The sequence below is a fragment of the Sideroxydans sp. CL21 genome (genome assembly GCF_902459525.1).
In the GTDB taxonomy this organism is placed as follows: Bacteria; Pseudomonadota; Gammaproteobacteria; order Burkholderiales; family Gallionellaceae; genus Sideroxyarcus.
This window is the reverse complement of the sequence record NZ_LR699166.1, coordinates 2916232-2973902: the sequence shown is the minus strand read 5'-3', so window position 1 is coordinate 2973902 and position 57671 is coordinate 2916232. Positions and strand designations below refer to the sequence as shown.

Genomic DNA, 57671 nt, shown 5'->3' with positions numbered 1-57671 from the left:
AAATTCAGCATCTGCGCATGGAACATCATTTTCCAGAAGCGCAACAATGCCCTGTGTTTCTAATACTATTAGTTGTGAATGAATGAGATTATGCTTCTGAGAGATTTCTTGAGCATCAGATATTGCACGATATCCAGCTTGGTATGCAGATGTCTCTGCAAAATTCACTGCTGCTGTACATAATGTTTCAATAGCATCCTCATGCTTTCCAAGCTTTTGGTAGAAGCGCGATATTTTTGCAAGATAACTCTGAATTTCATCAAGAGCTATATGTTTCGACGAGAATAATTGAAGGAAATTTTTGGAAATCGATTTTCCGGCAAGGTATTGCTGATGTCTTGAACAAAAATCTATCCCTTCTGCAAATATAGCCTTTGCGGTTGAAATTTCGTTGGAGTGGATGGCGGCAGCTATGCTTGTATTGAAATTATTTGCCAATAAAACTGAGCGCTGCCTATTACTTGCGTATTTTTCGAACACAGCACGATTAATCGTACAAATACGACTAATGTCGATAGCCTGTTTGTCTACAGCCTTTATCAACATATCATCGAGACGATCAAATAGGGATAGGCAGTTATGTTTCTTTAGTAATTGGATAACATAATTTGAGTAACTTGCATCTGGCAGATGAAGAAGCTCTTCGATAGTTTGGATTTGCATGAGGTTGAGTGTCCTTTTCTCTTCATGTGCATAATACTGTAGCAATGACCGCTGGTCACGAAGCTGCATTAGCACCACATTAACAGCAAGCCACAAAGTGGACGCTCATATTTGGCCCAATCCGGCTGAGGTGACAGTCCGCTACGGCCGAGGAGTACTCATTGGCAGTTGCGGCCTCGACCTTCCGCTCCTGGCACGGTGCGGAAGAAAATGAGTGGCGGCTTCACGCCCTGCGAATTCTCGATCTCGACTGACTCAAAGCGGCTGGCTTATGACTTTGTATTGCTTTCAACATCATCGAATGGCGTTATTTTGGCCAATTTCCACCTGTACAACTGCCCAACTCAAATCAACCGGTCCCGAGTCGATAAAGTCAGTTGGTCAAGGCAATCAATGATGATTTCCGCTTTAAAATCTCATCGCGAATTTCTTGAAATTGTTCACGAGTTTCATGCTCAATGAAATGCCTCCCTGCTATCGGTGGCAACCAATGTCCAGGGATGCTCTCTGTGTGAAAAATAATCCTGGTACTTCCATTTTCATCCACTAATTGCGTTGTACCTTCCATCTTTTGCATATTTCCGCTGATCATGTGGGACTGAATCTTGTCGAGTGGTGTTAGCAATATTTCGCGTGTCGACTCAAACGGAAAATCTATAGGCCCATAACTCGCAGAACCTCGTTGAAATATTTTCTGCACGAATCCGGACGTGCTAATCACTTTGCTTTCTTTCAGATTGGAGACAAAACTGGACATATGTTCGAAATCAGTAAGCACTTCCCAAACCTGCTGGCGAGTTGCCAAGACAACAAGACTAAGGTCAACAATCACAGTTTCTCCTGTGATTTGCACCTTTACTTCAATATTCTCATTTGGAAGGGGGGCAGCAAGTGCAGCCTTCAAGAACAGCACTGCTCCCATGATGAGCAGAAATCTGAATGTTTTCATTGCTACACTCATGTAAATAAACTGCTCATGAGTGGGCCTAAATACATTACCGGCATTCGCCATATCGTCGCTGCCAAAGAAATGGCTGAAGGAATAAATGAGCTTAGCAATTTGTTTTTGATCATGACGCTCTCCTTAGTAAGGCGAAACGAATAAATCCATGCCATTACTTAAGCAGATTGCGTGCCGCAAGATATTTGTTTATTAAAACATATGGTTGCAACTATCGCTGATCGTGGCTGTGAATTTGCCGCACTAAAACTTTGCACTCCGGGAGCATTGCGCACCACTTGGTTGCGTCGACAGCTTATTTTTTGAAATTCCCTAAATACAAACCAGGAAGCCACAGTGATAGGTTCTTGCTGGCTGAACACGAAAGTCCACTCATGGTTTTCGCGGTCATCCTTTGCCAACTTTAGAAGTGATGTATTGACGCTGTCTGTCCGGGTGGCAAAGCGCTTCCACAATCAGTCTTCCAGCGCCCGCACCTTTACTGTCTTGCCCTTCACTTTGCCCGCCGACAATCTCTTCACCGCCTCGCGGGCGATGTCGCGAGCGACGGCAACGTAGGTGGACATATCGGTTACGGTGATCTTGCCGACTTGTTCGCGGGTGAAGCCGGCTTCGCCGGTCAAGGCGCCAAGCACGTCGCCGGGACGGATCTTTTCCTTGCGGCCACCGAGTATTTGCAGCGTGACCATGGGTGGTACCAGCGGTCCTTTCTTTTCGTTCAGCAGCGTATCCATCGTGTGCCATTCGGGTGCTATGCCCATCATCCTGGCGATGTTGGCAACGCGGGGCATGTCGGCGGCGGTGCACAGGCTCAGCGCCCAACCTTCCTCGTCGGCGCGGCCGGTGCGGCCGATGCGGTGGATGTGGATCTCGGGATCGGGCGTGACATCGACGTTGATGACCGCTTCCAGCTGGGCGATGTCCAGGCCGCGTGCGGCCACATCGGTTGCCACCAGCACCGAACAGCTGCGGTTGGCGAACTGGATGAGTACCTGGTCGCGCTCGCGTTGTTCCATGTCGCCGTTCAGCGTCAGCGCGTGTATGCCCTTGGCATGCAGGATGTCCACCAGGTCGCGGCATTGCTGCTTGGTGTTGCAGAAGGCCAGCGTGCTGACCGGGCGGTAGTGCTTGAGCAGGATGGAGACGGCCTGCAGACGGTCCTCATGCTTGATCTCGTAGAAGCGCTGGCGAATCTTGCTGCCTTCATGTTGTTCCAGCAGCTTCACTTCTTGCGGGTTGATCATAAACTTTTGCGCGAGCTTGGCGATGCCTTCGGGATAGGTCGCCGAGAACAGCAGGGTCTGGCGCCGCGTCGGGCATTGCTTCACCACGAAAGAGATATCGTCGTAGAAACCCATGTCCAGCATGCGGTCCGCCTCGTCCAGGACCAGCGTATTGAGCGCATCCAGTTTCAGGTTGCCGCGTTCGATGTGATCCATGATGCGACCCGGCGTGCCGACGACAATGTGCGCGCCGTGTTCCAGACTGTCAGCCTGCGGGCGCATGGTGCTGCCGCCGACCAGCGCCAGAATTTTGATGTTGTCCACAAAGCGCGCCAGACGACGCATCTCTTGCGTCACCTGATCGGCCAGCTCTCGCGTCGGACACAACACCATGGCCTGCACGCCAAAGTGGCGAGGATTGAGTTTGGTGAGCAGCGGCAGCGCGAACGCAGCGGTCTTGCCGCTGCCGGTCTTGGCCTGGGCGATGAGGTCGTGCCCGGCCAGTGTGATCGGCAGACTGGCCGCCTGGATGGGTGTCATCGTCCGGTATTCGAGTTGCTCCAATGTCGCCAGCATGGCGGGCGACAGCGGCAGTTCATTGAAAGAACGTCCGGTGGTGTGGGCTGCGGGGGAGGAGGGGGGGCTGGTTTTGATCATGCGTAATTATCCTCGCTTGCGTTGCGGTATGGCCGGAAAGTTGAATTGATTTCAGATCTGCACTGGTGATTCCCTTTGACAGAGCGAGTCTGGACTATGCCGAAGCCTATATCTTTTGGCCTATATTCTCCAAAATGCATTGGTGCTAGATTGTTGCCCAGTCTGTCCAATGAACTTCATGCCGGTGAACCTGTGAGGCACCAAAGGTCGGGCGAATGGTGATTGAGCGCATCCGGTGGGTTGGACAATCACCGTGTTTGCATTGCGGTTGCAACCGCTTTGCAGGTTAGTCAAGCAAACTCAAAAAGGAGTGATCATGGCTATCAAGATTACCGTTCCTAAAGCGCCTCGTGCGCCCGTTTTGCCACCGGACATGACCCCCTGTTTTACCTTGATTCAGGATCAATTCCCAAAGATTGGCGAAAAGATAGCGCTGATGTGGGGATCCGTCCTGTTGCAGCAGTATCTCAGCAAGATCATCTTCGATGAGCGCGGTGGGCGACAGGGATTTCCGATGCCGGTTGTTTCTGCCTTGATGCGACTCTACGACTACCACGGTACGCTGTTGCCCGAACCGAAAGCGGGAGATGACTGGGAGCACGTTGTATAGCTGCGATCAACGCGGAAGATCGATGACAACGCGTCTCGGTTACTGCCGCAACGTCCGGCCTAACTTCCGGATATGTTCAAGCCCGAAAATGGGGCGGAGTGAATTCAACCGCCAGCCATGCGTTTGGCAATGTGTGCCAATGCCTCGTCAACCTGGTCGATCAGGACCAGGCATAAATCCCCCGCTTTCAAGCGCGCCAACGCGGTGTCGATCGCCAGGAACTCGCCCGTGATCTCATCAATGTGTTTCGCGCGTTTCGCGTCGGCCAATCCGCGGCGCAGCAAAGCCAGCACTTCGCCGTTTTCTCGCCCGCGCTGGCACTGGTCCTGATACAGGATGATCTCGTCGAACACATCGCCCAGGATTTCCGTCTGGCGGATGATATCGGCATCGCGCCGGTCGCCCGCGCCGCTGATCACCACCACGCGCTTGCTTGCCGGAATGCTTTCGATGGCCGGCACCAGTGCGTGGATCGCATCGGGGTTGTGACCATAATCGGCGATGACGCTTGCGCCGCGATAATCGAAGAAATTGAACCTGCCCGGAGCGGTTTGCGCATCGTTGATGAACGAAGCCAGACCGGCATGTATCGTTTCCCACTCGACTTTCAAGGCCCAGGTGGCGGCCACCACCGCCATCGCATTCTCGATCTGGAAACCTATCGTCCCGTTGCGCGTCAGGGGAATGGAGGAAAGCGGGATACGATGTTCATCGGTTTTATGTGCGGCCACGATGTGATCGTCGGCAACGTAGACCACGCGATGTCCCTGCGCCCTGCGTGTGGCAATGACCGGATGATACCGGTCACGGGCAAAGAAGGTCACGCTGCCGGGACAGGCATCCGCCATCTGCACGCACATCGGATCGGCGGCATTGAGTACTGCCGTCCCATGCGGCGCGACGTTCTGCACGACCACACGTTTGACGACAGCAAGGTCTTCCACGGTGCTGATGTAGTTCAGTCCCAGATGATCGCCCATGCCGATGTTGGTGACCACGGCGACATCACAGATATCGAACGCCAGGCCTTCGCGCAAAACGCCGCCGCGCGCCGTTTCCAGTACTGCCGCATCGACATCAGGGTGCAGCAACACGTTGCGGGCGCTCTTGGGGCCGCTGCAGTCCCCGGTGTCTATGCGCTTTCCCTCGATGTACACGCCATCCGAATTGGTCATGCCGACGCGCAAACCGTTGCAGCCGAGAATATGGGCGATCAGGCGCACAGTCGTGGTCTTGCCGTTGGTTCCGGCCACCGTCACCAGCGGGATGCGGCCTGTCTCGCCGTGGGTGAACATCGTCGAAATGATCGCTTCCCCCACCGCACGTCCTTTGCCAAAAGAAGGCTGCAGGTGCATGCGCAATCCGGGCGCCGCATTCACTTCAATGATGCCGCCTCCCTGTTCCTGCAGCGAATGCAGCACGCTGTCGCACACCACATCGACACCGCACACGTCCAGTCCGATCATCTGTGCCGCAGCGACCGCGCTGGCCGCCAGTTCCGGGTGGACATCGTCGGTGACATCGGTGGCGGAACCGCCGGTGCTGAGGTTGGCGTTATTGCGCAATTGGACACGGGTGCCCTTGTCGGGTACGGAATCGGCCCGCAGGTCTTGTGCCTCAAGACAGGCCAGGGCGATCTCGTCGAAACTGATCCTGGTCAATGAAGTGGCATGCCCGACGCCGCGGCGCGGATCCTTGTTTACTTGCTCTACCAATTCACGCACGCTGTGCACGCCATCGCCGATCACCTGCGGCGGTTCGCGGCGCGCTGCGGCAACCACACGGTCACCCACGACCAGCAAACGGAAATCGCTGCCGGGAATGAAGCGTTCCACCAATATCTCCGAACTGATTTCGGAAGCCGCGACATAGGCGCGATCGAGATCCTCGCGGCTGACGATATTGACCGTCACGCCTTTGCCCTGATTGCCGTCCAGCGGCTTGACCACCACGGGCGCGGCGATCTCGCACAATGCAGCCCATGCGTCTTCCGCACTCGTCACCGGGCGGCCATTGGGAACGGGAACGCCGGCCGCATCGAGCAATTTCTTGGTCAATTCCTTATCCTGGGCGATCATTTCGGCGATCGCGCCGCTACGGTCGGTTTCGGCGGCCTGGATGCGCCGTTGCTTGCTGCCCCAGCCGAATTGAACCAGGCTGCCCCGGGTCAGGCGCCGGAAAGGAATGCCGCGTGCCACGGCAGCCTGGACGATAGACCCGGTGCTGGGACCCAGTCGTTCATCTTCATCGAGTTCGCGCAATTCAGCCAACGCTGCAGCCAGATCGAATCCCGTGTTGTGCAGCGCGGCCTGGCATAACTGTTCCGCCAGAGCGAACGCTTTACGGCCTACCGACTCTTCGCTGTACTCGACCACCACTTGATACACGCCGGGTTCGAGTGTGGACTTGATCCGGCTGAAAGTGACCGGACACCCGGCCTGTGTCTGCAAGCCCAATGCGGCCAGTTGCAGCACATGGGCCAGCGGTACGGCAGCTTTGTGCCCGGCCAGCTGCAGCGAGGCGATCTCGGGGAACAGCGTGCGAAAGCGCTGTTCGAAGCCACTGATCCTGGCGATGTCCTGTTCTGCCTCGCTGCAGGTCACGATGGCTTCGATGGAGGTATGCCGACTCCACAAGTTCGGGCCGCGCAGCGCGCGAATGCGTGAGATATCCATTAAGCGATATCCTTTATACTTTTCTGTTCCACTTCGAATGTCGCCAATCCCGCGCGGATCAGCCCCGGCATGATATTGAGCGACCAGGCCGCCGCCACGGCTGCCAGAACGCTGTCTATCTGTACGGTGTCGCGGTTGTTCTCCAACAAGGGCACATGCTCGAGCTTGATCAATGCCGTGCGGTCGGCGCCGGCAACCAGCATGATGGAACCGTCATGCAACATGACCGTTCTCCCGCCCCGTTGCAGGTGGGATGCGACGAGTTCGGAATCGGCATACCGGGTAAAGTACATGACTTCGCCATCGCAATATTCCGCCATTTTCGCCACCAGTGGATCGTCGGCATTCAGCACCGCCACTCCATCGGATAGCACCACATCCACCTGGGTGCGCAGCACATTGCAAACCTGCTCGGGCGTCTCGATATAGAACTTGCCGAAATGCCGGACGGGATCGATATTGGTGATGATACCGACCTGGCAGCGGTCATAGCCCAGGCCCTCGGCTAGGATCGTGTCGCTGCCATTCTCGATCACGGCGGCCTCGACGCTTCGGTTCAACAGCACCTTCTGCGCAGAGACCCAGTTTGAGCTATCCCGCTTGTCGATCAGGCGTTGTGCGAAATAGAGGCCCTGGTCGCAAGCGAGTCCGACATAGTCTCCGCGCAAATGCAGCAACCTTGCAATGATGCGTGCCGCCAGGCTCTTGCCGTCGGTACCGCAGATGCCAATCACCGGGATGCGGCCGCTCTCTCCCTCTGCGAACAGGTTGTCGACGATGGCCTTGCCCACCGGTCTCGCTTGTCCCTGGGCCGGCTTCAGGTGCATGAGCAGGCTCGGGCCCGCGTTGACCTCGACGATTGCCGCGCCTTGTTCGGCGAGGGGGGCGGGAAATATCCTGCGCAACCAGATCGATTCCGGCAATGTCCAGCCCGACGATACGCGCTGCAAGCGCAACCGTAGCAGCGACTTCCGGATGCACTTCATCGGTCACGTCGAATGCCACATTGCCATTGCGCTGGACCAGCACCTGCTTTCCCTGCGGAGGGATCGAATCGGCGTCAAAGCCCTGCCGTTCAAGCTCGAAACGAATCGACGGATTTTCATCCGGCAGCAACACATCGAGCGGGAATTCCTCGCCTGCTCCGCGGCGCGGATCGTTATTGAGTTGGGAGTCGATAAGCTGGCGTATCGTCGAGCGGCCATCCGCCACCAGTGAAACTGCTTCACCGCGCGCCGCAGCCGCCAAACGACCGCCCACCACCAGCAGGCGGTGTTCGTTGCCGCGTATGAAACGCTCGACGATCACCTCGCTGCCTTCCGCATCGGCGAGGTGATAGGCTGCCTCGACCTCTGCGCGCGACATCAGGTCGGTGGAGACGCCGCGCCCATGGTTGCCGTCACTCGGTTTGACCACCACCGGCACACCAATGTCTTCGGCCGCATCCCATGCGTCTGCAGGACTGTCCACGATACGGCCTTCCGGAACAGGTACGCCGCATGCGCTCAACAAGCTCTTGGTGAGATCCTTGTCCTTGGAGATGCCCTCGGCAATGGCGCTGGTCTGATTGGTCTCTGCTGTCCATATTCTGCGCTGGCGCACGCCATATCCCAGCTGAACCAGATTGCCTTCGGTCAGGCGAATCGAGGGAATGCCGCGCTCGGTCGCTGCATCCACGATGCAGGAGGTGCTCGGCCCGAGGCACAGCGCATCAACCATCTCATGCAAGTGGTCAATGGCGGCTTTGACATCGAACGGTTTGTCGTGCATCGCGGCCAGCACCAGATCGCGAGCGGCATGCAGGGCGGCGCGGGTCACCTGCTCGTTGCGCGAACGTACCACCACTTTGTAGATCCCGCGCACTCCGGTACTGCGCGCCTTGCCGAAACCGCTTTGCATCCCCGCCAGGTTCTGCAATTCGATGGTGACATGTTCGAGAATGTGCCCCGGCCAGGTGCCTTCACGCAGCCGTTCCAGAAACCCGCCGCGCTCCCCGATGCCGCACCGGTGCTCGATCAGTGTGGGTATCCATTCGGTCAGTCGCTCGTAAAAACCGGGAATGGTGTTGGAAGGCGAGTCTTCCAGAATGCCGATATCCAGCCAGACTTCCAGTACCGGACGATACGTCCAAATGTTAGGTCCGCGCAGCGGCAAAATCTTGAGAAACTCCATCAATCTGTCCTGATGATTTGCAGTGGGTTGAAGCCGCATCGATGGGCGCCATACAACTGCGCACTCGAAAGGGGTTCAGTTTACAGAGGCTTGGCAGTTTGTCCAATATGGCGTCTGTAGTAAACTCGCACTTAGTGAACCTTCATACAATTCCCCCCCTCTCTTCAGACAAACAGGTCTCCGATGCATGGCATAAGGCGCTGCAAGCCCGCCTGTCCGCCCGGGAAAAGATCCATGCCAGCCTGGAAGCCAATCTGGATGAGCAGTTGAACTACGCCAAGCGCCTGATTCTGCTCACCAACCAACGACTGATCGGCTTGACCTGGCCCGCCCTGGAATTTTGCGAATACCCTCTGGGTGAAGATTTGGCATTGAAGCAGCGTGATCATGCGGGCATCGGGTGCATCGAATTGTTTGCCGCCGGGACACGCCTGGCCTGGTGGCGCTACACCATGGCACACGACCCGGAAGCCACGCGCTTTGTGCGGCAGTTTGAACAGGTACTCGGGGGCTTTCTGGGCGGTCATCCCGTCGTTGATGCGCAACCGGTGTTGTGCCCGCAGTGCCTGATGCCGCTGGCGCCAGGCCAGGATGAATGCGCGTACTGCGATGTCGAAGCGGAGGCACCGCCCTCGAGTTGGGTGTTGCTGCGGTTATGGCGATTCGCCAAACCCTACCGGTGGCAACTTCTTGCCGGTTTTCTGCTGATGCTGGCCTCGACCGCCGCCACGCTGGTTCCTCCGTATCTGACCATGCCCCTGATGGACAAGGTGCTGATCCCTTATGAAAACGGGTCGCCCATCAATACCGACATGGTGACGCTGCTGCTCGGCGGATTGTTCGGTTCGGCATTGCTTGCGTGGGGACTGGGCTGGGCGCGGACATACATCCTTGCCCTGGTCAGCGAGCGCATCGGGACCGATCTGCGCACGATCACTTACGACCATCTGTTGCACTTGTCGCTGGAATACTTCGGCGGCAAGCGTACGGGCGACCTGATGGCGCGCGTCGGTTCGGAATCGGACCGCATCTGCCTGTTCCTGTCGCTGCATCTGCTGGATTTCGCCACCGATGTGCTGATGATCGCCATGACGACGGCGATCCTGATCTCGATCGACCCCTGGCTTGCGCTGGTGACCCTGTTGCCGCTGCCGTTGATCGTGTGGATGATCCACTCGGTCAGGCAAAAGCTCAGCACCGGCTTTGAAAAAGTCGACCGTGTCTGGTCGCAAGTCAGCAATATCTTGGCCGACACCATCCCGGGTATCCGCGTCGTCAAGGCATTCGCGCAGGAAAAACGCGAGTCGGCACGTTTCCATCAGGTCAACCAGAACAATCTGGCCGTGAACGACCGCATCAACAGGATATGGTCGCTGTTCTCGCCCAGCGTGACCCTGCTTACCGAGATCGGTTTGCTGGTGGTGTGGGCATTCGGCATCTGGCAAGTGACGCACAACAAGATCAGTGTGGGTGTGTTGACCGCTTTCCTGGCCTACATCAGCCGTTTTTATACACGCCTGGACTCGATGAGCCGCATCGTTTCGGTGACGCAAAAAACGGCTTCGGGTGCCAAACGCATATTTGACATTCTCGACCGCGTTTCCAGCGTGCCCGAGCCGACCAGGCCGCAGCATCTGCACAACATCATTGGGCGTATCGAAATACGCGAAGCCGGGTTTCGCTACGGCAACCGCGCCATCATCAAAGATATGAACCTGGTCATCGAGCCCGGAGAAATGATCGGACTGGTGGGGCACAGCGGCTCCGGGAAAAGTACCCTGGTCAATCTGATGTGCCGCTTCTACGATGTCAGCGAGGGCTCCATCAGTATTGACGGCGTGAACATCCGCTCGCTGCCGATTGCGGAATATCGCCACAACATCGGTCTGGTGCTGCAGGAGCCCTTTCTGTTCTTCGGGTCCATTGCCGAGAACATCGCCTACGGCAAACCGCATGCAACCCTGGCCGAGATCGTCGCGGCTGCACGGGCTGCGCACGCCCACGAATTCATCCTGCGGCTGCCGCACGGTTATGACTCGCTGGTGGGCGAACGGGGGCAGGGACTGTCGGGCGGAGAACGCCAGCGTATTTCCATTGCACGCGCATTGTTGATCGACCCGCGCATCCTGATCCTCGATGAGGCGACTGCCTCCGTTGATACCGAGACCGAACAGGAAATACAAAAGGCGCTGGATAATCTGGTGCGCGGTCGCACCACCATAGCGATCGCCCACCGTCTGTCCACCCTGCACAAAGCCAACCGGCTGGTCGTGATGGACCGGGGGGAAATTGTCGAAACGGGCAGCCACGATGAACTGATGCAACGGGAGGGAGCCTACTTCCGTTTGTACCAGGCCCAGGCCCGCAATGTGGATGCCGATCTGGATGACCAAAGCATCTCGGCTCCGGAAGAGGACAAGGAGTCAGCCGAATGAACAATCAGGACTTCACGCTGACTAGAAATGCAGCCGGCCGCCTTGTGCTTGCCGGTACTGAAGGCGACGTTTACGAAGGTGTCGTCCCGGTGCGCGCCTTTCCCATCAGCGCACCGGAAGAAGGGGTGTCATTGCTCGGCGAAGATGGGCACGAGCTGCGATGGATAAGCAGGTTAAGCGATCTGCCCGAAGCGATGCGCGCATTGATCGAAGCCGAACTTGCACAGCGCGAATTCATGCCGGAAATCACCCGCATCAGGCAAGTCTCCAGCTTCGCCACGCCGAGCAAGTGGCAAATTTCGACCAATCGCGGCGATACCGAACTGCTGCTCAAAGCGGAGGACCACATCCGCCGCCTCACAAATTCAACGCTGCTGATCACCGACGGATACGGTGTGTCGTTCCTGATCCGGAATATCGGCGTCATGGATCACCATAGCCGAAAACTGCTGGATCGATTTTTGTAGCGACGGTGCCGGGTTAATGCCGGGACTTGCTACATGGCAGAGAAAGAGTTTGGTCCGGCCTTAGAATTGTTCCGACTCAAAGGAAATTCGAATGAGCAATCCTTTGCCATTGCCGGGGGGGTCCAAATTAACCCTTGCACTGTGAATGCGCGCGATCTCGCTGACAATTGCCAGTCCCAGCCCGCTTCCGCTTCCATTCGCATTGCGGCCGCGGAAAAAACGCTGAAGCACTTTTTCACGGTCATCCTCCGGGATTCCCGGTCCGTCATCTTCCACTTCAAGGATTGAAGCGTGCCCCGAGGTAAACGTTCTAACCGTTATTCGGGCGTTCTTGCCAGCATGCTCTATGGAATTGTGAATCAGATTTGACAGCATTTCTTGCAGAAGAACGGTCTGTCCATTCACAAAGGCAGTATCCAGTTCAAATCCCAGATCGACACCCGACATGATCGCCTGATGAGACCATTCATTTGCAGCCCAGGAGGCAATTTCCTTCAAGTCCACGGGCGCGAAATCCGACTTTATCTGAACGCTCGGATCGGCGCGGGCAATGGTCAAAAGCTGGTTCGCCAATTTGGTCGCGCGAGTGGCCGAGCGATTCAGGCGTTCCAATGTGGAATGCAACGACTCGGGATGAGGCTCCAGCAATGCCAGTTCCGATTCGGTCTGGAGAGCGGACAGGGGGGTGCGAAGTTGGTGGGCGGCGTCGGCAAGAAACGATTTTTGCGCTTTGCTTGCCTCGTTCAACCGATGGAACAGCTGATTGAGTGCGGTCACCAAAGGCTGTACTTCACCCGGAATTTTGGGAACGTCCAGCGGACGAAGGTCGTCGAGAGAGCGTTCCGCAAGCTGGGCGCGAAGTTCCTGCAGGGGACGCAAGCCGTGACGCACGGCAACCAGTACTACTGCCGCAGTGGTCAGACCCAATGCGACAATCGACAAAAAAGTTGCGATGAGTGCCTGAAGATGAAGTTTGTTCCGCTTGACCAGCGTTTCCGCGATGCGCACTTGACATGTATTTGGCCCGCAGGCCACGCCATATATCAGCATGCGGATTGATCGGCCGCCGATCTGGCGATCCACGTATCGTGACTCCCCCGGGGAGATTTCCTCTTCGAACGTGTTAAGCCCCGCATCTCCCGCAATGATTTTTCCCTCGGGGCCGATTACCAGAAAGAATTCAGTATCCAGTTGGTCCGTGCGCAGCAGGTGTTCGGTTTGCGGCGTCATGTCGAAGCGGACCTGGCCATCTTCCACTTTCAAGATTCTTGCCACTGCGATGGCGTAGTCCCCAAGTTGATGGTCCATCTCCTGTTGTGCAGGTATGAGCACCAGCCCGTACTGGACTGCTGCCACGATGGGCATGATTACAAGCAGAGGCACCAGCAGCCAGAGCAGCAACTGCCGTTTAAGGCTGGGTATCATGGGCCGACTCCTCCACCAGGTAGCCAAAGCCGCGAATCGCCCGAATGGAAATACCGGTATTGGAAAGTTTGGTGCGCAAACGCGAAACATAAACTTCAATTGCGTTGCCCGATGGCGTTTCATCCCATCCCGAAATCGCCTCCAGAATCTGTTCCTTGCTGACCACCTTGCCTATATTATTCAGAAGATATACGAGCACTGCCCATTCCCGGGGCAACAGCTCTATCGGCTTGTCGGCCAAAAAGGCCCGTTTGGCAATCAAATCCAGCCGCAATGAGCCCAGGTGCAATTCATTATGCTGGCGCGCATGAAAGCGCCGGGTGAGCGCCTGAATGCGCGCCAGCAACTCGGTCAAGGCAAACGGCTTCACAAGGTAATCGTCAGCGCCCAACTGGAGGCCATGCACGCGATCTTCTACAGCATCCCTTGCCGTAAGCATCAGGATGGGCATGCCCTTGCTTTCACTGCGCAGGCGTCGCAACGCCTCGAAACCATCGATACCGGGCAATCCCACATCCAGCACCACCAGATCGTAAGTTACCAGCTTGACTGCATTGGGAATGGACTCCCCGTTACTCAGCCAATCCACAGCCCAACTCTGGGAGCGTAACGCCCGAGCCGTAGTCTCTCCCAACGATGGATCGTCTTCCACCAATAATATGCGCACTGACAACTCCGTCTGGTTTTTTGCCTGCTACCTGCTCTGGTTCCGTCAATAGTTTACCCGTGCAACTTCGGGAAAATACATCATAAAGAAGTTGTTTACAAAGAAACCCGGCGTTGTCAGCTTCCTGAAAGGTTGGGTACAGCATCCTGCAAGGTTGCTCATTTAGACTGCTACAGGTTTCCCAATTCAGCGCCTGCGGTTTAGCGCGCGCCAAACTCCAGAAAAAAATAACATGACCAGTCACACTGACAAACCCGCCAACAAAATCATGCGCAGGGCACAGGGCTTGCCTCAAAAAACGCAGATTCTGATTGTCGTCGGCATGGCGCTGTTCCTTTTTGCAGGGGTTTATGGAATCAATTATCTGACCAGCAAGCAGGCACCGCAGCCTGTGCTTGCGGCACCACCCGGCACTTTCATCGCGACCAAGTCGCAGCTGGAAAATCTCAAGATCGCTCCTGTCCAGACGATGAGTTTCCGCAGCGAGCAGATTACCGATGGTGTCATCGCCTATGACGATGACACCACGACCCCGGTATTTTCTCCGTTTTCCGGCCAAGTCACTCGTGTCATGGCAAAACTCGGCGATGCGGTCCGCAAAGGCGATCCGCTCATGACCGTGGCCGCTTCAGAATTTGCACAGGCGCGCAGCAATCTGATCAATGCCCGTGCGCAGTTAAACCTGGCTACCGCGACAGAAAAGCGCCTGCATGGGCTCTATGAGGCGAAAGCGGCGGCCCTGAAAGACTGGCTGCAAAGCCAGGCCGATCTGACTGCCGCCGAAAGCAATCTGCAGGCTGTGCAGAATCAGCTGCGCATACTGGGTAAATCGGATAGTGAAATCAATGCCCTTGAGAATGAGAAAAACGCATCCGGTGTCAGTCCGGAAGTACCGGTACGTGCGCCGGTGTCCGGTACCGTCATTCAACGCCAGGTCGGACTCGGGCAGAACATTCAAAGCGTGTCTGCGGGCGCAGGCAACCCTGTATTTACGATCGGCAATCTGTCCACAGTGTGGCTGGTTGCCAATGTGAGAGAGGATGATGCGCCGCTGATGCGAGTCGGCCAGGCGGTGGAAGTGCATGTTCTGGCCATGCCCGAACGGATTTTCCGGGCAAAAATCTCATGGGTCGCTCCGGCGGTCGATCCGAACACGCATCGGTTGCCGGTGCGCGCCGAAATCAGGAATGGCGATGGTGCGCTGAAGCCGATGATGTTCGCCAGTTTCAATATCGTCACCAGCAATGAGGTGAGCTCGATAGGAATACCTCAAAGCGCAGTCGTGTACGAGGGAAGCGAGGCGCATGTATTCGCTGCAAACGACGACGGCACTTTGGTCGTACGGCCAATTCGTGTGGGAAGAGTGACCGGCGACATGCTTGAGGTAACTTCCGGCCTGACGGCCGGGGACAAGATCGTCACTCGTGGCGCACTATTCATCGACCGCGCAGCCGAAGGGAACTGACAATGAATCGTGTCGTTGTCTTCGCGCTCAAGCAGCGGATTGCGGTCATCATCATGCTGGTGTTCCTGCTTGCCGTGGGAATCGCCAGCTTTATCAGGCTGAATATCGAGGCGTACCCGGATCCTGTTCCGCCGCTGGTCGATATCATTACCCAGAGCAGCGGTCAGTCTGCCGAAGAGATTGAGCGCTACATCACGATCCCGCTCGAGATTCAACTGGCTGGCATCCCGCACGTAACGACGGTACGCACTATTTCGTTGTTCGGACTTTCCGACGTCAAGGTGCAATTCACCTACGACCTGACGTACAAGGATGCCGAGCAGCTGATCCTCAACCGGCTGTCCCAATTGCCGCCGCTGCCCAATGGCGTCATGCCGCAAATATCACCGACCAGCCCGATAGGCGAGATACTGCGCTACCGCGTGTATGGCCCGCCGGGATACTCGGTGCAGGATTTGAAAACGATCGAGGACTGGATGCTGGAGCGCCGCTTCAAGGCTGTGCCCGGCGTGATCGATGTCAACGGCTGGGGCGGCAAGACCAAGGATTACGAGATCACCATCGATCAGGCCAAGCTGGCCCGCTATGGACTGACCATACCGCTGGTACTGCAGGCGCTCAACAACAGCAACATCAATGTCGGTGGACAAACCGTCAATTTCGGAGCACAGGCGGCGGTGGTGCGCGGTGTCGGATTGATTCATTCGATGGAAGACATACGCAACACGATGCTGGTGTCGAATAACGGCGCGCCTGTGCTGATCGGCGATATTGCAACCGTCAGCGTCAACAACCTGCCGCGCTTGGGAATTGCGGGCAACGATAACGATGACGACATCGTGCAGGGCATTGTCCTGATGCGGCGCGGCGAGCAAAGCACCCCGACAATCCAGCGCGTGGAAGCCGAGCTTGAAAACATCAACAAATCGGGAATATTGCCGCCGGGCGTGCATATCGAACGGATCTACGACCGCAGCGAGTTGATCGGCATCACCACGCATACCGTCCTGGAGAACCTGATATTCGGCATCGTGCTGATATTTATTGTGCAATGGGTGTTCCTGGGCAACCTGCGCAGTGCGATTATCGTCAGCGCGACGATTCCGTTCGCCATGTTCTTTGCGATCATCATCATGACGATACGCGGCGAATCGGCCAACCTGCTGTCGGTGGGAGCGATCGATTTCGGGCTGATCGTCGATGCGACGGTGATCATGGTGGAAAATATTTTCCGCCATCTTGCGGAAAGCAAAGAAGAGCGGGAAGCGGGCACGCCGCTCTTCATGCAGCACATATTTCCGGATACTTCGCTGCACGGAAAAATGGCGCACATTGCCTATGCCGCCACCGAAGTGAACCGGTCGATATTCTTTTCCGCAGCCATCATCATTGCCGGATTCATCCCGCTGTTTACCCTGAGCGGTGTCGAGGGACACATTTTCGGGCCGATGGCCTCGACTTATGCCTATGCCATCGTCGGCGGCCTGATCGCCACTTTCACGGTATCGCCCGCATTGAGCTCCCTGCTGTTGCCGGCACATGTCACCGAGACCGAAACGATCGCGGTACGGTGGATGCGGCGCGCCTACACACCGCTGATCGAGTTTGCCCTGCTTAACCGGATACTGATGCTGTCCGGCGCTGCGCTGCTGGTGATTATCGCGGGTTTTGCCGTGCATTCCTTGGGGCTGGAGTTCTTGCCCAAGCTCGAAGAAGGCAATATGTGGATACGCGCATCGATGCCCGACTCGATTTCGCTGGAAGAGGGTAACGCCTACGTCAATCGCATGCGTACCTTGCTTAAAAATTATCCCGAAGTGAAAACTGTCATTTCACAAGATGGACGACCGGATGACGGAACCGATGCGACCGGTTTTTTCAATGCGGAATTCTTCGTGCCGCTGAATCCATTCGACACATGGCCGAAAGGCGTGGACAAGGAAAAGCTGACCGAGGAAATCAGCTCAAGGATGCAGGCGGAATTCCCCGGCGTTGAATTCAACTTTTCGCAATATATCGAAGACAACGTGGAAGAGGCTTCGTCAGGGGTCAAGGGACAGAATTCGGTCAAGTTGTACGGTAACGATTTGGCAAGCCTGGAAAAAACCGCACAGCAGATTCAAACGGTGATGTCTACGGTGCCAGGAATTACCGATTTGTCGATTTTCAAAGCGCTCGGTCAGCCGACCGTCAAGATCGACATTGACCGTGGGCGTGCGGCACGGTACGGCTTGGCTCCGGGAGACATTAATGCAACGGTGCAGGCAGCCATAGGAGGCCAAGCGGCGGGGAATTTGTACGAGGACGGCAGCGACCGCAACTTTCCGATGGTGGTACGTTTGGCGCCCAATTATCGCCAAAGCCTGGCCTCGATCAGGCGCATCACCATAGGCGCGCCAAATCCGAACGGCAACGGAGTTGTCCAGATTCCGCTAACCGATGTTGCCAAGGTGAATCTGGTTTCCGGCGCATCCTTCATCTACCGGGAAAAACAGGAACGCTACATACCGATCAAATTCAGCGTGCGCGGCCGCGATCTGGGCAGTGCGGTGATGGAAGCGCAACGCAAAGTGGCAGAACAGGTCAATCTTCCGAGCGGTTACCGGCTGGAATGGGTGGGTGAATTCGGTCAGCTGGAAGATGCGATAGCGCGCCTGAAAATTGTCGTTCCCCTGAGTCTGGGGCTCATCTTGTTGCTGCTGTTTTTCAATTTCAATTCGATTGCCGATACCTTGCTGGCTGCCAGCGTGATGCCGATGGCATTGATCGGCGGAATTTTTGCACTCTATCTATCCGGCACCTCGTTCAGCGTGTCCGCGGCAATCGGATTTATCGGCTTGTTCGGTATCTCGGTCATGGAAGGGATCATCGTGCTGACCTATTTCAACCAGATGCTTGAGGCCGGGATGGGGCGCTCGCAGGCGATTCTTCATTCCTGCCATACCAGACTGCGCCCCGTGATGATGACATGCAGCGCGGCATGCGTCGGCTTATTGCCGGCGGCTTTTTCAACCGGGATAGGTTCGCAGGTACAAAAACCGCTCGCGCTTGTGGTGGTGGGAGGCATCCTGTTGGCGCCGGTGCTGATCTTAATCATCCTGCCTTTGCTGATTGATTTGTTCTCCAGGCGTAAATCTTTGCCTGAGATCAAGACTGCTGTGGATTCGGGAGAAGCACGATGAAATTCGTATTTCGGCCTGAGAGCTGCAAATTTCCGTTGTCTGGCGATACCGGCCGACTCTGCCGGTACTTGGCTTTGCTACCCCTTGTTCTGGCAGCAGGCTGTGCCGTAGGTCCCGATTTCAAGAGGCCGGATGCACCCCGTGCCAACGCTTATGCACCGACCGGCGCAGTAACCGAAGCAACAGCGTCCGCACCGGTGCAGGCAGGTGAGTCGCAACGCTTCAATACCAAGGCGGATATCCCGTTTGACTGGTGGACGCTGTTTCAATCTCCCCGGATCAATTCCTTGATCCAGCGCTCATTCAAAGCGAATCCCAATATAGAAGCTGCCCAAGCGGCACTGAAACAGGCGCAGGAAAATGTCATTGCGCAACGGGGCTTTTACTATCCCACTGTCGGTGCCGGCTACTCTCCGTCCCGCAACAAACTTGCCGGGAATATGGGTGGAAACTCGCCGGGAGTGCAGGGCAATGGCAACGTTATTCAGACCTATTCGAATCCCGCTGGTCCTGCCCCGTACAACGGACCGGCTTACTACAACTTCCATGTCGCGCAATTATCCCTGGGCTTTGTGCCGGATGTGTTCGGCCTCAACAAAAGACTGGTTGAATCTGCCGAAGCGCAGAAGGATATGCAGAAGTTTCAGTTGGAGGCGACCTATATCACGCTGGCTTCAAATATTGTGGCTGCCGCCGTGCAGGAGGCTTCCTTGCGCGCCCAGATTGCAGCGATGGACAAGATCGTCGGCATCAACCGGGAAAATCTGGAAATCGTGAAGAAGCAGCTCCAGTTGGGAGATGTCTCCGAACTGGATGTTGCGCTGCAGGAATCTGCGCTGGCGCAGACCGAGCAAGCGCTGATCCCGCTCAAGAAGCAGTTGGAGCAAACGCGTGACCTGATCCGCGCCTTGGCGGGCAATTTGCCGAATGAAGATGTGGAAGAGAAGTTCGAACTTTCCGAATTGCATCTGCCGCAAGAGCTGCCGCTGAGTTTGCCTTCCCGGATCGTCGAGCAACGTCCCGATGTCCGTGCAGCGGAAGAACAGCTGCATTTTGCAAGCGCACAGGCGGGGGTGGCGATTGCCAACAGATTGCCGCAGTTCGCGGTAACGGCCGATGTGGGCGGAATGGCAGATACCCCGAGCTGGATGTTCCGCAGCGGGGGCGGATTCTTCAATCTGGCCGCCAGTGTCACCCAGACCATTTTTGACGGCGGAACGCTGCGTGCCAGATCGCATGCGGCAGAGCAGGCGCTGATCCAGGCCGGTGCCCAGTATCGCGGCACCGTCATCAGCGCCCTGCAGAATGTTGCCGATACGCTTTACACCATACAATCGGATGCCGACACACTGAAGGCTGCATCGAGGACGGAACAAGCCATGCTATCGGCCCGTGATCTCACCCGCAAGCAATTCGAGGAAGGCAATGTGAGTTATCAAACGCAGCTGCTGGCCGAACAAAATTACCAGCAGGCCGTGATCAATCTCATCCAGGCTCAAACCAGTCGCTTCGGCGACACGGCTGCGCTCTATCAGGCATTGGGCGGAGGCTGGTGGAATCGTAAAGATGCAGGCACTAAAGACACTGCATGTGAGGATTGCAAGCCGGGAAAATGAACTGCGCGTTGCGAGAATATGATTAACCGGTGCCGACAAGGTACTGCCCAACATGCTTTGCATAAGGGCGACGCTCGATTTGAGCTATATGTTCATCCACTCCAGGCCATGCGCATCGCCGCGCAGGATGGCTGCCTTGCCGCTGTCCCAGTCTCCCAGCACCCAGCGTTCGCAGGTGTGCCCGTCCGGATGATGCAGATGTTTTGCCGGACGGTGCGTGTGGCCGTGGATGACGCGCGGGTAGCGGTGCTCGCGTAGCAGGTTGTCCACCGCCGCCACGTTCACATCCATGATGTCCATCGCCTTGAGCCTTTTCTCGTTCTTGCTTTGCATCCGCATCTGTTCAATTTGGGCTTTGCGTTGTGCCAGCGGCTGTGCAAGGAATCGGGCTTGCCAGTCATCCTTGCGCACCTGTTCGCGGAAACGCTGATATTCGGTATCGTCGGTACACAGTGCATCGCCGTGGGTGAGCAGGGTGGGAGTGCCGTAGAGGTCTAGCAGGGTCGGGTCATTCAGCAACGTGGCATGGCAGGCAGCGCCGAGTTCCGCGTCCATCAGAAAGTCGCGGTTGCCGTGCATGATGTATATGTGGGTTCCGCGAGCATCCAGTCCCCGCAAAGCATCGGTGATGCGCCGATGAAACGGGTCGTTCAAATCGTCATCCCCCGCCCAGTACTCGAACAGGTCGCCCAGAATGTACAGTGCTTCGGCTTCGTGGGCGATACCGGTAGCGAAGCGCAGGAACAGCTCCGTGCTTTGCGGATGATCCGGGCTCAGGTGCAGGTCGGAGATGAACAGGGAGTGAGACATGGCGGGATTCAGGATTCAGGATACGGGATTCAGTTTGCCGCCCGCCGCTTTCACTGAATCCTGTCTCCCGTATCCTGTGTCCTTATTTAACTACTTCAGCGCTGGTGATGATGACGTCCTCTTTGGGCACGTCCTGGAAGAAGCCGCTGCTGCCGGTCTTTACCTTGCCGATGGCATCGACCACTTCCTTGCCTTCGACCACTTTGCCGAATACACAGTAGCCCCAGCCATCCTGCCCCGGATAGTCCAGGAAGCTGTTGTTCTTGGTATTGATGAAGAACTGGGCGGTGGCGGAATGCGGATCGCCGGTACGCGCCATGGCGATGGTATAGATGTCGTTCTTAAGGCCGTTTGCAGCTTCGTTCTTGATCGGGGCGTTGGTCGGTTTCTGCTTCATGCCGACTTCGAAACCGCCGCCCTGGATCATGAAGTTCGGGATCACGCGATGGAAGATGGTGTTGCTGTAGAAGCCGCTGTTCACGTAGTCGAGAAAGTTCTGGACGGTGACCGGCGCTTTTTCGGCGTCGAGTTGCAGGGTGATGTCGCCTTTGTTGGTATGCAGTTTTACCATTTTCATTTTTCCTTTGGTTGCGGGTGTAGATTCGGCTTGAGCTGGCAGGACGCTGAGTCCGGCCAGCAAGAATGCGAGAACGAGATGTATCAGTTTCATTTCAGGCTGCTCCTTCATAGACGATTTGCCAGCGACCGTCGCGTTTCATCCAGTACTGGCGTTTGTTCATGCGGTTGGAAAGGTTGTTGCTGTCGTAATCCTGCTCGAAGTTGACCACCACCAGGTTCGGCTGGCTGGGGTAGGGGAAGATGCTGACATTCGACATCTTCACCTTGATCCAGGTCTTGCCGGAATTGACCAGCCGCTTCTGCTGCGCGAAAGCGGGCAGGGCAACGCTGCCGGTGGAGAAGTCATGCGCGTAATGCGAGAGGTAGGCATCGGTGTTCAGGCTGGCCCAGTCGCTGCGCCACTGTTCGATCGCTTTCAGCAGCGATGCGCGGTCGGCACGATCCGCATCGTCGCTCCAGTCGATCTTGCTGGCGATGATGACGGGCGTGATGCCGATCTGCAGATGGCTGCCGATTTCGTTGAGGTCGTTGTTGGCCAGCACCACGCAGCCGTTGCTGGCGCGCGGCGGGCGGCTGTAGGTATCGCTGGGCGTGCCGTGCAGCCAGATGCCGTGGCCGTCGTGTCCTTCGCGCCTGTCCCATTCGTTGGGGTAGCTCAGCGGATAGGCGCCGGGGCCGTAGAAATCGGTGAGCTTGTCCTTGGTCAAATGCCCGTTGACGAAATACACACCGAGCGGTGTCTTTTGGTCGCCTTCGGAAACCTTGTCCGCGCCTTTCTTGCCGACGCTGATATAAAAGTCTGAAACATAGCGCGGCTCGCCGTTCACATTCTCGAACAGGTACAGCGTCGATTTTCCGGTGTCCACCACCACGGCATACCGCTGTGTGGGCGAGAGTTGCCACAGATACCTGGGTACGGCGATGGGCTGTTGTTGCTGTACCCGCTGCAGACGGACATTCGCCTCTTCGCGCAGATCCTGCACAAGATCGCGCGGCGCATTGGGCGCGTCGCCAAAATTGCTGATCGGTTTGGCGCGCGCCAACAGCAGGTCGCCCCTGACCAACTGCGCCAGTTTGTAATTGGGGTTGATCTTGAGCAGTGAATCGACTTCGTTCAGGGCGACATCAAGGTGATTCTCGCTAACGGCACGCAAGCTTTTGGCCATCCCGATTTCCATTTCACGCGAAACCGATTCTCCCGCCATAGCGGGTATGGCAAAAGAAAGCAGCAGCAGAGCGAGCAGACGATGAGGCATGGCTACTTGCCCGAACGCTCTTCTGCGATCAGCCATTGTCCGTCGGCTTTCTCCCAGTTAAGCGTCTTGTTGGAAACGACATTCAGATGGCTGGCGCGGTAGGTTTGTTTGAAGCTGACGCTGGCATGCTTGTCATCAACCACTTTGACCTTTGCGTCGCGCACTTCGACACGGATAGATTTGGGGGCGGCGATGCGCTGCTTGCGCTGCGCTTCCCATGCACTGCGGCTTGATCCATCCGGCGTCTTGAAATCCTTGGCATAGAAAGCGAGATATTTCTTGCTGTTCTTGGCCGACCAGGCTGCGGCCCAATCCTTGGTGCTGTTCAACAGTTCTGCACTGGGATCGGCGCTGATGGCGGCAACAGCGACTACTGGCTTTGCCTGTACAGATGTTACTACCGGCGCTGATGCCGGGGCTGAGATGGCCGCCGCGACGGAAGTGGCGACGGCAGCTGCGGAAACGGCAACCGGTGCAGAAGCAGCAACCGCAGAAGCGGATGCAGCCTCTGCCGTTACGGAAGCAGCCGGTTTGGCGGCCGTGCGCGGATTCTTGCTGAACAATTCGCGGATCAGTGCCAGCTTGGTTTTGGTGTTGGCATTGGCACTGCTGTTGGGGCCGCTCTTTTCAAGCTGCAGGGCGCGGTCGTAGGCCTGGCTGGCCATCTTGGCGTAGATGTCGCCCAGGTTCTCATGGGCGGTGGCATAGGTCGGATTGGTGCGGATCGCCATTTCCAATTGTTCCTTGGCTTTTTCGTACTGCCCCTGGCCGGCGTAAAGTACCGCGAGGTTGTTGTACGGTTCGGGCAGTTCCGGATAGTCCTGCGTGAGATTGCTGAAGACTGTAATGGCATCTGCCGTGTTGCCTTGGTCTGCCAGGATCAGCCCCTTGAGAAAGCGCGCTTGCGCATCTTTCGGTTTGGTGGCGAGGAAGGCGTTGACCTTATCCATTGCCTGGGTGTTCAGGCCCTGCTTGAACAGCTTGTTGGCGTCCTGGATATCATCTGCCTGGGCGGGAATGGCGATCAAAAACAGGATGCCCAACGCGGCGGCGCTGCTAAACAGTTTAAGCATATTCATCGTATGGTTTATTCCGGAAAAGTCGCTACGGCATGGCCGATTCAAAGAGTGCGCGATTCTACCAAATAAGTCACGTCCTTACACGGTTTGAGCTGAGGGATGGCGGGGCCTGATTTCGGGTAGAATTCTGTACCTTTCATGGCCACACTTTTGGAACCAAAATGAGCAGCAACGCCCCCGCTTCGTCCGCACCCGTTTCCAATTTCATTCGCACAATCATCGACGGCGACCTCGCCAGTGGCAAGCACAGCAGCATAGCCACCCGTTTCCCGCCGGAACCGAACGGTTATCTGCATGTTGGCCATGCCAAATCCATCTGCCTCAACTTCGGCCTGGCGCAGGATTACCACGGCCTGTGCAACCTGCGCTTCGACGATACCAACCCGGAAAAGGAGAGCGAGGAATACGCGCAATCCATCCAGGACGACGTGCGCTGGCTTGGGTTCCAGTGGAACGGCGAAGTGCGCTGGGCGTCGGATTACTTCGATGCGCTGTACGACTTTGCAGTCGAACTCATCAACAAAGGGCTGGCTTATGTGGACGATCTCACGCCGGACCAGATGCGCGAATATCGCGGCACACTGACCCAGCCCGGCAAGAACAGTCCGAACCGCGACCGTGGAGCGAAAGAGAACCTTGATCTGTTCACGCGCATGAGAAACGGCGAATTTCCCGATGGTGCCATGGTGCTGCGCGCCAAGATCGACATGGCTTCGCCCAACATCAATATGCGCGATCCGGTGATCTACCGTATCAAGCGCGCCCACCACATCCGTACCGGCGACAAATGGTGCATCTACCCGATGTACGACTACACGCACTGCATTTCCGACGCGCTGGAAGGCATCACGCATTCCATTTGCACGCTGGAGTTCGAGGACCACCGCCCGTTGTACGACTGGGTGCTGGACAACATCACCATCGCCTGCCATCCGCGCCAGTACGAATTTTCGCGGCTGGAACTGCACTACACCATCACCAGCAAGCGCAAGCTGCTGCAACTCGTCACCGAAAAGCATGTGAGTGGCTGGGACGATCCGCGCATGCCGACCATCAGCGGCATGCGCCGCAGGGGTTACACGCCGGAAGGCATACGCGAATTCGCCAAACGCGTCGGCGTCTCCAAGAGCGAGAACACCGTCGACATGGCCGTCATGGAAGGCGCGATCCGCGAAGACCTGGAGTTGCGTGCGCCGCGTGTGATGGCAATCGTCAATCCGCTCAAGGTGACCATCACCAATGCTGAAGGCGCACAGGCGCGCGAGGCTGACTTTCATCCGAACATGCCTGAACTAGGCAAACGGGTCGTGCCGTTCGGCAAAGAGTTGTTCATCGAGGCCGATGACTTTGCCGAAGTCCCTCCACCCGGCTGGAAGCGTCTTGTTCTCGGCGGTGAGATACGCCTGCGCCACAGTTACGTGATGCGCTGCGATGCAGCGGTGAAAGACGCGACTGGAAAGGTAATCGAACTGCGTTGCAGCATTGACCACGACACACTGGGCAAAAACCCGGAAGGGCGCAAAGTAAAAGGCGTAATCCACTTCCTGTCGGTTGAGCACGCACTGCCAGCCGAGATTCGTTTGTACGACCGCCTGTTCACGGTGCCCGAGCCGGATGGCGATAAGGAAGTGGACTTCTGCACCTATCTCAACCCGGCCTCGCTTATCGTGGTGCAAGGCTGGGTCGAATCTGCCGTGCGCGATGCCGCGCCGGAAACGCGCTACCAGTTCGAGCGCCTGGGCTACTTCTGCACCGACCGCCGCGACCATCAGCCCGGCGGCAAGCTGGTGTTCAATCGTACCGTGACGCTACGCGATTCCTGGGCGAAAGAACAGGCATGAGCGAAGAGTACAACGTGCTGGATGAGGAACGAACCAGATCGCTGAAAAGTCTCGTACAGGTCGTTTATGTGCTGTATGCGCTGTCTTACTTCACCGGCATCACCGCTGTCGTCGGGATCATCATCAATTATGTTAAACGGGAAGACGCTGCCGGAACCTGGCTGGAGAGCCACTTTCGCTGGCAGATACGCACCTTCTGGTTTGGCCTGTTGTGGGCCGTGATTGGAGCAGTGACGGTTTTCATCGCGATCGGCTTCGCCGTTTTGTTCGCCAACTTCTGCTGGATCATTTACCGCATCGTCAAAGGTTGGCTCAACCTCAACGACAACAAACCCATGACCATTTGATTACCCGTCATTCCGGCGCAGGCCGGAATCCAGTTATGAAAAAATATATCCGCGCGGCGGATACGAAACCAAAGGCATGATGAATTAAACCATTGGATACCGGCCTGATGACGCTACTAGCCATTCGACTAAGCCGGCAAACAACGCCAGCAAAGTCGCTGGTTATCCGCCGGTATGACGTAAAAGCCAAGAGGCGATTCGATGAGCAAGCAGCCATGTGTATATTTGCTAGCCAGTAAACGTAACGGCACCTTGTATGTTGGCGTAACCTCGGATTTGGTTAAACGGGTATGGGAGCATAGGAATCACGTTGTCGCCGGCTTCACCAAACAGCATGGAGTGGATCAATTGGTTTGGTACGAGGTGCATGAAACGATGGAATCTGCCATTCAGCGAGAAAAAGCAATCAAGGAATGGCAGCGAGCATGGAAATTGAAACTGATCGAAGAATTCAATCCTGACTGGAAGGATTTGTATGGCACGATTTGTTAGGCGCATTGAAAGGGGCATGCCGCTTAGCCCGTCATTCCGGCACTGCGTGTTGCTGGGGCTTTAGCCCCTTACAACCACGGCGTACCCCTTGCAGGTGTAGGCCGGTATCCAGTTAGAAAAATAATTCTCCGCAATGCGGAGGCAAAACCAAAGGCATATTGAATAACACCGCTGGATTCCGGCCTGCGCCGGAATGACGGCTCAGGAAGAAACGGAAAATGCTGAAAATCTACAACACCCTCGCTCGCGACAAACAGGAATTCAAACCCATCACGCCGAACAGCGTGCGCATGTATGTCTGCGGCATGACGGTGTACGACTATTGCCATCTCGGCCATGCGCGGGTGATGGTGGTGTTCGATATGGTGTACCGCTGGCTCAAGGCTTCCGGTTACGACGTGAGCTACGTACGCAACATCACCGACATCGACGACAAGATCATCAAACGCGCGGCGGAGAACAAGGAATCCATCCATGCGCTGACGCAGCGCTTCATCGACGCGATGCACGAGGATGCCGATGCGCTCGGCGTGCAACGGCCCGACCATGAGCCGCGCGCCACGCAATATATTCCGCAGATGCTGGAGATGATCGCGCAGCTGGAAAAGAATGGCTTGGCATACCAGGCGGCCGATGGCGATGTGAACTATGCCGTGCGCAAGTTCGAGGGCTACGGCAAACTGTCCGGGAAATCGCTCGAAGATCTGCGTGCCGGCGAACGAGTGGATGTGGCCGAGAACAAGAACGATCCGCTCGACTTCGTGCTGTGGAAGCACGCCAAGGACAGCGAAACGAACGAAGTGAAATGGGATTCGAAGTGGGGCAAGGGTCGTCCCGGCTGGCACCTCGAATGCTCGGCCATGGCCTCCGACATCCTGGGCAACCATTTCGACATCCACGGCGGCGGCGCTGACCTGCAGTTTCCGCACCATGAAAACGAGATCGCCCAGAGTGAAGGCGCGCATCAATGCCAATACGTGAACTACTGGATGCACAACGGTTTCGTGCGCGTGGACAACGAGAAGATGTCCAAGAGCCTGGGCAACTTCTTCACCATCCGCGAAGTGCTCAAGAAATACGATGCCGAAGTGGTGCGCTTTTTCATATTGCGTGCGCATTACCGCAGCCCGCTGAATTATTCCGACCAGCATCTGGATGATGCGAAGGGGGCGTTGACGCGGCTTTATACAGCGTTGAAGTTACCCCCTGATAGAACAACTAGCCATTCGACTAAGCCCGCAAGCGGGCAAGTCGCTGGTTATCTCCCACCGGGGGAGGATTGGGGCGGGGGAGAGGCCATTGATTGGAACACCCCCCACGCCGCGCGCTTCAAAGCCGCCATGGACGACGACTTCAACACACCTGAAGCCGTTGCCGTCCTGTTCGACCTCGCCAACGAAGCAAACCGTAATCAGTCAGTTGAAATGGCAATACAACTTAAAGTATTGGCAGGTGTATTGGGCTTGTTGCAACGCAATCCACAGGAATTTCTACGGGGTGAGGCTAGCGAAGGTGGTCTGGACGATGCCGCGATCAACACTCAGATCGAAGCCCGCATCGCCGCCAAGAAAGCCAAAAACTTCGCCGAAGCTGACCGTGTTCGCAAGGAATTGCTGGACGCTGGAATCGTGCTGGAAGACACGCCGCAGGGTACGACCTGGCGCAGAGCTTAAGGTAGCTTGCCAGCCGCGACCATGCGGTTGAACAGGGTGTTAGGTGAAACCCAGACGACCAGATCGTCATAGGTCGGCGTGAAATCGTGGCTGACGAAGGTCTTGAAAGTGGATGCATGCAGATTCGCGGCCTCATCCGGGTTTACCATGCCACCAAGGCCATCTTTCCCCGTAGAAAAAATTACCAAAGGCACGCCATTCGAGCTGAGCGAGGTATTGGGAGCGCAACTGTTCCAGCTGATGCCGGTGGAGGTGGTACATACTTGAAGATCTAGGGTTATTGATGGTTGCGTCCAAACGTTTTTCATGCTGCCCGCAATCGTGAACTGATTGGCGTACGAGGACGTTACCGCATAGCGTATGGGGTTGTTCCAGGCATCGACCACAAGACCTTGGCTGTTGACCGGCCCCAAGCCCAGCACCGCTGCGGGAACATAGCCGTCATTCGGGTGGTTGCAGACGCCACCGCCAATCGGATCTTCAAGTCCGTTGCTGGTAGCAGATGCCGGGCATGGCAAACGCTCGTTGATAATGGCAAAACCAATCAAGGCTTGCTGGATATCATTCAGTTGCTTGCGTGTTTCATTAGTTTGCCGCTGATCGATCTGGCTGGATATGGTTGGCACCAATCCGGCCATCAAGATCGTGGCAATGAGCAATACGACCGCCATTTCAACCAGTGTAAAACCTCCCTGGCAATTTCCATTTGATGAGTTGTTCGCTAATATTCTCATTTGCAATTCACATTGCCATCCAGGCATTGCACCAGATCGTTTACTGTTTGAAAGCTGGGGTCGATCGGGCGGAAGGTGTTGTAGGGCGGAATATTCGTAGAGTAGGCCTGCGGTAATAGATTGATAGGTTCCAAGTAAGCAGCGGCATTGGTGACAGTACGAGAAGGGGGTGAAGGAGGGGCGTCCGTGCTGATATATTTCCTGGAGACGATCGCGACGGCATGGTAACTGCCCGAACCTGTTGCGCTGCTTCCGCTTCCCGTGACAGAAAGGCAATTATTGGCGCAGGTCAAAGTTCCATTGGGCCGGAAACTATCTGCCACCTGATAGAACACCAGGTTTTTCCAGTCGTCCCAGTAGGTCCCTGCAATAAAACAACCCGTCGGCCACGCCATCGACATACTGGGATCTTCTGGAACCAGGATGCTGGACAGGGCGGAATTTGCGCTGGCAAGATTATTTTGAACGGTAGTATTACCATTATTATTTATGTTATCGCAACGGTTTGAATACTGGGCATATTGACCCGCATTGATCGCTGGATTCGTTACCGAAGAGGTGATTGCCGGGGCAGTTGGCTGGGCGCCTGCTACAGCCTGCGCAGCGTTTACCAGCGTCGTACCAGCATTAGCCAGGGCGTTCTGATTGGCATTTGTATCGCCGCCGGGTTGGAGGCATTGGTTGACGGCAGTTTGTACAGCAGCCAATGCGTTAAGCATGTTGATAATCTTGCTGTTGCTGGTGTTACCAACGTTAAGCGGTATATTGATCGTGGGTTGTGTCGGGACGCGGCCGAAAAGCGTCCCGCTGGCTGAAGTATAAGTTGTGTCGGAAGTGAGGGCTGGCCATGGATATTTGTTGGCAGAGCTGCCCGCATAGGTGTCCAGACAAGCTTTCACCTCCCGCACCAAGCGTTTTTCGACCGGCTGAAATATCTGGTCGGTTGTGATAGCGAGCAGATTGTCGTTATACGGAAAGTTGCTGCAGTCGTTGCTTGCTGACCTGACGGAGATTGGGGTCGGCCCGGTGGTCGAGATCGTGCTGAGTGTTTCCAGGTATTGATTGGCCGTCGCGGTGGAGGAGCGAGACTGTCCGCAGATCGCCGCACCCGGAGCAAAGATCACCGCAGCGACGTTGTTGAGGGTGATGGTGCCGGTCAGCGACAGCCAGCCCGGCGTATCGCTGTTGATCGGTTGCGCGGCATTGTTGTCCCGCAAGGTGGGAGAAAGCGCGTACCACAAATCTTCGCCATTGGCGTCGTGCAGTTCGGGAATTCCCAGCGTTTTCCAAGGCAGTCGGCCGATATAGCTAGGGCAGTGGCCACCGCTATATGTGGTCCCCGGTGCGGTACCCCACAGCGGACTGCCGGGAGCCGAATTGTCAGGGCAAGGCAGACTGCCCGGGTGGGATGCGTCGGAGACGGCGCGACCGATGAGGGCATCTTTGGCCTGCACCAATACATCTGCGGCCTGCTGATCGCGCGCCGATTTCATTGAAGAACTGCTGAGTGCCCCGACCAAAAACGTTATAACGCCGATGATCATGATGACAAGCATGATCATCATCGCCGCACCGCGTTGCCGCTGGATAGTCATGTTGCATATTATGCGCATGGAATTCATGGTGCGCTGCCTGTCTATTTATTTTCTTCTGGTGCGGGCGGTTCAAGCAGCAGTTTTTGCCCGACTTTGAGTTGCACAGGCTGCGGTTTTCCCGGTACAGCGACAGGTGCGGTGGAGGGATTCCTGTCATTGCCGGGTTCAGTGGCCTGGGCAGCGCCGTTGATCCATACGGTGCGGTTGCCGCCGTGCTTTTGTACTACCCCGTTGACGATGATGTAGTTGCGATGTTCGCTTTCCACCTTGCCATTGTCGCTGCTTGCGGTACCTGATTCCAGTTGCTGGCGTTGCAGCGGGGTGTAGAACAGGCGCCCCAGTTCTTTTGCCTGTGCAACGGGAAGCATTCCGAACACGGTCAACAACAGGAACGATAACGAATATCTGTTCATGGCGCGCTCTTGTTCTTCATGGTGAACCATCCGCCCGTGCATTCTGCCTTGAGCGGGGCGAGTTCGTTGGCTGCGCCGGTCCGGGAAATGGAGCAGCCGTCAAGCATGAACCAGCCGTTGATCTGGTTGTTCAGGTTGGAGAAGAAATGCAGAAGCTGTTCTTCATGCAACAAATCGATTTGCAGTGTCATGATGCTGCGGCTGAGCTGAAAATTGCCGGCATCGAGGGGTGGTTTGGGCGTGTAGCTTTGCTGCGGGGAGATGGTGTATTTGAAGTCGAGCACTTTGCCCTGCTGGCGCAATTTCTCCAGTCCTTCCATCCAGTCCAGGCGTTGTTCGGAGCCGATGACCTTTTGTTCCAGCAGGGCGTTGTATTCCAGGGCATAGGCTGACATGTTCTCCTGATCGCTTTGCACGGAGAGGAGTTGGGCGCGTGCCTCAGTCAGTTGTCTTTGTGCGGCTTCGCGGTTCTTCAGCGATTGCGCCAGATAATCTTCGCTCCAGGAAATGAGGCCCACCGCGAGCGCGATGCTGAGCGTTAGCGCTCCCAGGCCCCATTTAAGAATTTGCAGGTCGGTTTTGGAGAAGCTCATTCTTTCTGTCTCCAGATGATCTTCAGCGTGAATTGCTCGGGACTGCCGTCATTTTTCTGGGCATCGCCGCTGATGCTGCCTTTGGAGCTGATGTCCAGCGGCTGCTTCACCACTGAGACAGTATAACCCCGCTGGGTGAGTGCTTGCTGGAAGAGATCGAGGTAACTGAGGGCTTTGCGGTAATCGCTGCCGAAGCCGGTAAGACTGCCGTCAAAAGTGATGACGTGGGCCGGGTAAGCCGAGGGAGCGGCATCTGCCGCGCTGGTTTCCCAGGCGAGTTTGTTGACCGTGATCTGCGTGAATTGATCCAGCGCGAGCGTCAGTTCGTTCAGGATGAGTTCAGGCGGCGGCGTGTATTGATTCAGTTTGCGGGTCAGCAGAACCGCCGTCTTCATGTCGGCGGCGGGAACGGTGGTGTTGGCGAACGCGCGTTGTATTTTCTGGGTTTGTTGCTTGATGATGTCCGCCTGTATGTTGAACGGCTCTGTCTGCGAGACATAATCGCGCCCTTGCAAAAACTCGGTACCGCTCAAAAGCAGGCTGAAGAGAGTCGTTGCCGCCGCGATACCGAACAGGATGCGTTTCAATTGCCACAGCAAATAGAAATGCATGTGTGCGGAATTGGCATAGTGGCTTCCCGGCGCTTTGCTGGCGAGCAGATGCAACAACAGAGGGGTGGCATCCGAGTTGCCATATTCGTTCTTTGCCTTGAAGCGCCTGCCCAGTTCCTGAATATCCAGGTAGGTGTAGTGCAGTTCAGTGTCGCCTTCGAGGCGATTTTGCAATGCGAGCTTGTCATTGGCATCGCAGATGATGTACACGTCCAGCGTTTCGCCTGGAGGCGGTAGACTCAGGCTCTTCAGGTATTGCTGGGTGCGCGGCGTTTCGGATGCGACGGTGTCGCTGAACGTGCTGTTCTCATTGATCGGGATCAGGCGCGAGAAATGCAACCGCCGGTTGTTGAAATAGGTCTGCCGCAGTCCCGCGTCCTTTTCCCAGGTCAACAACAGAACATGATCGGACGGAGCGGCTTTGAGCAACGGTGTGCTGATGCTGGGGAGCGAGTAGATGCCTACCAGCGGAATGTGGTTCGTCAGCAGCGTATCCAGCCAGGGCGAGATGCGCTGCGGGTTGGTCAGTGCCGAGAACAGCATCTCGTCGTCGCGGCGGCCTTCTGCCTGGCGTTGCAGCAGCAGAGCCTGGCGGAATGACGTGCCGCGATAGAATTGTTCGAATTTGCGCGCCAGCAGGTCCTTGCGGGACGAGCCCGACAGGTGCGGCACGATCTCCAGACGGAAGTCTTCTTCGATGACGTCCACCAGCATGTAGGCCGGATAGCGGTGCATCTTCAGGAAGGCGGAAAAATTCTCGCGACCGTTGGCATCGTTGGAGAAATATCTGGCTGCGCCCAGCTTGCCGCTTTGCCAGATGGAAGCCTGGAAGGAATCGGCGCTGAGGAAGAGCAGGGTACGGGCCATTACATTTTCACCTTGCTGATGATGTCGTAGATGGGCGAAAGCACGGACAGCATGACCCATCCCAGCAATGCGCCGAGGATGATGGTCATGGTCGGTTCGATCATCACTTGCACTTTTTTGATCGAATCCTTTACGTCGCGGTCGTAAAAGTAACTGACGTTGAGCAGCGCCTGGTCGAGTTGCCCGGTGGCTTCTCCCACTTTCAGCATGCGTACCACCAGCGGCGGGAAGATGCCGGTCTGCTGGAAGCTTTGCGTCAGGTTTTTGCCCGCCTCGATCTCATGCATCACGTTTTGCAGACTGCGCGCGATGACCTGGTTGTTGACCAGGTCGCGCGAATTGGCGATGCAATCCAGGATGGTGATGCCCGAGCTGTACATCATGGCGAAAGTGTTGGCGAAGCGTGCCAGGATGATCTTGCGCAGGATGGGACCGGTGGGCCAGATATGGAGCTTCAAGTTGTCCAGGTGGTATTGCAATCCGGGGTTGCTGATGAGCGCAACTTTGTAGATGCCAAACAAGGCGGGCGGCGTCAGCAGGATGGCGTACCAGTAGTTTACGAAGAACCAGGAAGTCGCCAGCAACATGCGTGTCTGGATCGGTATCTCTTGCCCCATGCCCTTGATGAAGCTGACCAGTTGCGGCACCAGGTAGATCATCAGGAAAAAGGTGATGGCCAATACGATGGTGCCGACGAAGGCCGGGTAAATCATCATGGTTTTGGTCTGCGATGCCATCTCGTCCTGCCACTTGAGCGATTCGGTGAGATGCTTGAACACATCGACCAGGCGTCCGCTTTCCTCGCCTGCGCTCGTCAGGCTGACGGTGATCTTGTCGAAGGCGTTGGGGTGTTCCGCCATTGCCTGCGAGAGCTTTTTCCCGCTCTCGATGGACTCGATCAGGCTGGCGATGATCTCGCGGAAGGCGGCTTCTTCCATGCTGTCGCGCAGGTCCCCGAGGCATTCCAGCAGGGGAACGCCGGCGCGGGCAAGTTGTTCGAGATTGAAGAAGAAAGTGATGAGGTCTGGACGCTTGATCTTGCCTACGCCGAAAGTGGCCTTGTTTTCTTCTTCCTTGCCGTTGATGAGGTCGATGCCAGAGCGCTTCAGGCGTTGTTCCAGATCGATCAGGTTGGCGGCATCCTGCAATCCCTTTACGGATTTGCCGTTCTCGTCGATTGCCTTGTAAGAATAGAGCGCCATATGCTTTTACATCCGGTCGCTCAGGTCGACCACGCGCGAGACTTCCGCGATGGAAGTCACGCCTTGCAGGATGCGCCGGATGCCGTCTTGGGCCAATGGGCGGAAGCCGTGTTCCAGTGCGTTGTTCTTCAAGTCGCGGATGCTGGCGCGGCGTGCGATCAGGTCATCCATGTCGCTGTCCAGTCTGAGTATTTCCATGATTGCCTGACGCCCGGAGTAGCCCTGATGGTGGCAGACATCGCAACCGGCAGCACGGTAGATGGTGATGCTCTCGTCGTGGCGCACGCCGAGCATCTTGCATTCGGTGTGGTCCGGGTGATACGGGTATTTGCAGTGGCGGCACAGCACGCGTACCAGACGCTGGGCGATGATGCCGATGATGTTGCCTGCCATGATGTCCGGCAGGATGCCGATGTCGAGCAGGCGCGGGATCGCGCCGATGGCCGAGTTGGTATGCAACGTTGAATACACCTGGTGGCCGGTCATCGCGGCACGGAACGCCATCTCGGCGGTCGGGTGGTCGCGAATTTCGCCGACGAGAATGATGTCCGGGTCTTGCCGCATCAGGGAGCGGATGCCGCTGACAAAATCCAGTTTGGCTGCTTCGTTTACCGAACTTTGGCGAATCAGCGGAATGGGATATTCCACCGGGTCTTCCAAAGTCATGATGTTCACGGATTCGGTGTTGACATGATTCAGCACCGAATACAGGGTGGTCGTCTTGCCGCTACCGGTGGGGCCAGTCACCAGAACAATACCTTCCGGTTTGGCGATGATGGCTTTGAGCGTATTCAGTGCGGCCTCGTCCAGACCGATCTGGTTGATCGCCACGATGCCTTTTTGCCGGTCCAGAATACGCAGCACCAGATTCTCGCCGTAGGAGGTCGGGTGCGAAGCAACACGAAAATCGATAGGGCGACCGGACAGGCGTAGCGAAATGCGTCCATCCTGCGGTGCGCGCGTCTCGGCAATGTTCATGCCGCTCATCACCTTCAGGCGCACCACCATTGCGGGCCAGAAACTTTTGTGCAGGCTGCGCACCTGGCGCAACACGCCGTCGACGCGATAGCGGATACGCAGGAAGCTGCTTTCCGGTTCGAAGTGAATATCCGAGGCGCCCAGTTGCACGGCCTCGGTGAGGAGCGCGTCGATCAGGCGCACTACCGGCTGACTGAATTCGTTCACCCCCTGCTGGAGGTTCTGGTGATCCATCTCGCCCGGTTCGATCTCGTGCAGGATGCCGTCGATGGACAGCTCGAAGCCATAGTATTGGTCGATGGCACGCAGGATGTCCGATTCGCTGGCGAGTTGGGTGACCAGGCGGTATTCGTCGCGCAACAAGGCCCGCACCTGGTCGAGCGCGATGATGTTGTCCGGGTCGGCGATCGCGAGGGTCAGGACTTTGTTGGTGGCATCGACCGACAGCGGCAGCAGGATGTAGCGTCGCGCGATCTCTTTGGGGACCAGTGTGATCGCTGCCGGATCAACCAGGACGTTGGAAAGGTCGACGCTTTCCTGACCGAGGTTTTCGGAAAGTACATCGCGGATGGTCGCCTCGGACAGAAAACCGAGACGCACCAACAGGCGGCCTAGCGGCTGCGGGGTTTTATTTTGCTCCTGGGTAGCGATGCGAAGCTGGTCTTCACTGATCACTCCCTTCGCTATCAGCAAGTGCCCGATGGGCTGCTGGGTCTGTTGTTGCGGTGCAGCCATCATCTTCCCTATTTGGCGGACGTCAGTTCATTCAGACGGTGTTGCGCTTGTGCGTGGTCGAATCCGGAATTGCCGGAAGTGTCGAGTTGCAAAGCCTGTTGATAGTACTGTGCAGCGAGTTTGCGCTGCCCGAGATGATCCAGGCTTACTGCCAGATTGAAAGTGAACTGGGGATTGGAGGGCTCCAGCGTGTGTGCGTTGAAATAATACTGCTGCGCATCGCCCCAGCTCGAGATACCGGCGTAGTAATTGGCCAGTGCAAAATGCAATGCGGCAGATCGCGGCTGATCGGTCAGCATCAATTTGAGGCGGCTTTCCGAATTGCCCGAATCGGGCGAGTAATTCATCAGCGCTGCCTCGGCTACGGGATCTCGCGGGTCAAGCGCCAGCAATTGGCGATAGTAACGTTGTGCGGTTTCATCCTCGCCCTGTTGTTGTGCGATTGCCGCCAGACCAAGCAGAGCATCTCGATTGTGCGGGTCTTTGCTCAAGACTTCGCGGTAGCCTTGAGTCGCCGTGGTGTAGTCACCGCGCTGATAGGCCTGGTAGGCATCAAGCAGCGCCGGTGTGACAGTGTCGGTTTCCACCTTGCGCTGGACGGTGATGCCGGTTGCCGGGCGAGTGTTGTAAGTCCTGGCGGCTTGCGGTTTATTGCGCGGCGCATCGAAGTCTTCGTTGCGGGCAGTGACCAGCGGTTGCACTGGTTGTGCAGGAGCCGGTCTTTCCTGTGGCGGTTGCGGCGGAATGAACGGAACCAGGGCAGGCGCGGCAGGTGCAATCGGTGCGACGACAAATGGAGCCGGGGGAGGGGCAGTGCGTTGCGCCACACGGGGCTGGGCTGGAGGCTGTATCTGTAGCCAGACGTAATAGCCGTAACCCGACCCCAGCACCACCGCGATCAACAAGGTTGTGGGAACCAGTCCCAATTTCCAGCCTCCCGAGGTTGATTTTTTCTTCTTGGCAGCAAACATGGCTTCTCCGGCGGCCCGGCTCGACGCATTGCTTGGGGCAGAAGCCGTACGCGATGGAGGTACATCCTCAAGCGTCAGATTGGAAAGCCCCGTGCCCTCCTGTTTCTTGTCGCCTGACTTTTTGAGCGCGTCGAGTAACAGGCTCATGGTTTGGCCTTTTCATCCTCTGGTTTGAGGAAATTCGCATCCGGCAGGTTGTTGCGGTATGCACTGTAATCGCCGTCGATACTGGCGTCTTTGATGATGACCGGGCGCAGAAAAATGACCAGTTCGGTCTTGGTCTTGGTGTCGTTGCGGTTTTTGAAAAAGTTGCCTAGTACGGGAATATTGGCCAGCAACGGGATTCCGTCACTCTGATTGTTGATTTCATCCTGCATCAAGCCGCCCAGTACGGCGATCTGCCCGCTGCTGACGCGAATGATGGATTCCATCTCCCGCGTCCGGATTTCAGGAACCAAGTTCGTGATGGCTGAGACGTTACAGTTTGTAACACCGGCGCCGCACGGGTAAGCCAGGCTAGGGTTGGGGTCGTTCACATAGTCGATGATGCGCGTGATCGTTGGGCGGACATTGATGGTCACATAGTCGGAATCATTGATCTCGGGCGTGACGTTCATGGTAAAACCGACCGCAACCTGATTGGGTGTGGTGGTATATGTTGGCGGTATGTTGCCGCTGACCGACGATATGCCGGGTGTGACCAATATCGTGAAATAGACTTTGTTATCCACCACTTTGAGCGTTGCGGTTTGATTGTTCATTACACTCAGCTTAGGACTGGAAAGCACTTTCACGTCGCCGAACGAATCAAGCAGGGAAACACTTGAAGTCAAATTTCCCAACATGCTCGACGAATTATTGTATTTGAGGACGAACATGCTGCCGGTATTGGCAGAGGGAAGGGCGGAGGTGCCTGCCTGGGTCAACTGAAAGCCCTTGGCGCCTTGCGCCAGGGCCGACCAGTTGATGCCCTGCTGGTAGTTGTCGCTGAGCGTAACTTCGGCGATAGTCGCTTCGATCAGCACCTGGCGGCGCGCTGTTGTCATGACTTTGTCGATGAATTCCTGAATCTTCTTGTGCTGGCGAGCTGTGGCACGCACGATAAGAACGCCGGTTTCCTTGTTGGCGTTGATGTTGACGGCAGGTTCATATTTTGCCGTTTGCTGCACTGTCGATGTCTGGCTTGCGACATCTTCGTTTCCCGTGCCGGCAACGCCGCCGCCGGTTTTGCTTGCGGGGCCCTTGCCATTGTTTGAATTGTTATTGGAACCGGATGCAATGCTGCCGTTTGCTGATGCTGCGCCGGTTCCTTTGGCGGAAGCGGCCAAGTCATTGCGAAGCTCGACTCTTTCCGTATACCTGATTCGATCCTCGTCGACGATAATGGCCCTCACGTTTTCAACCAGGCTATCCATCAGGTTGTTCTTGGTTTCGCTGGTAACTGCGGTTGAAGCGGTATTGCCTCCGGTGGTGGTTGTTCCGGTGCTGCCACCGGTGGCGCTACCTATCTGGCTGGACGTAAAAATCTTGCTTGTCACTGTACGCGACATGTTGATGAAATCAATCTTGTAGGTTTTCAGGAAAGGCTTGTCCGCTTCCACGAACAGGTTGCCATTTTCGATCGTGTAGCGGATGTCGATTTGTTTGGAAATGCGATCCAGTATCTGCGGCAATGTCTGGTCGATGGCGTTCAGTGTGACGACGCCTTCGATGCCCGGCCCGATGTCAATGTTGATCTTGGCATCGCGCGCCAGCGCAAACAGTATTTCGCGCGCCGGAACGCTGGTGACGACGACGCTGTAGGTTTCAACTTTGGCTGCGGGCTTTGGCGGGGGGAGAACGACGGAACGAGTACTGGTTTGCGGAATACTGCCGGCAGTAATGGGGGCCGCGTTGCTCTGTTCGATGTGTTTGTCGGAGAGGGTAAATGATCTGGGATTGGTGCCACAGGCGACAAGCGACAAGCTAGCCGAACACAACAGTACGTGAGTAAACCTCATTCCCTTTTCTCCCCTTGGTTTCGGCGAAAGGTAACATCAATCTCACGGCACGGCAATACGCTTTTAGATCTATATACTTTTGCCTTCAATTGCTTAGGGCGTATTCTGCGAGCCATCTAGCAAGTACAAAGTCGGTGCAAAAGCGTCTTTATAGCGTTGCGGCAATTCTTCCATGCCTGTGCGGGCCGCGTCGTTATTGGCATACAGGCCATACAGAACGCGGTATCCGTCCTTGCCGTTCAACTTGATCGGCACAATATATATCTCGGCAAATTTCCCCAATCTCTGAGCCCGGCCCAGAAAGCGCTCCATGCGCTCGGGGCGGATATCGTCTGTATAGAACAACTGGATACTGAGGTTCCCGCGTCTCGGCCCCGACAGGGCGGCACCAGTGGCGTCGAGGCGCTGTTGCAGCAGCGATTCATCCGAGGCGGGCCGCATATGGGGTGCCGGGGCCGATTTCTGAGTCTTGAGTTTTGTCAGTCCCCCCTGCTGTCTGGAAGAGGATTGCTCGGCGGGGAGAGTGAGCGTCCTGTCGAGAGGCAGGAGCGTGACGTTGGAAGTGTCAGCAACCGACGAGGTTGCCGCAATCGATGGGGGAGCCGCGACCGACGAGGTGGCCGCAACGTCGGAAGCCGTGGAGGCTGCAGAAACCGGAACCACGGCAGTCACCGCAGAGCTTGCCGCAGGCGGCTGGTTTGGCACAGCACTGACAGTGATAGGCCTTGTGCGTTGTGCCTCTGCTTCGTTTGAATTGCCGGAGTTTTGTCCCACGAACCAACCTGCGCCCGCCAGCGTGGCGGCGAGCAGAGCAACGCCGCCCGCCATCGAAATGCTCTTGCGGTTGCTCCAGCTGCGCATGGGAATCATCTCGCTGTCGCGGATGGCGGCCTGCACATGACGCACTTCGATCTTGTGGGTATTTTCCACAAAGGCCGCAAGCAGTGCCTTGTCGGCGAGGATGTTGACGCGGCGCATCAACCCCTGCGAGGATTTGCCGATGAGCAGCACGGCTGCGGGCGAGAAGATATCCGGGCCCTTGTATCCGGCGGCGCGCATGCGAAACATCAAATAATCGTTGATCACCTTGCGCGAGATCGGCAGGATGCTGAAGTGATGCACGATGCGATCCTTCAGTTGGCGCATGTTGCTCTGATTAAGTTTTTCGTCCAGTTCCGGCTGTCCGAACAGCACGATCTGGATCAGCTTGTGTTTGCCGACCTGCAGGTTGTACAACAGGCGTAGTTCTTCCAGCGTATCCAGCGGCATGGCATGCGCCTCATCGACCAGTACCACGCAGCGCTCGCCGCGCTCGTACATGGCTTCCAGCTGGTTTTGCAATGTCTGCAGGATGACGTTGACGCGCTGTCCCTCAAGGCTCAGGTCGAGCCGGTCGGCGATGGCGTACAGCAGCTCGTCGCGCGACATGCTGGGGTTGGCGAGGTAGATTGCCTTGATGTTGGAGGGCAGCCGGTCCAGCAGCATGCGGCATAACATGGTTTTGCCGCTGCCGACCTCGCCGCTGACCTTGATGATCCCTTCGCTGTCCCTGATGGCGTAGATCAAGGCATCGAGAATTTCGCCCCGGTTGGCGCCGGAAAAGAAAAAATCGGTGACGGGGGTGATCTTGAAAGGCGGTTCGGTCAGTCCGAAGTGCTCCAGATACATCTTGAATTTCCCCTTTACAGAACTCTCTGTGCCTTATGTTTTTGTACTGCTTCCATGCGGCTGTATAGCGTGGTACGCGCGATACCCAGCAACTTGGCCGCTTCGCTGACATTGCCGTGCGCCAATTCCATTGCGGCATCGATGTAGCGGGCAGTATAGCCCAACAACAGGTCGTCCAGATCGAAACCGCCTTGTTGCAGGACTTGCCGGATATCGGCGGACAACTCGGCTGGCGTGGTTCCCGTCAGCTCCAGTTGAGGGTCGAACTCGGCTTCCAATTGCCTTGCGTTGACTTCGCTGCCCGGATGCTTGGTGGTCAGGCGGATGACGATATTGCGCAGTTCGCGGATATTGCCGGGAAAAGAATATTGCTTCCAGGCTTCCAGTGCCGAGGCTTCCAGCCTGAACGGGGGGCGCTGCGCCTGTGTGGCATAGACTTGCTTGAAGTGCTCCAGCAGTTGCAGCTTGTCCTCGCTCAGGGTACGCAATGGCGGAACCTGAATCGTGAAAACGCTTAAGCGGTGGTAGAGATCGACGCGGAAAGATCCACTGCGTACGGCTTGTTTCAGGTCGCGGTTGGTGGCGGCGATGATGCGTGCGTTGCTTTTTCGCGTGGTGGATTCGCCGACACGCTGATATTCGCCGTTCTCCAATACGCGCAGCAACTTGGCTTGCAGCTCCTGCGGCATTTCGCCGATTTCATCCAGGAACAGGGAGCCGTTCTCTGCCTTCTCGAAAAAACCGGTCAGTGCATTGGTGGCGCCGGTGAAGGCGCCTTTTGCATGACCGAACAATGTGGATTCAAGAAGGTTGGGCGAAACGGCGGCGCAATTAAGCACTACATAGGAGGCGTCGGGTTTGCCGCTCAGGCGTTGCAGGGCGGCGGCGACCAATTCCTTGCCGCTGCCGGATTCGCCTTCAATCAATACCGGATATGGCGTCCTTGCATACAGTTCGATCTGGCTGCGCATCGCCTGGATGGGCTGACTGTTGCCGACGATGCCGAGCTGCGGCTGGCCATCGCCCGGGCCTGCCTGTTCGTTTTGCTGGAAACGCAGGGCATCGAGTAAAAGAGATCGCAGTGTCTCCGGTCCGCAGGGTTTGGCGACGAAATCGATGGCACCGAGGGTGCGCGCATGCCGGGCATTGCTTTCCTCGCTTTGTCCGGACAGCGTGATGATCCTGATGTCGGGTGCATGCGCCAGCAGTTCGGTAATGAGGCGGAAGCCTTCTTCCGGACGGTGGGGTGTGGGCGGCAAGCCAAGATCGACCAGTGCCAGTTGCGGCGGACTCGCCATGTCGCGCAACAGGCGTATTGCCTGGGGACGGTCTTCAGCAAGATGAATTTCGAAATCGTCAGCCAGAATCAGGCGTAGGGAATCGCGTATGAGTGGGTCGTCATCGACAATAAGCAGGGCTGGAAGTGTCACGCTAATGATCCTGAAGTGGCCATGAAAATGGAACGCGCGCAGGATAGCCCGCAATCGCGCCAAGCTCAAGTTGTCGTCGGTTCCCAAATTTGGGTGGCGTGGTTTAGAATGCTCCCCTATTCACACCGCGATAGGTTATAAGTGTCCGCACCTCTGGTAGAAGTCTGCGATGTCAATTTCGCCTACGACAGTCGTCCTATTCTCAAAGGCATCAATATGTCCTTCCCGAAAGGAAAGCTTATCGCCATCATGGGTTTGAGCGGTTGCGGCAAGACGACCATCCTGCGCCATATCGGCGGAGTGCTCAAACCGACCAAGGGGTGCGTGAAGGTGGACGGACAGGTGATCCACGAACTGGATCAGCAGGGTTTGTATGCGATGCGCCGAAAAATGGGGATGCTGTTCCAGTTTGGCGCGCTGTTCACCGACATGACGGTGTTCGATAACGTGGCGTTCCAGATGCGCGAGCATACCGACCTGCCGGAGGAGATCATCCGCGACCTGGTGATGATGAAGTTGCATGCGGTGGGGCTGTATGGCACGCAGGATTTGATGCCCGGCGAACTTTCGGGCGGCATGGCACGGCGCGTGGCGCTGGCACGCACAATCGCGCTGGACCCGATGCTGATCATGTACGACGAGCCGTTCGCCGGTCTGGATCCGATCTCGCTGACGGTGGTGGGCGAGCTGATCCGCAAGCTGAACGATGCGCTGGGGGCGACTTCCATCGTGGTGACGCACGATGTGCAGGAATCGCTGAAGATCGTGGATTATGTCTATTTCGTTTCGGATGGTGCAATCATCGCGGAAGGTTCGGCAGACGATATCCGCGCTTCCGGCGAGGCATTCGTGAAGCAGTTTGTTCATGGCGAGATGGACGGGCCGATCCCGTTCCATTATCCCGGCAATGATTTCAATACGGATTTGGGAGTGCATGCCTGATGAACATAGTCGGCGGTTTGAGGGGTATCGGGAAACGCGTAGTGAACGCCGTCTGGCGTACTGGGTACGGCGCGCGTTTTTTCCTGATGACGTTGCTCTACTCGGGCATGAGTTTTCGCCGCTTCCGCCTGACGATGCGGGAGATATTCTTCTCGGGCGTGATGTCGCTTATCATCATCCTCGTGGCCGGCATGTTCGTCGGCATGGTGCTGGGATTGCAGGGGTATGAGACGCTCAAGCGCTACGGTTCAGAATCGGCGCTGGGTTCACTGGTGGCGCTGAGCCTGGTGCGCGAACTGGGGCCGGTGCTGGCGGCGCTGCTTTTTGCCAGTCGTGCTGGTTCGGCAATGACGGCGGAGATCGGCCTGATGAAGGCCACCGAACAGATCGATGCGATGGAGCTGATGGCAGTGAATCCCATTGCGCGAGTAGTGGCGCCGCGTTTCTGGGCGGGGGTGATCTCCATGCCCTTGCTGGCGGCATTATTTTCGGCGATGGGTGTGTTCGGCGGTTATGTGGTCGGCGTGGTGAATATCGGCGTGGACGAGGGTTCGTTCTGGTCGCAGATGCAGGGGTCGGTGGATTTTCAGCATGACATACTGAACGGCGTGATCAAGAGTCTGGTGTTTGGACTGGCGGTCACGGCCATCGCCCTGTTCGAGGGGTACGATGCGCCGCCCACGGCTGAGGGGGTGTCGGGCGCGACCACGCGCACCGTGGTGGAATCCTCGCTGGCGATATTGATGCTGGATTTCATTCTGACTGCATTCATGTTTCAAGGAGCTTAAGGTTATGGAACGTACGACATTGGATTTATGGGTGGGCGTTTTCGTGGTGGCAGGCATCGCGGCGTTGGTGGTGCTTGCACTCAAGGTGGGGAACCTGAGTACCTACAATGTCTCGGAATCCTATCAATTGCAGGCGCACTTCACCAATGTAGGCGGGTTGAAGCCTACGGCTTCGGTACGGAGCGCCGGCGTGCTGGTGGGACGGGTGACCAGCATCGTGCTGGATACCAGTAATTACGATGCCAAGGTAACCATGAGTATCGACAAGCGTTACCAGTTTCCCAAGGACACCTTTGCCAATATTCTGACCTCCGGTTTGCTGGGGGAGCAGTACATCGGCCTGATACCGGGCGGCGATGACAAAATGCTGCAAAATGGAGAAGAGTTCAAGAAAACCCAATCTGCCGTGGTGCTGGAGGATCTGATAGGCAAGTTCCTCTATAACAGTACAGATACAAAGAAGTAATCAAGGAAGACGAAAAGAGAAAACCATGAAAAATATATTCCTATTGTTCTCCGGCGCGATGTTGCTTTGCCAGTCGTTTGTCGTGCGTGCCGACATGCCGGATCCGGATGTATTGATCAAAAATACGGTGCATGAGGTGCTGGATGTCGTGCGCGGCGACAAAGAACTGCGTTCCGGCAACCAGAAGAAGTTGCTGGAATTGGTGGATGCAAAAGTCCTGCCGCATTTCAACTTCGAACACATGACGAAGCTGGCCGTTGGTAAATCATGGCGTACGGCGACGCCGGAGCAGAAAAAGGCGCTGATGAGCGAGTTCCGAGTCTTGCTGGTGCGTACATACACCAAGGCTTTCACCTCCTACCGTGACCAGGTCGTCGAAATCAAGCCATTCAAGATGGATCCTGCGGCAACGGATGTGACCGTCAAAACCGCCATCGTCAAACCCGGCAGTTCGCAACAGCCGGTGCTGGTGGATTACGACATGGAAAAAATGCCGGATGGCTGGAAAGTATACGACCTGACAGTGGAGGGCGTAAGCTTGGTGACCAGCTATCGCGGTACGTTCGCCGATCAGATTCAGCAAGTCGGTATCGACGGTTTGATCAAGACACTGACCGACAAGAATAATTCAGCTGCGACCAACGCCGCGGTGGCGGAAAAGGCAGACAGCAAGTGATTCAGCGCGAAGGCAACGTTTTGCGGATATCGGGTAACCTGACCATGGATAGCATTGGCACGACATTCGGCGATGCCATGCAACCGATGGATGGAAAGGATTGGACGATCGACCTGGCACAGGTCGAGGCGGCTGATTCCGCTGCAGTGAGTTTGCTGTTGGCATGGCTGCGCAATGCGCAACGTCATGAGGCCAAGTTGAACTTTATCAATGTGCCGGACAATCTGCACAGTCTTGCCGGCCTGTATGGGGTGGCCGATGCGCTGCCGTTGAATCACTCATCACTTTAAAACAAAAGCCGCAGCAGCGGCAAGAAGAACTCCAATGCAAAAACTAGCCATCCAGGGCGGGACTCCTTTACGCGGGGAAGTGCGTATCTCCGGCGCCAAGAATGCCGCCCTGCCCATCATGTGCGCCAGCCTGCTGACAGCAGATAACTTGCATCTGACCAATCTGCCCGATCTGCACGACGTCGGCACCATGCGCAAACTGTTGCAGCAAATGGGTGTAATGGCGGAATCTGCAACGAATGAGATCACTTTCAGCGGCGGCAAAGTCGGCAATTGGGAAGCGCCATATGACATGGTCAAAACCATGCGCGCCGCAATTCTTGTGCTGGGTCCGCTGGTGGCACGTTTTGGTGATGCCAAGGTCTCATTGCCCGGAGGCTGTGCCATCGGTTCGCGCCCGGTTGATCTGCATATCAAAGGACTGCAGGCGATGGGCGCGGAGATCACCATCGAACACGGCTACATCCACGCCAAAGCGAAGCAGCTCAAAGGTGCACGCATTTTCTTCGATATTGTCAGCGTCACCGGCACCGAGAACCTGATGATGGCGGCGGTATTGGCCGACGGTGTGACCGTGCTGGAGAACGCCGCACGCGAACCGGAAGTGGTGGATCTGGCAAATTGCCTGCGCGCGATGGGCGCCAGGATCACCGGCGACGGGACGGATGCCATTACCATTACCGGCGTAGAACGGCTGCACGGAGCTACCCATCGCATCATGCCAGACCGTATCGAAAGCGGCACCTTCCTGGTGGCGGCCGCGGCGACGGGGGGCAGCATCACCTTGCGCGAGACGCGTGCCGACATCCTGGAAACCGTGCTGGAGAAACTCACCGAGGCGGGAGCGCAGATCAGGGTCGCTGGCGATACCATCCATCTGGAAATGAACGGGCGCCCGAAAGCGGTGAACGTGCGCACGGCCCCGCACCCTGCATTCCCCACCGATATGCAGGCGCAGTTCATGGCGCTCAACTGCATCGCGGAAGGCAGTGCGATGGTGGTGGAAACTATTTTCGAGAACCGCTTCATGCATGTGCAGGAATTGCGCCGTCTCGGCGCGCAGATTGATGTCGAAGGAAACACCGCGGTCGTGCGCGGCGTGGGGCATATGGAAGGTGCAACGGTGATGGCGACCGACCTGCGAGCTTCCGCTTGTCTGGTCATCGCCGGATTGGTTGCACAGGGGGAGACGGTCATCGACCGCATCTACCATCTGGATCGCGGCTACGAGCACATCGAAAACAAACTATCGCAGCTCGGTGCTAACATTCGCCGCTTGAAGTAGAGAAGGGGGAAAAGGGAAGGGAGAAGGGTAAAACAGTAGTTCGGAGGTTTTAACCCTTCACTCTTCCCCCTTGAGTGCCGCAGGCACGCACCCTTCCCCGGAATTGCAATAACTAATTGAGAAAAACATGATCACCATCGCCTTATCCAAAGGCCGCATCTTCGAAGAGACACTGCCGTTGCTCAAGGCTGCAGGCATCACCGCGCTGGAAGATCCGGAGACTTCCCGCAAACTCATTTTGCCGACCAACCGCGACGATGTGCGCCTGATCATCGTGCGCGCGTCGGATGTGCCGACCTATGTGCAATACGGCGCGGCGGATATGGGCGTGGCGGGCAAGGATGTACTCAACGAACATGGCGGCGAAGGCCTGTATCAGCCGCTGGACTTGAATATTGCGAAGTGCCGCATGATGGTCGCGGTGCGCAACGGCTTCGATTACGAGTCGGCAGTAAAGCAGGGGGCACGTCTGCGCGTGGCGACCAAGTATGTGAAAACAGCGCGCGAGCATTTTGCATCCAAGGGCGTGCATGTCGACCTCATCAAGCTGTACGGCTCGATGGAATTGGCGCCGCTAGTCGGGTTGTCCGACGCCATCGTCGATTTGGTCAGCAGCGGTGCGACATTGAAAGCCAACGATCTCAGGGCGGTGGAAGAGATCGCGCCGATCTCGTCGCGTCTGGTGGTGAATCAGGCATCGCTGAAACTCAAACGTGCAACGATACAACCGATGCTGGATGCCTTTGCCCGGGCTGTTAACAATTAAAGAGCGCCATGAAATGAATATCACCCGTCTTTCGACCCTGCAAGCCGACTTCGACACAAGGCTGAACAAGTTGCTGGCCTTCGAGGAGACAGCCGACGAAAAGCTGGAAACGACCGTCGCCGCCATCCTTGCCGATGTGAAGAAACGCGGCGATGCCGCCGTTCTGGAATGCACGCGCAAATTCGACCGCCTGCCGTTGGCGGATGCTGCCGCGATGGAATTGCCGCCTGCCGAACTGAGGGCGGCATTCGAAGGGCTTCCCGCCGACCAGCGCAGCGCACTGGAACAGGCTGCACAGCGCGTCACTTCGTATCACAAGAAACAGGTGCAAGTTTCATGGAACTACCTTGACGACGACGGCACCATGCTGGGACAGCAAGTCACGCCGCTGGATCGCGTCGGTCTTTATGTACCGGGCGGCAAGGCGGCCTATCCTTCTTCCGTCTTGATGAATGCCTTGCCAGCGAAAGTGGCCGGGGTTGCCGAGCTGGTCATGGTCGTTCCCACTCCGGACGGCGTAAAGAATCAACTGGTGCTGGCTGCAGCCTATCTATCCGGCGTGGATCGTGTGTTCACCATCGGAGGAGCCCAAGCCGTGGCAGCGCTGGCGTACGGCACGGAGACCATCCCCAAGGTGGACAAGATCGTCGGTCCAGGCAATGCCTATGTTGCTTCCGCCAAGCGCCGTGTGTTCGGCGTGTGCGGCATCGACATGATCGCTGGGCCGTCCGAGATACTGGTCATCTGCGACGGCAAGACCGACCCCGATTGGGTGGCGATGGACTTGTTCTCGCAGGCCGAACACGACGAGCTGGCGCAGGCCATCCTGCTGTCGCCGGATGCGGCTTTCATCGATGCCGTGGCAGCGAGTGCCAACCGGCTGCTGGAACAAATGCCGCGCAAGGCCATCATCCAGACTGCGCTGGAGAACCGCGGCGCGCTGATTCTTGTCGCAGACCTGGACGAAGCCTGCCGTATCAGCAACCGGATCGCCCCGGAGCACCTGGAGTTGTCCGTGGACGACCCCAAGGTTTGGCTGCCCAAACTCAAGCACGCGGGGGCCATCTTCATGGGGCGCTATACCTCGGAGTCGCTGGGTGACTACTGCGCAGGTCCGAATCACGTGCTGCCGACGTCCGGTACGGCGCGTTTTTCCTCGCCGTTGGGCGTGTACGACTTCCAGAAACGCAGCAGCCTGATCCAGGTTTCCCCCCAGGGTGCCAAAAAATTGGGCGAAATCGCCTCTACTCTGGCTTTTGGCGAGGGTTTGCATGCGCACGCCCAGTCCGCGCTGTACCGAAAAGGTTAATAAAACTTTGAGTTGTGTCTTTGCGGCGGTTTATGTAGAATCCGCGCCTCTTTGAAAAACTGGTTGGAGTGATTGTCATGGCACGCGTCTGTCAAGTAACTGGGAAAAAGCCCATGGTGGGCAACAACATTTCCCACGCAAACAATAAAACCAAGCGCCGTTTCTTGCCGAATCTGCAACGCCGCCGCTTGTGGGTAGAGTCTGAAAACCGTTGGGTGGCTTTGCGCCTGACCAATGCCGGTCTGCGTACCATCGACAAGAACGGCATCGACGCCGTCCTGTTTGAGATGCGTGCTCGCGGCGAGAAGATCTAAAGGAGAACGATTGTGGCAAAAGGCGCACGCGAAAAGATAAAACTGGAATCCTCGGCTGGTACCGGGCATTTCTACACGACAAACAAGAACAAACGCACCACCCCGGAAAAGCTTGAATTCCTGAAGTTCGACCCGGTGGCACGCAAGCATGTCGCATACAAGGAAACCAAGCTGAAGTAATTCGTCGAAGTTCAGGTGTTCAAAATAAAACCCGCAAAAGCGGGTTTTATTTTTGGATATGAGTGCTTATTTATTTTTCACTTCCCTTCGAACTCTTCGGCTATTTCTTCGGGGGAATGGAAAGAATGAAATTGACGATGTCGGTGATCTCATTTACATGAGTCCCTTTGGGGTCGTTTTGGACCATGGGAATGTATTCATTCCACTCGCCTTTGCCGCCCTTTGATATTTTTTTCACCAGTCCCGGCACAAGGGGCAGTTTTTCACCAGCGCTGTTGATGTTGAATCCCTTGTAAATGTAACTTGTCTGGCCGCGATACCGGTCAGCAACATTCTGCCATGATGGTCCGAATTTGGTTCGTTCCCACCCGTGACAAGCATCACATCCAAGCGCCTTTACCTCGGACTGTATCGCGGGAGGAATTCCAATTCCCGGAGTATCTTCAGCGTACACAGTCGTACTGAAGACCATCATTGAGGCAATCGCCGCCACTATCCTGCTGTTAACCATACTCTACCCCCTCGTTTTTTAATCTGCTTATTATGATTTTGCATCAAGTGCAACAGTACCATTGTTGCCGGGGTAATTGGTAGAGGAGGATTACAGCCAAATCAGGGTAACCAACGAATAAACTGGGCTTTATTAGGCGAAGTCGTACTACCCAGGTTTAGTCAGGTTTCCGGTATTGGCTTGGATTTATTGACAGTTTCAAGGAACAACCGCTTTGTGGAATTAAGGTAACCGTCACTGCAAGTACCTTGATATTCCAGCCAGTGGACGGTGTTGCCCGTCAAAACAATACTGCCCGAGATGATTGCGCTTCCCGCAGAAACCACGACAACAGCGGCCAGTATTGCGGCAGCACATTCCGAGTTGCAACCGCCCCCGATATTGATCGGGATGTCATTTGAACGACCTTGCGTATCGCGTGCCTCCCTTTCGAACAAGTTCCGCATCGACATGTGTTTTGTAATGGTTTCGCAAGTGGCAGCAGATTCCTTGTTTTCATCAACAACAGGTACATAGATACACGCCGACAGGGAAGCGGCGAGGAAGGCAATCGAGAATGCTGCAGAAGTTCTCATCTCATCCGGCCGCGCCCGATGCTTACATCCGGGCCCAACTCTCGGCTTCGTGGTAGTCGCCGAAGGCGCGAATGTCTGCATCGACGAACAATCGCGATAGCCAAGCCTGCCAGGTAAGCCATTGGTTGTCAGTGACGACCGCGATCTTGCTGAAATCATGGTTGTGCTGGCGACGGAAAAACTTGAGCTCTTCCCATGCGACATCCGGGGTGTAGCCGAGCATGCCGCGCAGGTCGAACAGCAGGTTGATCTTGCCGGGCGCATTGAGTTTGTGGAGTGCGTGCTCTTCAAACTGCTTGAAATCGGCGATGGTGAATTCGCCCATGACGGCGATATTGACGAGTTGGCTGTTTTCTTCAATGGTGATCATTTACTTTGCCTCTGTGTGGATGGGTGCTAGGCGCAAGCTTAACATGCCGCTGCCGATGATGAGAGCGATGCCGAACCAGCTGTCGATCGGCAGCGTCTCATTCCATAGTATCAGTCCGAACAGGCTGGCGAAGACGATGGTGCTATATGACAGCGTGCTCACCACCTGAGTTTGCCCGACACGGTAGGCGTGCGTCATGGCGACCTGGGCAAAGGTGGCCAACACCCCCATGCCGAGCAATAGCCACAGCTTGTTGAGTGTGACCGGATGCACTTCGGTTTGGGCCATCCATGCCCCGCTGAACAGCGTGGCCACCAGATTGAAATAGAACACCACGCGCACTGCCGGCTCACCCACGAGTCCGAGCTGGCGCACGTTCATTAACGCTACAGCAGCTAAAAAACCGGACGCCAAACCCAACATGCCGCTGACAAACTGTTCGCGCTCGAAGGTGGGGTGCAGCAGCAACACCACGCCGATGAAACCAAGCGTCAGGCTGGCGGTAAGGGGCAGATGGAAACGATCCTTGTGCACGGCCAAAGTGAGCACCGAAAGGAATATGGCAGAGGTGTAGTTCAGCGTGATGGCGGAAGCCAGGGGCAGGGTAGAGATGCAGTAGAAGTAAAGCATCATGGCGATGGTGCCGGACAGTCCGCGCCATAGATGGCTGCGCCAGTGCGGGGTGGCGAGCGGCGTGCGTTTGTGCAACAGCATGGCGGCCACGAACAGCAGGCCGAAGAAGCAGCGGTAGAAGACGAGTTCGCTACTGGAGAAATACGCCGTGCCAAGCTTGACGCACACGCCCATGCAGGCGAACGACAAACTCGCAAACAACATCCATAGCGCACCCACTTTGGGTTACTTCAAGTGCGGTTCCAGATTGCGGCGCAGGAACTCGTGGAAGTGCAGCATCCCGTCTTCGGTCGGTGACTGGTAAGGACCGGCCTCTTCGACGCCTTGCTTGTACAGGGCGCGGCGACCCTGATGCATGCGCAGGCAGATGATGTCGTCCTCGACCGCCGTTTCACGGTATGCCTTCTTCTCGGCTTCGATGTAGTCGCGCTCGAACAGCACGATATCTTCCGGATAGTAGAACTCCACGATGTTGGTGCAGGCATCCGTGCCGCGGGGGACGACAGTGCTGACTACCAGCGTGTTCGGATACCACTCGACCGTGATGTTGGGATAGTAGGTCAACCAGATTGCGCCGTATTTCGGGAACTCGCCGTTGTTGTAGCGCATGACCTGCTCAGTCCATTTTTCGTAGACCGGGCTGCCCGGCTTGCGCAGAGGCTTGTTGATACCGACGGTCTGCACGCTGAAATGTTCGCCGAACGTCCATTGGAGATCGTCGCAATTCACGAGTTGTCCCAGTCCGGGATGGAATGGCACAACGTGGTAGTCCTCCTGGTAAACCTCGATGAATGTCTTCCAGTTGAAGTTGTATTCGTCCACTTCCACCCGGTCCAGCATGTAACCGGAGAAGTCGATCTCCTTGAATGCGGGCATGGTCGCCAGATCCTTGGCGATATCGCGTTTGCCTGCGAACAGCAGGCCTTTCCAGTTTTGCAGGGGCGTCTTGTTCAGGTGCAGGCAGGGGTTGTTCGGGAAGTGCGGGGCCCCGATCAGTTCGCCATCGTTCTTGTAAGTCCAGCGATGCAGCGGGCACACGATGGTCTTTGCGTTGCCGCGCCCCTCCAGCATGGTGGCCTGGCGATGGCGGCAGATATTGGAAAGCAGCTCCACGCCGCCTTCGTTGCGAACCAGCATCTTTGCGCTGTCCATCCATTCAACCACGTGATAATCGCCGAGATTGGGTACCATCAATTCATGGCCGACATATTGCGGCCCGGCATCCAGCAGCACGCGCTGCTCGACCTCCAGAACTTTAGGATCGAAATACCAGCTCAGCGGCGGTTGCGCTGATACCGGATTGAATTGTTTCGGCTTGGCTATTTCGGACATACCCACTCTTTCTGTGAATACGGTTTTAAGGGGCAGGGATTGTCCCCGAAATCAGAGGGGGGGGCAACAAAAATTGGCTCTGTGTCGGGGGCTTGGGTAAAATGCCGCCCTTACGCAGAAATTGATGCACATTGGGAATCGAGATGGCGGCAAAATCCAGCAAGACACAGAGTTTCGAAACGGCGCTGGCAGAGTTGGAGCAAGTGGTGGCGGACATGGAGTCCGGCAAGCTGACGCTGGAGGACTCGCTGGCAGCCTACAAGCGCGGTGCTGAACTGTTGTCGTTCTGCCGGTCCCGCCTGGACGATGCGCAGCAGCAGGTGCGTGTGCTGGAAGACGGTGTGCTCAAGGACTTCAGCGCATCGGGCGATGCAAACAAAGATTGATAATGTCAGACTTCTCATTTTGGGTATCCGCCCATCAATCCCGTTTTGAAGATACTTTGAAGCGTTTGCTGCCGCAGGCCGAGGTCGCGCCGCAACGCCTGCATGCCGCGATGCGCTATAGCGTGCTGGAAGGCGGCAAGCGCGTGCGTCCGTTGCTGGCTTTTGCGGCGGGAGAATTGAGCGGTGCGCCGGTCGAGCGTGTCGAGATCGCCGCGGCCGCCGTCGAACTGATACACGCCTATTCGCTGGTGCACGACGACATGCCCTGCATGGACGACGATGTGCTGCGCCGCGGCAAACCGACCTGTCATGTCGAATACGATGAAGCCACCGCGCTGCTGGTGGGAGATGCGCTGCAAAGCCTGGCCTTCCAGTTGCTGTCCGAACATCGCCTGAACGAGGATGCAGCCAAACAATTGCAGATGGTCAAACTGCTGGCCATCGCTTCCGGTTCGCGCGGCATGGCGGGCGGGCAGGCCATCGATCTGGCCAGTGTGGGAAAGCAGTTGACCCTGCCCGAACTGGAGCAGATGCATATCCACAAGACCGGCGCGCTGATTCGCGCCTCCATCCTGCTTGGAGCGCATTGCGGAAATCTGGACCAGACGCAACTCGACAAGCTCGATCGCTACGGAAAATGCATAGGGCTGGCCTTCCAGGTGGTGGATGATGTGCTCGACAGCGAAGCGGATACTGCGACCCTGGGCAAGACTGCCGGCAAGGATGCAAACAACGACAAGCCGACTTATGTGACACTGCTGGGAGTGCAGGCTGCAAAGAAAATGGCAGCAGAGCTGCATGGTGATGCGCTGGATACTCTGGTTGAGTTTGGTGCGGCGGCTCAGCGCCTGCGTGAGTTGGCCGACTTCATCGTGAAGAGAAAGTACTAATGTATCCCTTGCTTGAAACCATCAACTCCCCGGACGATTTGCGCAAGCTCGATCGCGCGCAATTGCCGCAACTCACGGATGAATTGCGCGCCTTCCTGATCGAATCGGTCAGCAAGACCGGCGGACATCTTTCTTCCAACCTCGGCACGGTGGAATTGACCGTCGCATTGCATTACATCTACAACACGCCGGAAGACCGGCTGGTATGGGATGTCGGTCACCAGACCTATGCGCACAAGATACTGACCGGGCGCCGTGCCGCGATGAGCGGGCTGCGCATGGCGCACGGCATCTCCGGTTTTCCCAAGCGCAATGAGAGCCCCTATGACGCTTTCGGGACCGGTCATTCCAGCACTTCCATTTCCGCCGCGCTGGGTATGGCGGTAGCGGCCCAGTTGGCCGGAAAAGAGAACCGCTCCGTCGCCATTATCGGCGATGGCGCGATGTCCGGCGGGATGGCATTCGAAGCACTGAACAACGCGGGTGCAATGGACGCCAACCTGCTGGTGATCCTCAATGACAACGACATGTCCATCTCGCGCCCGGTCGGCGCCCTGAATAATTACCTGGCAAAGCTGATGTCGGGCCGCTTTTATGCGGCGATGCGGCGCAGCAGCGAAAAAATGTTGAAGGGTATGCCGCCGGTGCTGGAATTCGCCAAGCGCGCCGAAGAACACGTCAAGGGCATGGTCACACCCGGTACCTTGTTCGAAGAGTTTGGCTTCAACTACATCGGCCCCATCGACGGTCACGATCTCAATGTACTGGTTGATACCTTAAGCAACATCCGCCAGCTGGAAGGCCCGCAGTTCCTGCATATCGTCACGCAAAAGGGCAAGGGCTATCCTCAAGCCGAAGACGATTGCGTGCTGTATCACGGCGTCGGCAAGTTCGATCCCAGCCATGGCATCACAGCCAAACCCAGCACCAAAGTGACCTACACGCAGGTGTTCGGAGACTGGCTATGCGACATGGCGGAACAGGACGCACGTCTGGTCGGCATCACGCCCGCGATGTGCGAAGGTTCCGGCCTGGTCGAGTTCGCGCAGAAATACCCGCAGCGTTATTTTGATGTGGGTATCGCCGAGCAGCATGCCCTTACTTTTGCAGCCGGTTTGGCTTGCGATGGTTCCAAGCCGGTGGTGGCTATCTATTCCACCTTTCTGCAACGCGCTTACGACCAGCTTATCCACGATATCGCCATCCAGAACCTGCCGGTGATGTTTGCCATCGATCGCGGCGGACTGGTCGGTGCCGACGGCGCGACACATGCGGGCAGTTTCGATCTGAGCTATCTGCGCTGCATTCCCAACATGACCGTGATGGCACCCTCCGACGAAAACGAATGTCGGCAGATGTTGAGCACCGCTTTCCACCTCGATGCGCCGAGTGCGGTGCGCTATCCGCGCGGCACGGGGCCGGGAGTCTCCGTACAGAAGAGTTTGCAGCCTATCGCCGTGGGCAAAGGCGAAGTGCGTCGTCAGGGCAAAAAGGTAGCCATTCTCGCCTTTGGCTCCATGCTCGCTCCCGCCTTGCAGGCGGCAGAGCAGCTCGATGCCACCGTTGCCAACATGCGTTTCGTCAAGCCGCTGGACGAGGAACTGGTGTTGAAGCTCGCGGGCGCACATACTTTGCTGGTCACTGTGGAAGAAAACACCCTACAGGGCGGTGCCGGCAGCGCAGTGGCGGAATGTCTGGCGCGGCACGGCATCAACGTCCCAGTGTTGCATCTGGGCCTGCCGGACGAATTCCTTGAACAGGGTGATCCTGCTCAAATGCTGTCTGATTGCGGACTGGATGCGAATGGCATTGCAGGCTCTATCGGCAAAAAGTTGGCCAGTTGATATTGTCCGACCATAATAGTCGGGTAATGGGTATAATTGTCCCAAGACCATTCTGAGAGATAACCATGAATTCGATAGAAACGATAGCAGACGTACAAAACAGCGCCGATACGCGCCATTTGGCGATCAACAAGGTTGGCATCAAGAGCATCCGTCACCCCGTCCTTGTCAAAGACAAGAGCGGGGGCGTGCAGCACACCATTGCCACATTCAATATGTATGTGCACCTGCCGCACAACTTCAAAGGCACGCACATGTCGCGCTTTGTGCAGATATTGAACCAGCACGGACGCGAGATCACGGTGGAATCGTTCGAAGGTATCCTGCGCGAGATGACGGACAAGCTGGAGGCGAAATCCGGTTACATCGAAATGGCATTCCCCTACTTCATCAACAAGACCGCACCGGTCTCCGAAGTGCAAAGCCTGCTCGACTACGACGTCACTTTCATCGGCGAGATCGTTGAGGGCAAGTATCGCTTCAACATGAAGGTACAGATCCCGGTGACCAGTTTGTGCCCCTGTTCCAAGGAGATCTCCGAGCGCGGTGCGCACAACCAGCGCTCGCACGTCACCATCACCGTGCGCACCAGGAAATCGGTATGGATCGAAGAAGTGGTGCGCTTTGCCGAAGAGCAGGCGTCGAGCGAACTGTACGGCTTGCTGAAACGCCCCGACGAGAAGTTCGTCACCGAACGCGCGTACGACAACCCCAAGTTCGTCGAGGACATGGTGCGCGATGTGGCGGCAGTGCTGAATGCGGATGAACGTATCGAGGCGTATGTCGTCGAGTCGGAGAACTTTGAATCCATACACAATCATTCTGCCTACGCCCTGATCGAGCGGGACAAAACCCAGGGTTGAGGATTCAGGATACGGGATACAGGGGAACCAGCGGCTCCGCTTTTCCTGTATCCCGTATCCGGTATCCTGAATCCCCTCTTGAAAAAACGAGCTGCGCCCCCAGCTAGCTAAAACCATTTTTTTCAAGGAGGTATCCATGACCGAAGCCACCACCGCCAGCCGCGAAACGCTGGGATTCCAGACCGAAGTCAAACAGCTGCTGCAGTTGATGATCCACTCGCTGTATTCCAACCGCGAGATATTCCTGCGTGAACTGATTTCGAATGCTTCCGACGCCTGCGACAAGCTGCGTTTCGAGGCATTGCATAACGATGCGCTGTACGAGAACGCGTCCGACCTCAATATCCGCGTCAGCTTCGACAAGGCCGCGCGCACCCTGACGATCACCGACAGCGGCATCGGCATGAACCGAGACGAAGTGATCGCCAACCTCGGCACCATCGCCAAATCCGGCACGCGCGAATTCTTCACCAAACTGTCCGGCGACCAGCAGAAAGATGCACACCTGATCGGCCAGTTCGGCGTGGGCTTCTACTCTGCTTTCATCGTGGCCGACAAGGTATCGGTGCTGACGCGCCGTGCGGGCGAAAAGGCCGATCAGGGGGTGCGCTGGGAATCCGATGGTGGCGGCGAGTTCTCCATCGAGATGGTAGACAGGGCCGCGCGCGGTACCGAGATCACGCTGCACCTGCGCGAAGGGCAGGACGACCTGCTCGCCGGTTACAAGCTGCGCGAGATCATCCGAAAATATTCCAACCACATCGTCCAGCCGATCCTGATGCAAAAGGAAGAGTGGAAGGACGGCAAGTACGAAACCCTGGCCGAAGACGAAACCGTCAACCAGGCTTCCGCGCTGTGGGCGCGCTCCAAGAACGAGATCACCGAAGAGCAGTACAAGGAATTCTACAAGCACGTCGGGCACGACTTCGACGATCCGCTGGCGTGGACGCACGCGCGCGTCGAAGGCAAGCAGGAATACACGCAACTGCTGTACATCCCGGGCCGCGCGCCGTTCGACATGTACGACCGTCAGGCGCGCCACGGCATCAAGCTCTATGTGCGCCGCGTGTTCATCATGGACGACGCCGAACAACTGATGCCGCAATACATGCGCTTCGTGCGCGGCGTGGTGGATTCTGCCGATCTGCCTCTCAACGTC

General features: G+C 56.6%; 53 protein-coding genes (2 of these 53 only partly in view). 25 read left to right on the top strand and 28 right to left on the bottom strand.

Annotated elements, in window-relative coordinates; translation table 11 throughout:
• From QOY30_RS14045 to dbpA, 3 genes are all read right to left on the bottom strand, one after another.
• A protein-coding gene (locus QOY30_RS14045; RefSeq protein WP_283745239.1) for a CHAT domain-containing tetratricopeptide repeat protein crosses the window boundary here: on the bottom strand, positions 1–663 show its beginning. It extends 1983 nt beyond the left edge of the window; the window shows 663 of its 2646 coding nt (coding positions 1–663); it begins with the start codon at positions 661–663; its stop codon lies off the left edge, out of view.
• Between the two features lie 373 nt (positions 664–1036).
• Positions 1037–1612, bottom strand: a complete 576-nt coding sequence (locus tag QOY30_RS14040; protein ID WP_283745238.1) for an SRPBCC family protein — start codon at positions 1610–1612, stop codon at positions 1037–1039.
• 467 nt (positions 1613–2079) lie between these two features.
• A complete protein-coding gene (gene dbpA / locus QOY30_RS14035; RefSeq protein WP_283745237.1) occupies positions 2080–3504 on the bottom strand; it encodes an ATP-dependent RNA helicase DbpA in 1425 nt (474 codons plus the stop codon).
• A 316-nt stretch (positions 3505–3820) separates the two neighbouring features.
• Between dbpA and QOY30_RS14030 the strand changes: the two genes are divergently transcribed.
• Positions 3821–4114 (top strand): hypothetical protein, encoded by a 294-nt coding sequence (locus QOY30_RS14030; protein WP_283745236.1) that lies wholly within the window; start codon positions 3821–3823, stop codon positions 4112–4114.
• A 104-nt stretch (positions 4115–4218) separates the two neighbouring features.
• Here QOY30_RS14030 and cphA read toward each other — a convergent pair whose 3' ends face one another.
• From cphA to QOY30_RS14020, 3 genes are read right to left on the bottom strand one after another with little or no spacing between them, the layout of a single operon-like run.
• Entirely contained in the window at positions 4219–6789 is a 2571-nt protein-coding gene (gene cphA, locus QOY30_RS14025) for a cyanophycin synthetase (RefSeq protein WP_283745235.1), read from the bottom strand.
• Positions 6789–7457 (bottom strand): Mur ligase family protein, encoded by a 669-nt coding sequence (locus QOY30_RS18150; RefSeq protein ID WP_502958693.1) that lies wholly within the window; start codon positions 7455–7457, stop codon positions 6789–6791. The genes cphA and QOY30_RS18150 overlap by 1 nt, the downstream gene beginning before the upstream one ends.
• Complete coding sequence (locus tag QOY30_RS14020) at positions 7381–8961, bottom strand: cyanophycin synthetase family protein (protein ID WP_502958692.1); 1581 nt, start codon at positions 8959–8961, stop codon at positions 7381–7383. Before QOY30_RS14020 ends, QOY30_RS18150 begins: the two co-directional genes overlap by 77 nt.
• A 107-nt stretch (positions 8962–9068) precedes the next feature.
• On the opposite strand from QOY30_RS14020, the gene QOY30_RS14015 reads away from it, so the two are divergent.
• Together QOY30_RS14015 and QOY30_RS14010 are read left to right on the top strand one after the other, a co-directional pair.
• A complete protein-coding gene (locus QOY30_RS14015) occupies positions 9069–11396 on the top strand; it encodes a cyanophycin metabolism-associated ABC transporter (RefSeq protein WP_283745234.1) in 2328 nt (775 codons plus the stop codon).
• Positions 11393–11863, top strand: a complete 471-nt coding sequence (locus tag QOY30_RS14010) for a cyanophycin metabolism-associated DUF1854 family protein (protein ID WP_283745233.1) — start codon at positions 11393–11395, stop codon at positions 11861–11863. The genes QOY30_RS14015 and QOY30_RS14010 overlap by 4 nt, the downstream gene beginning before the upstream one ends.
• Before the next feature lie 60 nt (positions 11864–11923).
• Here QOY30_RS14010 and QOY30_RS14005 read toward each other — a convergent pair whose 3' ends face one another.
• Both QOY30_RS14005 and QOY30_RS14000 read right to left on the bottom strand, forming a co-directional pair.
• Positions 11924–13288: a sensor histidine kinase gene (locus tag QOY30_RS14005; protein WP_283745232.1), complete on the bottom strand. Its 1365-nt coding sequence runs from the start codon at positions 13286–13288 to the stop codon at positions 11924–11926.
• Entirely contained in the window at positions 13272–13955 is a 684-nt protein-coding gene (locus QOY30_RS14000) for a response regulator transcription factor (RefSeq protein WP_283745231.1), read from the bottom strand. Before QOY30_RS14000 ends, QOY30_RS14005 begins: the two co-directional genes overlap by 17 nt.
• A 232-nt stretch (positions 13956–14187) precedes the next feature.
• Here QOY30_RS14000 and QOY30_RS13995 point away from each other — a divergent pair, with 232 nt between their 5' ends.
• Genes QOY30_RS13995 through QOY30_RS13985 form a run of 3 tightly spaced genes read left to right on the top strand, consistent with a single transcriptional unit; the run spans position 14188 to position 20218 of the window.
• Positions 14188–15420 carry an efflux RND transporter periplasmic adaptor subunit gene (locus QOY30_RS13995; protein ID WP_283745230.1) on the top strand — a complete coding sequence of 411 codons (1233 nt, stop codon included), beginning with the start codon at positions 14188–14190 and terminating at the stop codon, positions 15418–15420.
• Between the two features lie 2 nt (positions 15421–15422).
• Positions 15423–18602 carry an efflux RND transporter permease subunit gene (locus QOY30_RS13990; protein ID WP_283745229.1) on the top strand — a complete coding sequence of 1060 codons (3180 nt, stop codon included), beginning with the start codon at positions 15423–15425 and terminating at the stop codon, positions 18600–18602.
• Positions 18599–20218: an efflux transporter outer membrane subunit gene (locus tag QOY30_RS13985; RefSeq protein ID WP_283745228.1), complete on the top strand. Its 1620-nt coding sequence runs from the start codon at positions 18599–18601 to the stop codon at positions 20216–20218. Before QOY30_RS13990 ends, QOY30_RS13985 begins: the two co-directional genes overlap by 4 nt.
• A gap of 84 nt (positions 20219–20302) precedes the next feature.
• On the opposite strand, the gene QOY30_RS13980 is transcribed toward QOY30_RS13985, so the two are convergent.
• From QOY30_RS13980 to QOY30_RS13965, 4 genes are all read right to left on the bottom strand, one after another.
• On the bottom strand, positions 20303–21028 hold the full coding sequence (locus tag QOY30_RS13980; RefSeq protein WP_283745227.1) for a UDP-2,3-diacylglucosamine diphosphatase: 726 nt from the start codon (positions 21026–21028) through the stop codon (positions 20303–20305).
• Between the two features lie 82 nt (positions 21029–21110).
• Positions 21111–21599 carry a peptidylprolyl isomerase gene (locus QOY30_RS13975; RefSeq protein ID WP_283746074.1) on the bottom strand — a complete coding sequence of 163 codons (489 nt, stop codon included), beginning with the start codon at positions 21597–21599 and terminating at the stop codon, positions 21111–21113.
• 100 nt (positions 21600–21699) lie between these two features.
• A complete protein-coding gene (locus tag QOY30_RS13970) occupies positions 21700–22899 on the bottom strand; it encodes a L,D-transpeptidase family protein (protein ID WP_283745226.1) in 1200 nt (399 codons plus the stop codon).
• The gene (locus QOY30_RS13965; RefSeq protein WP_283745225.1) at positions 22866–23942 is read right to left on the bottom strand and encodes a nuclear transport factor 2 family protein; all 1077 of its coding nucleotides are present in this window, start codon (positions 23940–23942) and stop codon (positions 22866–22868) included. The genes QOY30_RS13970 and QOY30_RS13965 overlap by 34 nt, the downstream gene beginning before the upstream one ends.
• Before the next feature lie 161 nt (positions 23943–24103).
• Between QOY30_RS13965 and QOY30_RS13960 the strand changes: the two genes are divergently transcribed.
• The 4 genes from QOY30_RS13960 to cysS all read left to right on the top strand — a co-directional run bounded on the left by QOY30_RS13960 (position 24104) and on the right by cysS (position 28295).
• On the top strand, positions 24104–25783 hold the full coding sequence (locus QOY30_RS13960; protein ID WP_283745224.1) for a glutamine--tRNA ligase/YqeY domain fusion protein: 1680 nt from the start codon (positions 24104–24106) through the stop codon (positions 25781–25783).
• Entirely contained in the window at positions 25780–26130 is a 351-nt protein-coding gene (locus QOY30_RS13955; RefSeq protein WP_283745223.1) for a DUF4870 family protein, read from the top strand. The genes QOY30_RS13960 and QOY30_RS13955 overlap by 4 nt, the downstream gene beginning before the upstream one ends.
• 201 nt (positions 26131–26331) lie before the next feature.
• Positions 26332–26622 (top strand): GIY-YIG nuclease family protein, encoded by a 291-nt coding sequence (locus QOY30_RS13950; protein ID WP_283745222.1) that lies wholly within the window; start codon positions 26332–26334, stop codon positions 26620–26622.
• Between the two features lie 218 nt (positions 26623–26840).
• Positions 26841–28295, top strand: coding sequence for a cysteine--tRNA ligase (gene cysS, locus QOY30_RS13945; RefSeq protein ID WP_283745221.1), 1455 nt, complete (start codon positions 26841–26843; stop codon positions 28293–28295).
• Here the strand turns inward: cysS and QOY30_RS13940 are convergent.
• The 11 genes from QOY30_RS13940 to QOY30_RS13890 form a co-directional block, all read right to left on the bottom strand.
• A complete protein-coding gene (locus QOY30_RS13940) occupies positions 28292–29029 on the bottom strand; it encodes a type II secretion system protein (protein ID WP_283746073.1) in 738 nt (245 codons plus the stop codon). The two genes, cysS and QOY30_RS13940, sit on opposite strands and share 4 nt — an antisense overlap.
• On the bottom strand, positions 29026–30573 hold the full coding sequence (locus QOY30_RS13935) for a hypothetical protein (protein WP_283745220.1): 1548 nt from the start codon (positions 30571–30573) through the stop codon (positions 29026–29028). The genes QOY30_RS13940 and QOY30_RS13935 overlap by 4 nt, the downstream gene beginning before the upstream one ends.
• Positions 30574–30665: 92 nt before the next feature.
• Positions 30666–31037, bottom strand: a complete 372-nt coding sequence (locus QOY30_RS13930; protein ID WP_283745219.1) for a hypothetical protein — start codon at positions 31035–31037, stop codon at positions 30666–30668.
• Positions 31034–31630, bottom strand: a complete 597-nt coding sequence (locus tag QOY30_RS13925; RefSeq protein ID WP_283745218.1) for a death domain-containing protein — start codon at positions 31628–31630, stop codon at positions 31034–31036. The genes QOY30_RS13930 and QOY30_RS13925 overlap by 4 nt, the downstream gene beginning before the upstream one ends.
• The gene (locus QOY30_RS13920; protein ID WP_283745217.1) at positions 31627–33108 is read right to left on the bottom strand and encodes a hypothetical protein; all 1482 of its coding nucleotides are present in this window, start codon (positions 33106–33108) and stop codon (positions 31627–31629) included. Before QOY30_RS13920 ends, QOY30_RS13925 begins: the two co-directional genes overlap by 4 nt.
• A complete protein-coding gene (locus QOY30_RS13915; RefSeq protein ID WP_283745216.1) occupies positions 33108–34310 on the bottom strand; it encodes a type II secretion system F family protein in 1203 nt (400 codons plus the stop codon). The genes QOY30_RS13920 and QOY30_RS13915 overlap by 1 nt, the downstream gene beginning before the upstream one ends.
• 6 nt (positions 34311–34316) lie before the next feature.
• Positions 34317–36023: a GspE/PulE family protein gene (locus QOY30_RS13910; protein ID WP_283745215.1), complete on the bottom strand. Its 1707-nt coding sequence runs from the start codon at positions 36021–36023 to the stop codon at positions 34317–34319.
• 8 nt (positions 36024–36031) lie between these two features.
• The gene (locus QOY30_RS13905; RefSeq protein ID WP_283745214.1) at positions 36032–37141 is read right to left on the bottom strand and encodes a tetratricopeptide repeat protein; all 1110 of its coding nucleotides are present in this window, start codon (positions 37139–37141) and stop codon (positions 36032–36034) included.
• A complete protein-coding gene (locus QOY30_RS13900) occupies positions 37138–38994 on the bottom strand; it encodes a type II secretion system protein GspD (protein ID WP_283745213.1) in 1857 nt (618 codons plus the stop codon). Before QOY30_RS13900 ends, QOY30_RS13905 begins: the two co-directional genes overlap by 4 nt.
• Positions 38995–39087: 93 nt before the next feature.
• Positions 39088–40662, bottom strand: a complete 1575-nt coding sequence (locus QOY30_RS13895; RefSeq protein ID WP_283745212.1) for an ExeA family protein — start codon at positions 40660–40662, stop codon at positions 39088–39090.
• 14 nt (positions 40663–40676) lie between these two features.
• The gene (locus QOY30_RS13890) at positions 40677–42092 is read right to left on the bottom strand and encodes a sigma-54-dependent transcriptional regulator (protein ID WP_283745211.1); all 1416 of its coding nucleotides are present in this window, start codon (positions 42090–42092) and stop codon (positions 40677–40679) included.
• Between the two features lie 141 nt (positions 42093–42233).
• Between QOY30_RS13890 and QOY30_RS13885 the strand changes: the two genes are divergently transcribed.
• The 10 genes from QOY30_RS13885 (at position 42234) to rpmG (ending at position 49108) form a co-directional block, all read left to right on the top strand.
• Positions 42234–43034 (top strand): ABC transporter ATP-binding protein, encoded by an 801-nt coding sequence (locus QOY30_RS13885; RefSeq protein ID WP_283745210.1) that lies wholly within the window; start codon positions 42234–42236, stop codon positions 43032–43034.
• Complete coding sequence (mlaE, locus tag QOY30_RS13880; protein ID WP_283745209.1) at positions 43034–43822, top strand: lipid asymmetry maintenance ABC transporter permease subunit MlaE; 789 nt, start codon at positions 43034–43036, stop codon at positions 43820–43822. The genes QOY30_RS13885 and mlaE overlap by 1 nt, the downstream gene beginning before the upstream one ends.
• 4 nt (positions 43823–43826) lie before the next feature.
• The gene (gene mlaD / locus QOY30_RS13875) at positions 43827–44288 is read left to right on the top strand and encodes an outer membrane lipid asymmetry maintenance protein MlaD (protein WP_283745208.1); all 462 of its coding nucleotides are present in this window, start codon (positions 43827–43829) and stop codon (positions 44286–44288) included.
• Between the two features lie 25 nt (positions 44289–44313).
• The gene (locus QOY30_RS13870) at positions 44314–44964 is read left to right on the top strand and encodes an MlaC/ttg2D family ABC transporter substrate-binding protein (protein ID WP_283745207.1); all 651 of its coding nucleotides are present in this window, start codon (positions 44314–44316) and stop codon (positions 44962–44964) included.
• Complete coding sequence (locus tag QOY30_RS13865) at positions 44961–45254, top strand: STAS domain-containing protein (protein WP_283745206.1); 294 nt, start codon at positions 44961–44963, stop codon at positions 45252–45254. The genes QOY30_RS13870 and QOY30_RS13865 overlap by 4 nt, the downstream gene beginning before the upstream one ends.
• Before the next feature lie 34 nt (positions 45255–45288).
• On the top strand, positions 45289–46539 hold the full coding sequence (gene murA / locus QOY30_RS13860; RefSeq protein ID WP_283745205.1) for a UDP-N-acetylglucosamine 1-carboxyvinyltransferase: 1251 nt from the start codon (positions 45289–45291) through the stop codon (positions 46537–46539).
• Between the two features lie 127 nt (positions 46540–46666).
• Entirely contained in the window at positions 46667–47305 is a 639-nt protein-coding gene (hisG, locus tag QOY30_RS13855; protein WP_283745204.1) for an ATP phosphoribosyltransferase, read from the top strand.
• A gap of 13 nt (positions 47306–47318) precedes the next feature.
• Positions 47319–48614, top strand: a complete 1296-nt coding sequence (gene hisD / locus QOY30_RS13850; RefSeq protein ID WP_283745203.1) for a histidinol dehydrogenase — start codon at positions 47319–47321, stop codon at positions 48612–48614.
• Between the two features lie 77 nt (positions 48615–48691).
• Positions 48692–48928, top strand: coding sequence for a 50S ribosomal protein L28 (gene rpmB / locus QOY30_RS13845; protein ID WP_283745202.1), 237 nt, complete (start codon positions 48692–48694; stop codon positions 48926–48928).
• A gap of 12 nt (positions 48929–48940) precedes the next feature.
• A complete protein-coding gene (rpmG, locus tag QOY30_RS13840) occupies positions 48941–49108 on the top strand; it encodes a 50S ribosomal protein L33 (RefSeq protein ID WP_283745201.1) in 168 nt (55 codons plus the stop codon).
• A gap of 100 nt (positions 49109–49208) precedes the next feature.
• Here rpmG and QOY30_RS13835 read toward each other — a convergent pair whose 3' ends face one another.
• The 5 genes from QOY30_RS13835 to QOY30_RS13815 all read right to left on the bottom strand — a co-directional run bounded on the left by QOY30_RS13835 (position 49209) and on the right by QOY30_RS13815 (position 52529).
• Positions 49209–49619, bottom strand: coding sequence for a c-type cytochrome (locus QOY30_RS13835; protein ID WP_283745200.1), 411 nt, complete (start codon positions 49617–49619; stop codon positions 49209–49211).
• Between the two features lie 161 nt (positions 49620–49780).
• Positions 49781–50194: a hypothetical protein gene (locus QOY30_RS13830; RefSeq protein WP_283745199.1), complete on the bottom strand. Its 414-nt coding sequence runs from the start codon at positions 50192–50194 to the stop codon at positions 49781–49783.
• Positions 50195–50216: 22 nt separating this feature from the next.
• Positions 50217–50564, bottom strand: a complete 348-nt coding sequence (locus QOY30_RS13825; RefSeq protein WP_283745198.1) for a SpoIIAA family protein — start codon at positions 50562–50564, stop codon at positions 50217–50219.
• Positions 50565–51416 (bottom strand): DMT family transporter, encoded by an 852-nt coding sequence (locus QOY30_RS13820; RefSeq protein WP_283745197.1) that lies wholly within the window; start codon positions 51414–51416, stop codon positions 50565–50567.
• Between the two features lie 6 nt (positions 51417–51422).
• Positions 51423–52529, bottom strand: a complete 1107-nt coding sequence (locus QOY30_RS13815; RefSeq protein ID WP_283745196.1) for an aromatic ring-hydroxylating oxygenase subunit alpha — start codon at positions 52527–52529, stop codon at positions 51423–51425.
• Positions 52530–52672: 143 nt separating this feature from the next.
• On the opposite strand from QOY30_RS13815, the gene QOY30_RS13810 reads away from it, so the two are divergent.
• The 5 genes from QOY30_RS13810 to htpG all read left to right on the top strand — a co-directional run.
• Positions 52673–52915 (top strand): exodeoxyribonuclease VII small subunit, encoded by a 243-nt coding sequence (locus QOY30_RS13810; RefSeq protein WP_283745195.1) that lies wholly within the window; start codon positions 52673–52675, stop codon positions 52913–52915.
• A gap of 2 nt (positions 52916–52917) precedes the next feature.
• Positions 52918–53805, top strand: coding sequence for a polyprenyl synthetase family protein (locus QOY30_RS13805; RefSeq protein WP_283745194.1), 888 nt, complete (start codon positions 52918–52920; stop codon positions 53803–53805).
• Entirely contained in the window at positions 53805–55649 is a 1845-nt protein-coding gene (gene dxs / locus QOY30_RS13800) for a 1-deoxy-D-xylulose-5-phosphate synthase (RefSeq protein WP_283745193.1), read from the top strand. Before QOY30_RS13805 ends, dxs begins: the two co-directional genes overlap by 1 nt.
• A 65-nt stretch (positions 55650–55714) precedes the next feature.
• Complete coding sequence (folE2, locus tag QOY30_RS13795; RefSeq protein WP_283745192.1) at positions 55715–56512, top strand: GTP cyclohydrolase FolE2; 798 nt, start codon at positions 55715–55717, stop codon at positions 56510–56512.
• Positions 56513–56648: 136 nt separating this feature from the next.
• Positions 56649–57671: the 5' portion of a molecular chaperone HtpG gene (gene htpG / locus QOY30_RS13790; RefSeq protein WP_283745191.1), read on the top strand. 879 nt of this gene lie beyond the right edge of the window; 1023 of the gene's 1902 nt are visible here — the first part of the coding sequence; its start codon is at positions 56649–56651; its stop codon lies beyond the right edge, outside the window.

Coding starts and splice junctions, on each gene's coding strand:
- QOY30_RS13990 (WP_283745229.1), top strand. CDS start 15,423: ATGAATCGTGTCGTTGTCTTCGCGCTCAAGCAGCGGATTGCGGTCATC.
- cphA (WP_283745235.1), bottom strand. CDS start 6,789: ATGGATATCTCACGCATTCGCGCGCTGCGCGGCCCGAACTTGTGGAGT.
- QOY30_RS13995 (WP_283745230.1), top strand. CDS start 14,188: ATGACCAGTCACACTGACAAACCCGCCAACAAAATCATGCGCAGGGCA.
- QOY30_RS13960 (WP_283745224.1), top strand. CDS start 24,104: ATGAGCAGCAACGCCCCCGCTTCGTCCGCACCCGTTTCCAATTTCATT.
- QOY30_RS13825 (WP_283745198.1), bottom strand. CDS start 50,564: ATGATCACCATTGAAGAAAACAGCCAACTCGTCAATATCGCCGTCATG.
- hisD (WP_283745203.1), top strand. CDS start 47,319: ATGAATATCACCCGTCTTTCGACCCTGCAAGCCGACTTCGACACAAGG.
- QOY30_RS13900 (WP_283745213.1), bottom strand. CDS start 38,994: ATGAGGTTTACTCACGTACTGTTGTGTTCGGCTAGCTTGTCGCTTGTC.
- QOY30_RS13895 (WP_283745212.1), bottom strand. CDS start 40,662: ATGTATCTGGAGCACTTCGGACTGACCGAACCGCCTTTCAAGATCACC.
- QOY30_RS13830 (WP_283745199.1), bottom strand. CDS start 50,194: ATGAGAACTTCTGCAGCATTCTCGATTGCCTTCCTCGCCGCTTCCCTG.
- QOY30_RS14030 (WP_283745236.1), top strand. CDS start 3,821: ATGGCTATCAAGATTACCGTTCCTAAAGCGCCTCGTGCGCCCGTTTTG.
- mlaE (WP_283745209.1), top strand. CDS start 43,034: ATGAACATAGTCGGCGGTTTGAGGGGTATCGGGAAACGCGTAGTGAAC.
- QOY30_RS14040 (WP_283745238.1), bottom strand. CDS start 1,612: ATGAAAACATTCAGATTTCTGCTCATCATGGGAGCAGTGCTGTTCTTG.
- QOY30_RS13915 (WP_283745216.1), bottom strand. CDS start 34,310: ATGGCGCTCTATTCTTACAAGGCAATCGACGAGAACGGCAAATCCGTA.
- murA (WP_283745205.1), top strand. CDS start 45,289: ATGCAAAAACTAGCCATCCAGGGCGGGACTCCTTTACGCGGGGAAGTG.
- dxs (WP_283745193.1), top strand. CDS start 53,805: ATGTATCCCTTGCTTGAAACCATCAACTCCCCGGACGATTTGCGCAAG.
- rpmB (WP_283745202.1), top strand. CDS start 48,692: ATGGCACGCGTCTGTCAAGTAACTGGGAAAAAGCCCATGGTGGGCAAC.
- QOY30_RS13815 (WP_283745196.1), bottom strand. CDS start 52,529: ATGTCCGAAATAGCCAAGCCGAAACAATTCAATCCGGTATCAGCGCAA.
- dbpA (WP_283745237.1), bottom strand. CDS start 3,504: ATGATCAAAACCAGCCCCCCCTCCTCCCCCGCAGCCCACACCACCGGA.
- hisG (WP_283745204.1), top strand. CDS start 46,667: ATGATCACCATCGCCTTATCCAAAGGCCGCATCTTCGAAGAGACACTG.
- QOY30_RS13955 (WP_283745223.1), top strand. CDS start 25,780: ATGAGCGAAGAGTACAACGTGCTGGATGAGGAACGAACCAGATCGCTG.
- QOY30_RS13935 (WP_283745220.1), bottom strand. CDS start 30,573: ATGATCATCGGCGTTATAACGTTTTTGGTCGGGGCACTCAGCAGTTCT.
- QOY30_RS13985 (WP_283745228.1), top strand. CDS start 18,599: ATGAAATTCGTATTTCGGCCTGAGAGCTGCAAATTTCCGTTGTCTGGC.
- mlaD (WP_283745208.1), top strand. CDS start 43,827: ATGGAACGTACGACATTGGATTTATGGGTGGGCGTTTTCGTGGTGGCA.
- QOY30_RS14020 (WP_502958692.1), bottom strand. CDS start 8,961: ATGGAGTTTCTCAAGATTTTGCCGCTGCGCGGACCTAACATTTGGACG.
- QOY30_RS13925 (WP_283745218.1), bottom strand. CDS start 31,630: ATGAGCTTCTCCAAAACCGACCTGCAAATTCTTAAATGGGGCCTGGGA.
- QOY30_RS13940 (WP_283746073.1), bottom strand. CDS start 29,029: ATGAGAATATTAGCGAACAACTCATCAAATGGAAATTGCCAGGGAGGT.
- cysS (WP_283745221.1), top strand. CDS start 26,841: ATGCTGAAAATCTACAACACCCTCGCTCGCGACAAACAGGAATTCAAA.
- QOY30_RS13930 (WP_283745219.1), bottom strand. CDS start 31,037: ATGAACAGATATTCGTTATCGTTCCTGTTGTTGACCGTGTTCGGAATG.
- QOY30_RS13810 (WP_283745195.1), top strand. CDS start 52,673: ATGGCGGCAAAATCCAGCAAGACACAGAGTTTCGAAACGGCGCTGGCA.
- QOY30_RS13970 (WP_283745226.1), bottom strand. CDS start 22,899: ATGGCTGATCGCAGAAGAGCGTTCGGGCAAGTAGCCATGCCTCATCGT.
- QOY30_RS13905 (WP_283745214.1), bottom strand. CDS start 37,141: ATGAGCCTGTTACTCGACGCGCTCAAAAAGTCAGGCGACAAGAAACAG.
- QOY30_RS14005 (WP_283745232.1), bottom strand. CDS start 13,288: ATGATACCCAGCCTTAAACGGCAGTTGCTGCTCTGGCTGCTGGTGCCT.
- QOY30_RS13975 (WP_283746074.1), bottom strand. CDS start 21,599: ATGGTAAAACTGCATACCAACAAAGGCGACATCACCCTGCAACTCGAC.
- QOY30_RS14010 (WP_283745233.1), top strand. CDS start 11,393: ATGAACAATCAGGACTTCACGCTGACTAGAAATGCAGCCGGCCGCCTT.
- QOY30_RS13950 (WP_283745222.1), top strand. CDS start 26,332: ATGAGCAAGCAGCCATGTGTATATTTGCTAGCCAGTAAACGTAACGGC.
- folE2 (WP_283745192.1), top strand. CDS start 55,715: ATGAATTCGATAGAAACGATAGCAGACGTACAAAACAGCGCCGATACG.
- QOY30_RS14015 (WP_283745234.1), top strand. CDS start 9,069: ATGGCGTCTGTAGTAAACTCGCACTTAGTGAACCTTCATACAATTCCC.
- QOY30_RS13920 (WP_283745217.1), bottom strand. CDS start 33,108: ATGGCCCGTACCCTGCTCTTCCTCAGCGCCGATTCCTTCCAGGCTTCC.
- QOY30_RS13835 (WP_283745200.1), bottom strand. CDS start 49,619: ATGGTTAACAGCAGGATAGTGGCGGCGATTGCCTCAATGATGGTCTTC.
- QOY30_RS13870 (WP_283745207.1), top strand. CDS start 44,314: ATGAAAAATATATTCCTATTGTTCTCCGGCGCGATGTTGCTTTGCCAG.
- QOY30_RS13805 (WP_283745194.1), top strand. CDS start 52,918: ATGTCAGACTTCTCATTTTGGGTATCCGCCCATCAATCCCGTTTTGAA.
- QOY30_RS13980 (WP_283745227.1), bottom strand. CDS start 21,028: ATGTCTCACTCCCTGTTCATCTCCGACCTGCACCTGAGCCCGGATCAT.
- QOY30_RS13965 (WP_283745225.1), bottom strand. CDS start 23,942: ATGAATATGCTTAAACTGTTTAGCAGCGCCGCCGCGTTGGGCATCCTG.
- QOY30_RS13910 (WP_283745215.1), bottom strand. CDS start 36,023: ATGGCTGCACCGCAACAACAGACCCAGCAGCCCATCGGGCACTTGCTG.